A 55,874-nucleotide genomic window follows, 5' to 3' on the forward strand; every position below is an offset into this window, starting at 1 on the left:
GAAACGCGTCAGCGCCGATGATAGTGCGGGTTCCCGTGTGAAAGTAGGTCATCGTCAGGCTCTTACAGCCCAGAAACCCCCAGTCAGCATTGACTGGGGGTTTTTGCTTTGGGGGAACGCAATCAGGAAGCGAATTAGGTATTGCGAATACCTGAAATGCTCATCTCAGCTGCGCCTGCGGCAACCAATTCCGCCAAGATATCTCTGGTCAATTGATCCAAATCAACAGCGCCGAAAAAGCGCGATCGAATGGCTTCAAGATAAGCGGTGCCCCGCAACCAGGCATTCCAATCCACGACAGAGATCGATTGCACCTCCAGCAGCTTGAACTTCATCAACACCTTGATGGCGTGACGTGCGTGTTTCACTGGATCGCGCTGCAAGCCGTCGAGCCGTCGACGCGCAACGGACAAGGCCTTGTCGACATCGTCGAAGGCAGCGCCATGTCCAGGAATCACTTGTTGCGGCCTGAGCTCGCCGATCAGATCCAGCGTCGCGCCCACATCTTCGAACGACGGTTCGCCGGCCAGCTCGGGAAACGCAATGCCAAATCCGTTCTCCCACAGGGCATCTGCAGAAATCAGCGTCCGTGATTCCGCGTCGAACAGAATGACCGAATGCGGATCGTGGCCTGGCGCAGCATGCACCTGCCACGGTTTGTCCCCGAGCACGCATTCCGTTCCTGGCCGCAGCAGTCCCGTAAAGCGAAACCGTGGGCATGTCTGCCCCGTCGCCAGGAAACTTAGGCCGCGCTGATCCCAACTCTCCACCAGCGCAGCCTCGCCTGGCGGAATCTCAGTACGAGCCAACGGATAGCGCGCCTGCAGCGCCGCGTTCCCCCCGCAGTGGTCGCTGTGAAGATGCGTATTCAGAATCCGATCAAGCGGCCGTTTCTCCAGCACTGATTCAACCAAGGCCAAGGTCTGATCGGCATGCGTCGCATACCCCGTATCGACCACAGCCGTCTCTTCATCGCCCACGAACAGGACGTTATTCGAAGACAACCACCCTCGCTCGAACACGATGACATTCGCCGGCAGCCCGGCGCTCGCCGACGAATGGCTCATTCAGGCGATCGCAGCGGTGCGAAGTTCGCGGCGCAGGATCTTCCCTACATTGGTTTTCGGCAGCGATTCCCGGAACTCGATGTGCTTCGGCCGCTTGTAGCCCGTGAGCTGCGAGTGGCAGTACTGGAGCACGGCGTCTTCGGTCAGCGTCGGATCCCTGCGGACCACGAAGACCTTGATGGCCTCGCCCTGCTTCTCATCAGGCACACCCACCGCCGCGCATTCCACAACGCCAGGGCACAGCGAGATCACGTTCTCGAGCTCGTTCGGGAACACGTTGAAGCCGCTCACCAGAATCATGTCTTTCTTGCGATCGACGATGCGGCTGTAGCCGTCTTCCTGCATCACGGCGATGTCGCCAGTGCGCATGAAGCCGTCGGCGGTGAAGGCCGCCGCAGTCTCGGCGGGCTGGTTGTAATAGCCCGTCATCACATTCGGCCCCTTGATGCAGAGCTCGCCAGACTGGCCGATCGGCAGCGAATTCCCGTCATCGTCCTTGATCGCGATCTCAATGCTGGGCAACGGCAGTCCGATCGTCCCGGTGAACTTGGTGTTCGACACAGGATTGTTGGTCCCGATCGCGCAGGTCTCGCTCATGCCCCAGCCTTCGATCATCGGACAGCCGGTAGCCTCGAACCACTTGCGCGCCGTGCCTTCCGAGGCCGCCATGCCGCCCGCCTGCGAAACGAACAGCGTCGAGAAGTCGATCGATTTGAACTCGGGGTGCATCAGCAGCGCATTGAACAGCGTGTTCACTGCCGGCAGCATGTGGAACGGTCGCTTCTTCAGCACAGCGATGAACTTGTTGAAGTCCCGCGGGTTCGGAATCAGCGTCATGTGCGAGCCCTGGCGGATCACCAGCAGGCACAGCGTCAGCGCGAAGATGTGATACAGCGGCAGCGCCGCAATGCTGTTGACCTTCGCGAGGTCACCGGCGCGCGATAGCGCCGGCGTGAACCAGGCCTCGGCTTGCAGCGTTGCTGCGACGATGTTGCGATGGGTCAGGACCGCGCCCTTCGACAGGCCAGTCGTGCCGCCCGTGTACTGCAGGAACGCGATCGAATCGAGTGTGCTCTGATCGGGCCCCAGCGTGCGGCCGCGCCCCTCGGAGATCGCCTGGGTGAACGGAGTGACCGCACGCCCATCGCTCAACGGCAACTTGTAGGCCGGCACGAGCTTCGCCAGATGGCGCACCGCCACAGTGATCCACGCGCCATACAACCCGCCCAGCAAGTCGCCCATCGACGTCATGACCACGTGCTTCACGGGCGTGCGCTCGATCACCTTTTCAAGCGTTGCCGCAAAGTTCTCGAGGATGACGATGGCCGTTGCCCCGGAGTCCTTCAGCTGATGTTCCAGCTCCCGCGCCGTGTACAGCGGATTGACGTTGACGCAGGTATAGCCCGCACGCAGCACGCCGCACATGGTGACCGCAAACTGCGGAATGTTGGGCAGCATGATCGCCACGCGTGCACCAGGCTCGAGCCCGCGCGATTGCAGCCAGGCGCCCATCGCCTTCGACAGCGTGTCGAGCTCCCCGTAAGACATCCAGCGCTCCATGCAGACCGAGAACGGCCGATCGGCATAACGGCCGAAGGCCTCGTCGAACATGTGAGGCAATGAACGGTACTGCTCGGGATGAATTTCGTGCGGTACGCCGGCCGGATAGTTTTGTTGCGCGGATGTTGTCTGCATGCAAGCTCCTTTGGCGCGGATTGTGGGAGGCAGTGCGCCTCCGCCGCCAGCGGGCTTGTCCTAGGGAGCGGGTGTGCGCTGTCGCACGCGCGATAGCTGCGCGGCGACTGAAAACCCTTCGAAAATTCAGGCCTTGCCCGATTCGCCCGGCAGCAGTACCCCAGCCTCGATGTCGGACTCGACCTTCAGCGACTCGTACAACGGCGTGAAGTCAGGCGCCGTGAAGTCGAACAGTTGGGCGAAGCTGTCGATCACGAAGTAATTGGCCTGGTAGGTGTCGATCTTGTAGCGCGTGCGCATGGTGCGTAGCAGGTTCAGCGGCAGCCGGCGCGGCTCGTCGCTGAGCACCGCGTGCTTCAGTTCGCCCACTGAGCTCAGGATGCCGGCGCCGTAGGCACGAAGGCCGTCTGGCTGGCGGATCAGCCCGAACTCCACCGTGTACCAGTAGAGCCGCGCGAGCTTCTCGCCGGCGCCAAGCTCATGCGCCTTGATGCCACCTGCACCGTAGCGCTGCACGTAGTCGGCGAAGGTCGGGTCGAACAGCATCGGCACGTGGCCGAACAGGTCATGGAACACGTCGGGCTCGACGATGTAGTCGAACTCTTCGGGCTTGCGGATCCAGTCCGTCACCGGAAACTTGCGGTTCGCGAGCAGCGTGAAGAACGGCAGCTCCGGAATCAGCCCCGGCACCGCCACGATCTCCCAGCCCGTTGCGCGGTGCAGCCGTTCGTTGAGTTCCTCGAAGCGCGGGATGCGGTCCTTCACGCCGAGCGAAGGCAGTGCCTTGATGAAGGCGTCGCAGGCCAGCCCGGGCAATTGCGCTGCCTGGCGCTCATAGAGCCGGCGGTACGTGTCGTGATCGGCCTCCGTATAGCTGGCCCAGTCCTGCGGGCAGGTGTAGTCGGCCAGCACCGCGCCGCCGCGCGAGTAGTCGCCGCGGGGCGGCCGGTCCGAGGCGCCGTAGACGGCGGGGGTGACAACAGCGGCAGGGGTTTCCATGAGATCGAATCTTGAGTTACTTGAGCCAGCGGTCCATCGTGCGCTGGAAGTCGCCGCCGGCTTGCTGCAGGTGCAGCCATTGGTCGACATACGACTTGAAGGCCACGTCGTCGCGCGGCAGCATCCAGGCCATTTCGCCGTACTGCAGCGGCTTGTCGGGGTTGATCGCGCACAGGCCCGGCTTGAGCTTCTGCTGTGTGATGGCCTCGGCCGCTTCGGTCACGAACACATCCGCGCGGTTGGCGAGGATCTCGTCGAAGATCGTCACGTTCTCGCCGTGCAGCGTGAGCTTGGCCTGCTTGAAATTGGTCCGGGCGAAGCGTTCGTTGCTGCCGCCCGGGTTGAAGATGACGCGCACCGACGGCTTGTCGATGGCGGCCACGCTCTGGTATTTGGACACGTCGGCGCAGCGCGCAATGGGCGTCTTGCCGTTGACCATGTAGGGCGCGCTGAAGAAGGCGCGCTTCTGCCTGTCGGTAGTGACCGACACGCCGCCCACGGCGATGTCGCACTTGCCGGCGCTCAGGTCGGGCAGCAGGTTGGCCCAGGTGGTCTTGACCCACTCGGGCTTCGCGCCGAGGCTGGCGCTGAAGCCAGTCATCAGGTCGACGTCGATGCCCTCGAATGCGCCGTCCGTCTTCTGGAAGCTGAAGGGCTTGTAGTCGCCCGGCGTGCAGATGCGCAGCACCGCGGCCTTCTGCACCGTGTCCAGGTGCGAGCCGGCCACCGGCGCGGCCGCCGGTGCCATGGCACAACCCGAAAGAACGGCGGCAGCTGCCGCGATGAAGGTCAAACCGATTGAAGACGTACAGCTGCGCATGCGGGCTCCAGAAGCAATAAGGGAAGGGGCCCTTATTTTGCGGCGCTCAGCACGCCGCGGCGCATCTGGTCGAGCTCGATGCTCTCGAACAGCGCCTTGAAGTTGCCGTTGCCGAAGCCGTCGTCGCCCTTGCGCTGGATGAACTCGAAGAAGATCGGGCCCAGCTGGTTCTCGCTGAAAATCTGCAGCAACAGCGCGTCCTTCTTGCCGTCGATCAGAATCTTGCGCTTTTGCAGCTCTTCCACGCTCTCGCCGTGGCCGGGGATGCGCTTGTCGACCAGCTCGTAGTACGTGTCGATGGTGTCGAGCAGCGTCACGCCATTGGTGCGCAGCGCGTCGACCGTGCTGTAGAGGTCGTCCGAGCCCATCGCGATGTGCTGGATGCCTTCGCCTCGGTACATGTCCAGATATTCCTGGATCTGGCCAGCTTGTTCCTTGCCCTCTTCGTTGATCGGGATGCGGATCTTGCCGCAGGGGCTGGTCATGGCCTTGCTCTTCACGCCCGTCACCTGGCCTTCGATGTCGAAGTATTTGATCTCGCGGAAGTTGAAGAGCTTTTCGTAGAAGCCGGCCCAGACGTTCATGCGGCCGCGATACACGTTGTGCGTCAGGTGGTCGATGTAGGTCAGGCCGTTGCCGAACGGCGAAAGCGCCTGTTCCGGCGCAACGCCGGGCAACGCCTCGAAGTCGACGTCGTAGAAGCCGATGTTGCCGATGTCGCCGGGCTTCGCGCCGTTCTTGCCGGGCCAGCGGTCCACCAGGTAGATCAGGCTGTCGCCGATGCCCTTGATGGCGGGAATGTTCAGTTCGCCAGGACCGGCCTTGTCGGCAAAACCCCACGCGCCGAGTGCCGTGGCGCGTTCGTAGGCTTGCTTGGCGTCCTGCACGCGGAAGGCGATGGCGCACACGCTCGGACCGTGCTCGCGTGCGAACTTCTGCGCGAAGGAATCGGGCTCCGCGTTCAGGATGAAGTTGATCGTGCCCTGGCGGTACAGCAGCACGTTCTTGTGGCGGTGCTTGGCCACGGCCTTGAAGCCCATGCGCTCGAACACCTTGCCCATGGCGACCGGATCGGGTGCCGCGTACTCGATGAATTCGAAGCCGTCGGTGCCCATGGGGTTCTCCCAGGGCGTGAAGGCGGGTGCGTCGGCTTGGCTCATGTGCGGTCTCCGGTGGGTGGGGATTGAATGAATAAGGCGCTAAATCGGCCGGTCATGCAATGTAGGGTGGATGCCTCTCAGGTTTTCTGCGTTTCCGGGCGCTCATGGTGGCTCTTGCGCAGTAAAACTGCAAGAATGATGAAATGGAAGCTCTGGACAAGATTGATAGGATGATTTTGCGCACGCTGCAAGCAGACGGCCGTGCAACCTACGACCAGATCGCGGAGCAGGTGAGCCTGTCGCCCAGCGCCGTGCTGCGGCGGGTCAAGCGGCTGGAAGAGCACCGCGTGATCGACCGCTACGTGGCCCTGGTCCAGCCCGAAGCCATCGGCCTGGGGCTGACCGCCTACCTCAACGTGCGGCTCGAAAAGCACACCGAGACCCACAAGCGCAACCCGATGGACCTGTTTCGCGCCAGCGTGCAGACCTGGCCCGAGGTGGTCGAATGCGCCGCGCTCACCGGCGACATGGACTACCTGCTGCGCGTCGTGGTGGCCGACATGGCCCACTACAGCCGATTCATCATGGACACCCTGCTCAAGCACCCTAGCGTGGAAGACTGCAAGACCAGCTTCGTTCTGGACCGTGTCAAAGCCACAACAGCTGTGCCGGTTTAGCTACATCTGGTTGCGTGAGCGCCACGTCCCTCGGTACTGGTTCACGAATGTGTCCCGCGATTGACCTTGTGGACTTGTTGTTTAAGGGAAAACCCTTACATTTGGGTCATGCTCACCGCCAAGACCCTTCTCAAAGCGTCTCTCGGCCTCGGCTCTTTCCTGAAAGCGCCGATGGTTGAAGCGCAACCACGCGCCGTCAGCGCGCCTCAACCCGTCATGGTGCCGATCCGCTCGATCGGCCCGCGCGAACGGGAGCGCATCGCCCGCCACCTGCTCGAACTCACCCCGCACGATCGCTACCTGCGCTTCGGCTATGCGGCGGCCGACGAACAGGTCCAGCGCTACGTCGACAGCCTCGACTTCGAGCGCGACGAGCTCTTCGGCATCTACAACCGCCGCCTCGACCTGATCGCTATGGCGCACCTGGCCTTCGCGCCCGGCGATGAGCACAGCGACTGCGCCGAATTCGGCGTGTCGGTCTCGGCGCACGCCCGCGGCCGCGGCTACGGCGCCCGCCTGTTCGAGCGCGCCGTGGTCGTGGCCCGCAACGAAGGCGTGGGCATGCTCTTCATTCATGCGCTGAGCGAAAACGCCGCCATGCTGAAGATCGCCCGCAACGCCGGCGCCACCGTGGTGCGCAGCGGCTCCGAAGCCGAGGCTCACCTCGAGCTGCCCAGCGCTACCTTCGACAGCCGCATGAGCGAAATCGCCCTGGAGCACTACGCCGCGGTCGACTTCGCGCTCAAGAGCCGCGCCAAGCAGTTCTGGGCCTTCCTGGCCAGCCTGCAGGAAGTGCGCAGCGGCATGCGCGACGCCCGCAAGAAATCCGCCCCCTGAGGGAGCGGGGCGCCCCCAACTGGCTTATGCCGGCCGTGGGGTAGAGCGTGTCACACGCAATCCGGTATCCTTGTCCCTCCTCAACTAAGCCCTCCCGCAGTGGCCGACCCTCACCCTGAACGCGCTCCCGTTGAACGGGAAGACAAGCGCGGCTTTCTCCAGAAGCTCGCCGAATTCATCCACCCCGGTCCCGACTCGCGCGACGAGCTGATCGAAACCCTGGCGGACGCCGAGGACAACGAGGTGATCGGCGCAGAGTCGCGCGTGATGCTCGAAGGCGTGCTGCGCATGGCCGACATGACCGCCGGCGACGTCATGGTCGCCGCGCCGCGCATGGACCTGGTGAACATCGACGCGCCGTTCGATGCACTGCTGCACCTCATCATCGACACCGCGCACTCGCGCTTCCCGGTGTACGAGGGCGAAAAAGAAAACATCATCGGCATCCTGCTCGCGAAAGACCTGCTCAAGCTGCAGCGCGCGCCGGGCCTGAACATCCGCGCCCTGCTGCGTCCGGCCACCTTCGTGCCCGAGAGCAAGGGCCTGAATGATCTGCTGCGCGAGTTCCGCGGCAACCGCAACCACCTGGCCATCGTCATCGACGAGTTCGGCCGTGTCGCGGGCCTCATCACCATCGAGGACGTGCTCGAGCAGATCGTCGGCGAGATCGAGGACGAGTTCGACATCGCCGAAGACGAGGGCGACATCTTCGGCCTTGCCGACCACACCTACCGCGTCTCGGGCGACACGCCCATCGAGCGCGTGGCCGAGGCCTTCGGCATCGTGTTCGACGAAGAACAGCTCAGCGAAGACTTCGACACCATCGGCGGCCTGATCGCGCACGAGATGGGCCACGTGCCCAAGCGCGGCGAGCACCATGCGATCGGCGGCTTCGACTTCGTGGTGCTGCACACCAAGGGCGGCGCGGTGCGCTGGTTCAAGGTGTCCCCGGCCCGCGGCGGCGACGCGGCCGACTGATGCGCGGCGCGCCGGCATCCTCTTCCGCCAACCTGTTCCGCCTGCTCGGCTTCGGTGTCGCCGGGCTCGCGCAGGCGCTTTCGATGGCTTCGCCCGTGGGCGGCAAGCCGCTGTGGTGGCTGCAATTGCTGTCGCTCGGTGTGTTCGTCTGGCTGCTCGACGGCCTGCGCGCGCAGGGCGCGGGCTGGCGCCGGGCTGGCCTGCATGGCTGGCTGTTCTCCACCACCTGGCTCACCGGCAGCTTCTGGTGGCTCTTCATTTCGATGCACACCTACGGCGGGCTGCCTGCGCCGCTTGCGGCCATCGCCGTGCTGGCGCTGGCCGCGGCGCTGGGGCTGTACTACGCGGTTGCTGCTGCCTGGTTCGTTGTGCGCGGGCCGAAAGGGCGGGTGACTGGTGCGCTCGTCTTCGCGGCGCTGTGGACGCTGGCCGAGCTTGTGCGCGGCAGCTGGTTCACGGGCTTTCCGTGGGGCGCCGGTGGCTATGCGCATGTCGAAGGTCCGCTGGCCGCGCTCGCGCCGTGGGTCGGTGTCTACGGCATCGGTGCAGTGGCGGCGCTGGTCGTTGCGTTGGTCGCACTGCATCGACCTGTTCGCGGCTTGGAGATGGCGCAGGGACTGGTGCTGATCGCGCTGGTGTTCGCGGTGCCGCATCTGGTGCCACCACTGAATGGCGACGTTCAGGGCGCCAAGGGTTCGACTGGCAAGCTCCAGGTCGCGCTCCTGCAAGGCAACATCCCGCAGGACGAAAAGTTCATTCCCGGCGGTGGCATCGAGACCGCGCTGCGCTGGTACGGCGAGCAACTGCGCGATGCCAGGGCCTCGCTCGTCGTGACGCCCGAGACCGCCTTGCCGCTGCTGCCGCAGCAGTTGCCGGCCGGCTACCTCGATGCGATCCAGGCGCGCTACAGCCAGGGCACGCAGGCCGCCATCGTCGGCCTGCCGATGGGCGGCCAGGGCAGCTACAGCAATTCGGTGCTCGGCTTCCAGCCCGGTGCCGCACAGCCCTACACGTACAGCAAGCACCACCTGGTGCCTTTCGGCGAGTTCATTCCGCTGGGCTTCCGCTGGTTCATCCAGATGATGAACATCCCGCTCGGCGACTTCGAGCGCGGCGGGCTCGCGCAGGCGCCTTTCGTCTGGCAGGGCCAGCGCATCGCGCCGAACATCTGCTACGAAGACTTGTTCGGCGATGAGATCGGCGCGAACTTCCGCGATGAGGCCACTGCGCCCACCATCCTGCTCAACGTGAGCAACATCGCGTGGTTCGGCGACTCGGTCGCCATCGACGAGCACTTGTCGATCTCGCGCATGCGCGCCCTCGAGTTCGCGCGGCCGATGGTGCGCTCCACCAACACCGGCGCCACGGTCGTGATCGACGCCGAAGGCCATGTAACGCACGAGCTGCCGCGCCTCACGCGCGGCGTGCTCGAAGCCAGCGTCGAAGGCCGACGGGGCCTCACGCCCTATGCGCGCTGGGTGGCGCCCTTCGGCCTCTGGCCGCTGTGGATATTGGCAATGGCCATCGTGGCAGCAGCCTTCGTGCAAGGCCGCCGCCGGCGCTGAATCTCAGGCCGCTGGCGCAGCCTTCACCGGCCAGTCGCGCAGCTTGCCCGGGTTCAGCAGGCCCATCGGATCGAAGCGTTTCTTCACCGCGATGACTTCGGGCGGCAACGGTCCGCCGGCCTTGCCGTCTTCCACGATATTCACGTGCGGGTTGTTGATGTGCACGTCGTGCTCGCGATGGATGCGGATGATCTCGTTCAGCCGCTCCTCGGTGCTGAAGCGCACCAGCTGCAGCCCGCTGCAGGTCATGAGCCCCGCCACGTTGCGCAGGAACTCAATGTGCATCATCACCTCGCCGCCCAGCAGCTTTTCCATCTCGATGACCTGCTCGACGTGCCTGCCTGGAATGAACCCGCTCTGCAAATAGGTCAGCGTCGGGTCGATCTTCAGCGCGTGCAGCGTCGTGTGGTTCCAGGTGAACTCCATCAGCGTGCGGTTGCTCTTCTGCACCTCGTCGGCCGTCTTGCGGTAGCTCACGGTGCCGCCGTGCGCTTCCACCAGCAGCATCATCGCGGGCTCGCTCGATTCGGCCACCAGCGACAGCACCGTGTGGCAGCCCTTCGGCAGGTGCGCGGCCAGCTGCGCGAGGTGGTCGGAGATCGGCGCGGCAAAGAACGAGATGCCGCGCTTGATGATGCCCGGCGCATGCGCCAGCTTGTCCGCGAAGTTCAGCGCGTTCTCGAAGTCGTCGAAAGTCACCAGCGTTTCGAGCCACGGATGTGCGGGCGCCAGCGCAATTTCCAGCTCCAGCACGAGGCCGTTGGTGCCCCACAGGTGGTGCATGCGCATCGCTTCGGCGCCGCGCAGTTCAACCACCTGCGGCTCGGCCTCGATGGTCATCGCGCGAATGCCGAGCACATTGCCGGACGCACCCAGCGGCCCATAGTTGATCGAGCCCACGCCACCGAAGCCGCCGCCGAACAGGCCGCCCAGCGTCGCACTGCGGTAGGTCGAGGGCACGCAGCGCATCTCCTGCCCCGTGGGCTTCGTCTGCTTTTCCAGTTCGCCCAGGCGGATGCCGGCCTGCGCGCGCGCCACGCCGGGCCGCACCCACAGGCAGGTGTTGTAGCCCGTCATGTCGAGCACCACGCCACCGGCCAGCGGCGTGGTCTGGCCGTAGTTGCCGGTGCCGCTGCCGCGGATGGTGATCGGCACGCAGCGGCGCGCGCAGGCGCCGACCACCGCGCGAATCTCTTCCTCGGTGCGCGGGCGCACGACCACGTCGGCGCGCTTGTCTTTCAACTGGCGCGTGAGCACGGGGCTGAACCACGAGAAGTCTTGCGAGAGCCGCGTGACGCGGCTTTCATCGGTGATCCAGTCGAGATCGGGCAGTTCGAGCAGCAACTGCTCGATGGCGCTGTCGAGCGTGAGGGTGGGAGCATTCATGGTCAAGGTTCAATCCTGGGAAAGTTCGCTCGCATGCCACGAGCCCAGCGCCAGCTTGGTCAGCCAGGCCATCAGCACGAAGAGCGCGACGCCGGTGAGGGAAATCAGCAGCAGGGCCGCGAACATGCGCGGAATGTTCAGCTGGAAGCCCGCCTGCAGGATCTGGTACGCCAGCCCCGCGCCCGAGCCGCCCGTGCCGGCCACGAACTCCGCCACCACAGCACCGATGAGCGCCAGGCCGCTTGAGATGCGCAGTCCACCGAAGAAGTACGGCAGCGCGCTAGGAATGCGCAAGCGCACCAGCTGCTGCCAGCGCGTCGCGCGGTTCAGCTTGAAGTAGCTCTGCAGGTCGGGGTCGATGCTGCGCAGGCCCAGCGTGGTGTTGCTGATGATCGGGAACAGCGCCACCAGCGCCGCGCACACCGTCATGGCCGCCACCGGGTTCTTCACCCAGATGATGATCAGCGGCGCCACCGCCACGATGGGCGTCACCTGAAGCAGCACCGCGTACGGAAAGAGCGCGGTCTCGATGCGCTTGCTCTGCACGAACAGGAACGAGATCAGCACGCCCGCCACCGTGGCCAGAAGGAACGACAGCACCGTGATCTTCAGCGTGACCAGTAGCGCATTGCCCAGCGGCGCCCAGTCGGTCACCAGCGTCTGCATCATCAGGTAGGGCGAGGGCACCAGGTAGGGCGGCAGCTCCATCGCCACCACCATCCATTGCCACAGCGCGACCAGCACCACGCCGATCAGCACCGGGTAGAGCACGCGCTGCACGCGCGGCTGGTTCAGCAGGGGCGTGGCTTTCGCTTTCGTCATCGCGGGGTCTCCTCGTCGGCGCTGCTGGCGCGCAGCAGGCTGTCCTGCAGCCGCTTGGCGTAGCGCGCGAACTCGGGCGTCACCATGAAGTCGGCGCTGCGCGGATAAGGTTCGTCGATGTGGAACTCTTCCACCACGCGGCCCGGCCGCGCGGCCATCATCACCACGCGGCTCGACAGGAACACTGCCTCGTGGATCGAGTGCGTCACGAAGATCACCGTGAGCTTCTTCTTGCGCCACAGCTCCAGCAGGTCGGCGTCGAGCTTGTGGCGCGTGATTTCGTCGAGCGCGCCGAAAGGCTCGTCCATCAGCAGCAGGTCGGGCTGCGTGACGAGGCCGCGCGCAATCGACACGCGCATCTGCATGCCGCCAGAGAGCGCGCGCGGCAGCGCATCGGCAAACTTCTCGAGCCCCACGAGTGCGAGCGATTCCATCACCCGCGCGTCGGCCTCCTTGCGCGGCACGCCGGCCAGGTCAAGCGGCAGGCGCACGTTGGTCCGCACGCTGGCCCAAGGCATCAGCGTGGGCGACTGGAACACGAACGACAGCTTGTGCGGGCAATCGTGAAGCTGCGCCACGGGCCTGCGCCACACCAGCAGCCTGCCGTCGCTGGGTTCGAGCATGCCCGCCACCATCTTCAGCAGCGTGCTCTTGCCGCAGCCCGAGGGGCCCAGCAGCGTGACGAATTCGCCCTCGGCGATCGACAGGTCCACCGGCAGCAGCGCCTGCGTGCCGTTGGGGTAGGTCTTCTCGGCCGAGAGCACTTCCACCGCGGGCACGGCAGGCGCCGTCGGTGGCGCGAGGGTGTGGGGTTCGATGCGATTCATGGAGAAAGGAAGGCTCAGGGCAGGACCTTGGCGTCTTTCACGAACTCGGTCGTGTAGGTCTTGGCGAGCTCCACCTTGGCCGGGTCGAGCAGCTTCGCGGTCACGAGGAAGTCGTAGCTCGCCTTGGAGCGTGCATCCGTCATCACGCCGATGCCGAGCTTGGCCGCGTCGCCGCCGGTGACCATGCCCATCTCCTTGAGCTTGGCCACGCTGTAGGCCAGCTGGTCGTCGGTCATGTTGGGGTTGTCTTTCTTGATGAGCGCGTTGGCGGGCGCCGGGTCGGCGAGGTAGCTCTTCCAGCCCTCGGCCGAGGCCTTCACGAACGCGGCGACCTGCTTGCTGCGCTCCTTCACCGTTTTATCCATGCACGACACGGTGGTCGCGTAGGCCGGAAAGCCGTGGTCGCTGAACATCAGCACCGTGCTCTTCACGCCGGCCTTCTGGATGGCGTAGGGCTCGGAGGTCAGGTAGCCCTGCTGCGCGGTGTTCTTGTCCGCCACGAAGGGCTGGATGTTGAAGGTGTAGGGGCGCGTTTGTTCGTCGGTGAAGCCGAACTTGGCCTTCAGCCACGGCCAGTAGCCGCGCTGGGCCTGCGCACCAATGAGCAGCGTCTTGCCCTTCAGGTCCTCGAACTTCTTCACGTCGTCGTGCGCGATCAGCACCTGCGGATCTTTCTGGAAGAAGGCCGCCACGTTGACCACCGGCACGCCGCCTTCGCGCACCTGCATCATCTGGATGTCGCTCGAACCCATGATGCAGTCGGCCTGCCCGGCAGCCATCATTTGCGTGATGTTGACCTGCGGGCCGCCCATCTTGATGGTCACGTCGAGGCCGTACTTCTTGTAGATGCCCTGCGCCACTGCCTGATAGAAGCCGCCGTGCTCGGCCTGTGCGTACCAGTTGGTCATGTAGGTGAACTTGTCCTCGGCCTGCGCGGGCGCGGCGGCGAGGAAGGCGATGGCGGCGGCGCCGGCCAGGGACAGTGCGAAGGAGCGCATGGGAGACCTCTCGTAGGCTGGGTGAAATGAAGAAAAGGCGAAGTAGTCGATGCAAGAAGCAGGCTCAGGCCCATCTCAGGCCGGTTCGAAGCTCTGCTGGATGAAGCCCTGCTGATGGCCGCGCTCCCAGGTGGCTTCTTCGCGCACGACCCAGCGCAGCGCGTACAGCTCGGTCAGTGCCTGCACCCAGCTGTCGGAGAGCGTGTCGAGAATGGCTTCGCCCTGTTCGCGCGTGGCCGTGGTCGGGTCGCCGATCACGCCGCTGGGGCCGAAGTCGCGCGCGGTCCATGCGCAGGCCGGGCGGCCATCGGCCGACAGCAGCTTGATCGGGAAGGGCGGCGGAAAGTTGGCGACCGCGCGCTCCATGTGCACCGTGTCGGGCGCAAGCGCGAGCATCAGCGCAGTCTCGGAATGGCCGGCGTGCATCGCGAGCTTCTTCTCCTGCTCGCTCACTTGCTTGCTCGCCGCACTCGGCAGTCGCGACACGCCGTGCGGCACGATCACGAAGTCGCCGTGGCGCAGGCGCAGCTCGCGCGCTGCCATTTCCAGCACCTGCGGCTGGCCGCCGTGGCCGTTGGCGAACAGCAGCTTGCGAAAGCCCGAGCGGTACACCGACTCGCCGATCTCGATCACCGTCGACAGCAGCGTGGTGCCCGTGAGCGTCATGGTGCCGGGAAAGTGCAGATGCTCTTCCGACTTGCCATACGTGATGGTCGGCAGCGCGAAGGCGCGCACCTCGGCGGGCAGCTTTTCCAGTGCCTTGCCCATCACGCCCGAGCAGATCACGCTGTCGACCGAGCACGGCAGGTGCGGCCCGTGCTGCTCGATGGCGCCGCAGGGCAGCACGATGACGGTGTTCTCGCGGTCGGGCAGCGCGGCGATTTCGGTCCAGCTCAGGTAGGGCAGGAAGCGGTGGGGCGGGATGTAGCCGTGGAGCATGGGAATCCTTGTGCGTTCGTTCGTTACCGGGGAAGGAAGGGCGTTGCGTCGCCGTGCGTCACGCGGCCATCGCGCAGCACCACGCGGGTGGCGGTGCGCGAAGGCCAGCCATGGCGGTCGGCCTGCGTGAACAGCACCAGGTCGGCGGCGCGGCCGACCAGCGTGGGCGTGGCGGGCGCGGGGGCGCGATGCAGCCAGTCGCTGCGGCACAGTGCCTGCGACCAGGTGTCGAAGGGCTCGTCGAGCTGCGCCACCAGTGCGGCCGTGCCCAGCGCTTCGACGGGATCGAAACTGCCGAGGCGGCAGAAGGGGTCTTGCACGTTGTCGCTGGCGAAGAGCAGCGGAATGCCGCGCTCGCGCGCTTCCTTCACCAGCGTGATGCCGCGTTGGCGCGGCGTGCGGCCGGTGACGGCGTCCTGCAGCAGCAGGTTGGTGGCGGGCAGCGAGACAACCGTGATCGGCGCGCGCGCCACCGCATCGAGCGTGGCGAAGGCCTGCGCCTCGGGCTGGGCGGCGAGCGCGCAGATGTGTCCGCAGACCACGCGGCCTTCGTAGCCGATCTCGCGCAGGATGCGCGCCGTGGTCTGCAGGCCGACCGCCGAGGAGTTGAGTTCTTCGTCGACGTGCAGATCGATGTCGAGGTCACAGGTCTGCGCCGACACCAGCAGGTTGCGCAGCGCGTTCTCGCTCCAGTTGGTGGAGTGCACGAAGCCGCCGAGCAGCGCGTGCGGCCCCGTGGCCTTGACCTGCTTGGCAAGACGCATCGCCTGCGCAGCGTCTTCGAACAGCGGCAGCTTGATGAGGCTCACCTGTTCGAGCCGCACCCTGCCGGCCCATTCCTGCGCCAGTTCGGCCATCACGGGCCAGGCCATCGGCACCGAGTCGGGCTCCCACCAGTCGACATGCGTGCGCAGGTGCGTGGTGCCGCATTCCCAGGCCCATTGCAGGCCGCGCGAGGCGCGCTCGCGCACGTCGGCGGGCGTCCAGTGCACGCGGTCGGCCAGCATCGCGTCGATGGCGCCGAGCAGGCCGGGCTGCACCCGCTTCATGCGCGGCAGGGTGAAGGCCTTGTCGAGGTGGGTGTGGGCGTCGACGAAGCCGGGCAGGGCCAGCGTGCCGGCGAGGTTCCAGGCTGACGGCGGCGCTGCGGCTGTGGCGGGTTGCACCGATTGCACGCGGCCGGCTTCGAGCGCAATGCGCGCCAGCACGGGCACGCCGTCGCGCAACGGCCAGTCCGTGGGCAGCAGCCAGCGCGGTAGCCGCACGTTGTCGAGGAGCGAGGGAGCGTTCATGCGAAACGCGCCATCGCTTGCCCCACGCGCGCCATGAAGCGCTTGAGCTGGGGCTCGGTCGCGATGTTCATGTGGTAGTGGGCGTGGTAGTCCACCTTGGCGCGCCTGCCAGTGAGCCGCAGCATGTACCGCGTGACGATCTTTCGCGGCGGATCGCCCATGTACATCGCCATCCAGCGTGGCCGGCCGTAGGTGACGACGGCGCTGATGCGTTTGATGTGCGTGAGCATCGGCTTCACGTTTGCCGGGTCGCTGATATCGAAGGCCACGCCCGGCATGAAGAGCCGGTCGAAGTAGCCCTTGAGCATCGCCGGCAGCCCGAAGCACCAGGTCGGAAAGCAGAACACGATGCCCTCGGCCCATTGCAGCCGCTCCACGTAGGGCTTCAGCGGCAGCTGGTTGGCTGGCACGTCGTGGTAGCCCAGCCGCTCCTCGCGCGACAGCACCGGGTTGAAGCCCTCGGCGTAAAGGTCGCAGTCGTCCACCTCGTGCCCGGCGGCGCGCAGGTTCTTCAGCACCTCCTGGTGCAGGGCGGCGTGGAAGCTGGTTTCGACCGGGTGGCAGTAGACGACGAGCACGCGCATGGTGTGTTTGACCGCTTAATCAGAGCAAGTGGTCAGGTTATGCAAGCGACGTGCCAGTGCGGGTGCACCGGTTTGGGGAGGCGTGGCGGGCGGGCGACGCGACGCCTGGAAAACCCGCGCTAGCGCGCCTGAATTTCGTAACAAAAGTCACGGAAGTCTGCAAAAACGCAACGAGAAGAGTACAGCTCCTACGCTTTACGTAACACTCTCACACCCTTTCTTCTAATTGTTAACTAAAATTCACACTTCCAAGGTTGTGAACTTTGGACTTCATTTCCCGTTCGATTCACCAAGAGTTCCGTCTTACTTACATCTGTAGGCATTCCTCATGAAAAAACCTTCCCTTATCGTTGCCGCCGTCCTTGCAGCCATGGCCACCAGCGCGGCGGTAGCCGCAACGGCCACCTCCACGTTTCAGGTCCTCATTACCGTGACCAAGGCCTGCTCGGTCACGGCAGGTGCGGCATCGAACATCGATTTCGGCTCGGTCGCTTCCACCGCCACCGCTCTGTCCGCCAGCAACAACATCAGTGTGACCTGCTCCAAGTCGACGCCCTACAACATCGGCCTGCTGCCCTCGAACAACAACACCACTGGCGCCGGCGTGATGAGCCCCGTCGTGGCGGGCCCCGACACCATCGCCTACCAACTGCGCTCGGTGAGCGCCACCGGTCCGATCTGGGGCAACACCGCCACGCCCGTCGCGGTCGGCAATGGCGTGGCCGGCACCGGCACCGGCGCGGCTCAGACGATCCCCGTGTGGGCCACGGTCGCGAGCGTCAACGTGACGCCTGGCGCCTACCTCGACACCGTGACCGTCCAGGTCAACTACTGATCGATTGCCTGGGTTGCCCGTGCACCGCTTGCTTCGCTACACCTTTGCCCTCGCGTTTGCCCTGGCTCACGCGGTCGCTTCGGCGAGCGGGCTGCAGGTTTCTCCGGTCACGCTGACGCTTCAGGCCACGCAGAACGCCGATGGTCTCTGGCTCAGCAATACCGGTGACGACGTGGTGCACGCCCAGGTGCGGGTCTATCAGTGGTCGCAGGAGAACGGAGCCGAAAAGCTGACGCCCTCGCGCGAACTCCTCGTGAGCCCGCCGATGGTGCAGCTGGCCCCGTCCGAGCGACAGCTGATCCGCGTCATCCGCACCGGCGTTCCTGCCGGCGCGGCCGAGAACTCGTACCGGGTCATCATCGATGAGCTGCCGGTCGAGATGAAGGAAAAGAAGGGCCTGCAGCTCGTGCTGCGCTATTCGGTGCCCATCTTCATCGCCGCCGCTGGCGCGCAACCGACCGCGCCCCAACTCGCTTGGTCGCTGCGCCGCGAAGGCAGCCAGGCGGTGCTCGAAGTCGCCAACGGCGGCGGGATGCACGCCCAGCTTGCCGATCTGGATTTTGTCGATACCGCCGGCCGGCGCACCGCAGTGCATGCCGGCTTGATGGGCTACGTCCTGCCGGGTGCGAGCATGCGTTGGCCTTTGAAGACACCCGCGGAAGCCTTTGCTGGCGGCGGCGTTCTGGAAACGAAGATCAATGGCAACGCGACGCAGGAAAAAATCCCGCCGCTTCAACGCGTCCGCTGAGCGCCTGTTGCCACTGCTGCTGCTGCCCGGTCTGATGCCGTTTGCTGCTCAGGCCGAGGGCGCCGCAGCCGGCCCGAGCTCATGGCTGGTCGCGTCCGCCGCGGAAAGTGACCTTACCGGCCCGACCGGCAGCGACCTCTATCTGGAGCTGAGCCTCAACGGCAACCCGCAGGGGCTGGTGCATTTCGGCCTGCGCGGCCAGGAGCTCTGGGCCAGTGCCACCACGCTGCGGCAACTGGGCTTCATCCTGCCGGCGGGCGCGTCCGATCCCGTGCGGCTCAAGAGCCTTCCCGGGGTGCAGGTGTCGTACGACACCGCAAGGCAGACCCTTTCGATCAACGCCCCCGACGACGTGCTGCGCCTGCCCAGGACCGTGGTCAACACGTCGACGGTCGTCTCGCCGAAGGCCAGCGCCTCGCCCGGCCTGCTGCTCAACTACGACCTCTATGGCACGCAGGGCCGGGGCAACAACTCCAGCCTCAACGCGCTCGCCGAAGTGCGCGCGTTCAGCGGAACCAGCGTGTTCAGCAGCACGATGATGTCGCGCGCGACCCGCGTCGACAGCGAAGGCTGGCAGCACGATTCGGTCCGGCTCGACACCACCTGGAGCCAGTCGTTCCCCGACGACATGCTGACGCTGCGCGTGGGCGACACCACCACCGCATCGTTGCCGTGGTCGCGCTCCACCCGGATCGGCGGCATCCAGCTTTCGCGCAATTTTTCGCTGCAACCCTATCGCACCACCACTCCGCTGCCGGCGTTCCTGGGGTCGGCCACGCTGCCTTCGCAGGTGGAGCTCTACATCAACGGCCTGCGCCAATACACCGGCCAAGTCCCGGCGGGGCCCTTCCAGCTCAACACGGTTCCGAGCATCAACGGCGCGGGCAACGCCCAGGTGGTTCTCACCGATGCCTTCGGCCGTGCCACGACACTCGATTTCTCGCTGTACGACACGCAGCGGCTGCTGGGGGAGGGCCTGTCCGACTGGTCCGTCGATCTCGGCGTGGTGCGCAAGAACTACGGCCTGCGCTCGAACGACTACGGCAGCGACCCCGCCGCCACCGGCGTCTGGCGTTACGGCGTGAGCAACAGCTTCACGCTGGAGGCGCACGGCGAGGCCACCAGGGGGCTGGTCAAGGGCGGCGTCGGCGGCGCATGGCTGCTCGGGCAGAGCGGCGTGTTCACTGGCGCCGTGGCGCGCAGCAGCTATCGCGGGGAGGGGGGCTCGCTGCTCAGCATGGGCTACAGCTGGCGCGACAACCAGTTCAATTTCGCGGTCGAGGGCACGCGCACGCGCGGCGAGTACCGCGACGTCGCATCCCTGTACGGCAGCGCGCCGCCGAGCGGTTCGGGCCGGGCGTCGATCGGCTACACCACCAAGGACTTCGGCAGCTTCGGCCTCAGCTACCTCTATCTGCGCTATCCGGCGCAGGAGGCGACGCGCTTGGCCAGTGTCTATTGGTTCAGGGCGATCGGATCCAGTGCCTCGATGAACGTGAGCCTCAACCAGAACCTGGACAACCGCCGGGAACGCAGCCTTTTCGTCGGCTTTACCTGGGCGCTGGACGGCAAGGTCACGGCCAGCGCCGGCGTCCAGCGCGACCGCGGCCAGACCGTCTACACCGCCGATGCGCAGAGCTCCATGCCGGGCGACGGCGGCATCGGCTGGCGCGCCGGCCTGCGCCAGGGCGGCGGCCAGAACGGCGGACAGGCCGAGATCGACTACCTGGGCCGCTATGGCCGCGCCATGGCCGGCATCAGCGTGCTCGGCGACAACCGTTACGCCTACGCCGGCGCCACCGGTTCGATCGCGTTCATGGGCGGCCAGCCCTTCGCGGCCCGGCGCATCGACGACGCCTTCGCGGTGGTCTCCACCGACGGCATTGCCGGCGTGCCCGTGAGGCTGGAGAACCGGGACATCGGCACCACGGACGACAAGGGCATGCTGCTGGTGGCGCCGCTGCGGTCCTACCAGAGCAACCAGCTGTCCATCGATCCGATGCAGTTGCCCGCCGACGTGAAGATCGAGCGCGTGAAAACGGTCGCCACGCCGAGCGACCGCTCCGGCACGATGGTGCGATTCGGCATCACGCCGGTCAGCGCGGCCGCGCTGCTGCTGGTGGACGAGGCGGGCAAGCCCCTGCCGCTGGGCAGCCGCGTGCGCGCCAATGGGCAGGATGGTGAGCCGGCGCTGGTCGGCTTCGATGGCGCGGTGTATCTCGAATCGCTCCAAGCCCACAACACGCTCGATGTGCAGACGCCCGGCGGCGCCTGCCGGACCAGCTTCGACTATCGCAAGGACGGCGTGGCAATCCCGCAGATCGGGCCGCTGCGCTGCGCCAGGGAGGCCAAGACGCCATGAGTCTTCTGACCAGTACTTTGCGCGCCCTGCGCCTGCCTCTGTTCTGCGCACTGCTGTGGCTGCTGTCGGCGGGCAGCGCGCAGGCGTCAATCAATTGCACCGCGACGATGACGGCCGTGGCTTTCGGCACGGTCGACCTGGTCGCCGGCGGCACGCCCACGCCCGCCACCGCCACGCTGAGCTACACCTGCACCAAGACCGGCAACACCAACACTACCGAGTACGCGAGGGTCTGCTTCAACATCGGCGATGGCAACGAAGGTCTCACGAACTTCAATCCGCGCGTCATGAAGAGCGGCGCGGGCGACTCCTTGAAGTTCCAGCTCTACCAGGGGACGACCAGCACGATCTGGGGCTCGAGCGGCAACGCCGCGGTGCCGAACCCGTACACCATCAACATCGCCATTCCTGCCCGGTCCACCACCTCCTCGGGAAGCACCACGATGCGAGGGGAGCTGATTGCCCTGCAGACCACCGTGCCTCCGGGCGCGTACCAGGACAACTTCGCCGGAATCCATACCTCGATCACGCTGACGTCGAGCACGAACGCCCCGCCGACGACATGCGGCACGGCGGTGGCGGACCAGTTCGCCTTCATCGTCAGCGCGACCATCGCCAAGAGCTGCCTGGTCACGGCCGATCCGCTGAACTTCGGCTCCGTCGCGGGCCTCCCGGGCGGGGCCAACATCGACCAGATCAGCACCATCAACGTCACCTGCACGACGCCCACGGCCTACACGGTCGCGCTGACGCCATCCAACAACGCGACCACCGGTGCAGGGGCGATGACGCCGACCGGAGGCGTGCCCGGCAACACCGACACGGTGGCCTACCGGCTCTACAGCAACGCCGCCCGCACGAGTCCCTGGGGCGGCGTCACGGGAACCAACACCGTCGCGGGCACGGGCACCGGCCAGGTCCAGGCGCTGACCTTGTATGGCCGCGTTCTGGGCGCCAGCGTCAACGTGCGGCCGGACAGCTACCTGGACGTCGTGACGGTCGGCGTGACTTACTGAGCTGTGCCGGCGGCTTTGCCGACACGGAAAAGCCTGCTGGCAAATTGCAGGCAATGCGCGAAGAATAGCGCCCGGACTACCTTCATTTTCCCGAGACTCTGCCGATAAACCGGGTTGGGCATCGATGCGATGCCTCCCATCCAGGTTGCGAGGAGGAGTTCCCATGTCCGGAAACAGGCGCTTTGCAAGGGCGGCTGCGCTGCAATCACCGCGAACGGTGCCACCGCTGGCCGCCGTCGGCGTGCTGCTGCTCCTGCTGCCACTGCCGCTGCAGCTCAGTTCCGCGGAGCCGACGCGCGGCACGAACAGCGCCACGGGCTGGTTCAACCTGACGATGGTCGTTCTTCCGACCTTCAAGGTGCTCGAGATCACGCCCGTGAAGGGTGGGCATGAGTACCGCGTCTGGACCAACATGAAGTCGGTGCTCATCAAGGGGCGCGAGTACCGGTTCGACAAGGTCGGAGAAACGTCGTTCGTGGTGGCTGGCACCGATGCCGATGGCCGCGACAGCCTCGCCCCCGCCTGGCGCGGCGCGATCGGTGCTATGGCGGCGACCACTGGCGGCGCTGCGCCGCAGGCCGCAACCGCTCCGGCCGGCGACGGCAGCAACGCGACGCGGGTGACGGTGACTTACTAGGGGCCTTGCCCTGAATGTCGCCTTCGGGGGTCCAGAAGGACCGCCGAGAAAAAAACCGCCTGAGCCCTGCACTTCTTCCCATTTCCGCCGATATCCGGAGGTCGGGCGCCGATGCAGCGCCCGAAGCTCATGTTCTTCGGACGGATCGGGCCTTATGACGGGAAATTGGCTTCAATCGGCGCGCTGTGCGCTGGCCGCGTCGTTGCTGCTCGCGCCGATGCTGTGTGTAGCGGAGAGCGGCTTCGGCAGCAATTCCGCGACGGCGCGGGTGCGCATCACCGTGGTCGTGCTGCCGGTGTTCCGCGTGCTGCAAGTCACACCGACCGCCGAGGGGTATGACTACCGCGTCTGGACCAACATGAAGTCGATCATGCTCGACGGGCGCGAGTACCGCTTTGCGCGCGTCGGCGAGAACACGCTGCGCGTGCCTACAGCGCCGGGCGACACCTGGGTCGTGTACGGGCTGTAGGACGGGCGCGTGCTCGCGCCGTCGCGTCAGTTGCAATACTGCGCGTTGCCGCTCGTATCGAGCGACACCGGCGGATCGGCCAGGAACTGCTGCACTGGAACGATCGACGCATTGCAGGCTTCGTCCGTTCGCACGTCGAAGACATGCCAGTAGTCCGTGCTGTTGCTTTCACCGGCGGGCGGCGAAAAAACCGTCTGCGCCCCCCGGTTGCTCACCTCGACCCGCGCAGGAGAGCCGGTCTGTCCCGGATCGAAGGTGCCGGAGAAGTTGCGGATGTAGAAGCGGTAGGTGCGGTTCTTGGCCAGCTTGGCGAAGGTCGTCACTTCGGGGCCGAAGCTGTCCACGTCGTCCACGTCGAGCGCGATGAAAGGCGCGGCCGCGAGGCTGCCCTTGTCGCTGTAGTAGACGTGTTCGTCGGCGTTGGCGCCCAGCGTGTGCGAGTCGAGGTCACGCGGGCGCTCGCCCCAGGTCAGCTTGATCGACAGCGCGGAGCGCGTGAGTTCGAGGCAGCTGCCCAGCGGCACGTCCTCGTCCGCGACGTTCACCGTCGGCGCATTGGAGATCTCGCTGGCGGTGGTGGCGACCACGAAGGCCGAACTGGTGCGCTTCACGGCCACCGAGAACTCGCCGTTCGCATTGGTCAGCGCAGTTGCCTGGCCGGTGTACGACTTGCCTTCGGAAGCCACCAGTGCGCCTGCGACTCGCGCACCCGTCGCATCCTGCACGCAGCCATTGATTCGCACGGTGTTGTAGATCTGGTCCGCGTTCCAGGTGGTGAAGTGCGTCACCGTGCCTTCGTAGTACTGGTTGGGCGCGGTGCCTTGCAGCGTGGCCGAGCCTTCCTGCATCCACAGCCCCGTGGCCGTGTTGTAGAAGAACAGCGGCACCGACGGCGGCAGCGTGCCGGCGCGCGAGGACGGGGCGATACGCACCGTCGCGCTGGAACCCGCGGTCAGGTTCAGCGGCGTGCCGTCGGCATCCGTGAAGCTGGCGTCGAGCGCGCCGAAGCTCTCCATCGGCGCGCTGCCGCCGTCCGTGGCGGCGAGGTAGTTGCCGGGCATCACGTTGACGTCGCTGGCCGGCGCGATGGGCGTCACCCGTGCGGTCACCAGTCCGCTGGGCGCGCTGCCGTCGGGGCGGCGAAGCGAGTTGGCGCTCAGGCGGACCATCGCGGTCGAGCCCGGAACGACAACGTCGTGCGCCGATTGCCCGTCGAAGGTCTCGGTCACCGCCACGGGCAGCATCGGCACGTTGACGACTGTCGCTGCTCCCGAGCCGCTCAGCGCGGCCGTGGCCCGGCTCTGCGGCACCATGCCGGCCTTCGAGAAGCTCAGCAGCACCGACGCATTCGGCGGAATCTCGGCGAGCGAGTAGCTGCCGTCGTCACCCGTGACGGCGGAGACGCCGGCGGCCGTGACCGTGACCTGCGCGACGCCCTGGCCGTCGAGTGCATTCGTCACGCGGCCGCTGACCTTCGCGTTGGTCTGCTGCTGCGGCGGTGGTGGAGGCGGTGGCGGCGGTGCGTTCTGGTCGGGTGGGGGCAGGGTGACGAAGCCCGCACCTCCGTCGCTTCCGCCGCAGGCCACCAGTGCCGCTGCTGCCGCGAGCGCGGCAAAAAACATCCTCGTTTTCATGATCCCTCTCTCCTTTGTGTTCGTGATTCACCGCAACCGGACAACCCGGGCAGCGAGCGTGCGAAGGTAGGCGCGCAGGCGCGGCGTCGCCAGTGCCGAAAGTCACCGCGTCGCAGGAGTAAGAAGAAAGGATTGGCCCAGACAGGGCCGCTTGCTCAGGCCTTGATGCCGCAGCCGTTCAGCACGAAGCTCACGAGCTCGCGCGCGATCGGTTCGCGATCGATGGGCGCGTCAGGCGGCAGGCCGAGCATCACGCGCGTCTGGATCGCGTAGTCGGCATAGCTCTGGGTCATGGCCCAGATGTGCATCAGCAGGATGCGCGCGTCGAGCGGGCGCATCAGCCCGCGCGCGATCCAGCCGTTGATGATGTCCACCTTCTTCTGCGTCCAGGCCCGCGCGTTGGGCCAGTAGCGGTCGAGGTTGCGGCCGCCGTCAAGGATCTCGCGCGTGAAGATGCGCGACATCTCGGGGCTGTCGATGGCGTGGTCGAGCTTCTTGCGGATGTAGTCGCCGAGCACCGTGGCAGGGTCGCTCGCGTCCTCGAACGAGAACACGACCTTCCATGCGTGCAGCACCTGCATCAGCAGCTCTTCGTAGAGCTCTTCCTTGCCGGCGATGTAGTAGTGCAGCTGGGGCTTGGTGAGGCCGGCGCGCGCCGCGATGGCCTGGGTCGAGGTGCCCTTCAGGCCATGCAGGCTGAACTCGGCGACCGCCGCGGTGCGGATCGCCGCCATGATGCGTTCGCGCCCCGGCCGCGCGCGCGACAGCGGGCCGTCGGGGGCGGGCATTTCCTGGGCGGTTGAAACGGGGAGGGCGGCGGGATCGGCGTTCATGATGGCGGTGGGCGGCAGGGCGCGCGGTCGATGGTAATACCTCGCCCTTTTTCGGGCCGTCCCGGCTCTCGTGCATGACCGCATGCCATGCCGGCATGGGCAGGCAGGGCATGCGGGCACGGTTCATGTATCTTCCTCGCCGCCCCGAAAAATTCCACCTCAACACAGGAGTTCTCCATGTACCTCTCTCCCCGTTTCCGTGCCTTCGCGGCCGGCGCCGCATTGCTGGCTGCCAGCGCGCTTGCGCAGGCGCAGCAGGCACTGCCCAACGTGGTGATCCTCGCCACCGGCGGCACCATCGCCGGGGCCGGCGCCTCGGCTGTCAACAGCGCCACGTACGCGGCCGCCAAGGTTGGTGTCGAGAAGCTGATCGCCGGCCTGCCGGAGCTCTCCAAGGTGGCCAACGTGCGCGGCGAACAGGTGTTCCAGGTCGCATCGGAGAGCCTGACCAACGACAACCTGCTGACGCTGGCCAAGCGCGTCTCGGCACTGTCGAAGCAAGCGGACGTCGACGGCATCGTCATCACCCACGGTACCGACACGCTCGAAGAAACCGCCTACTTCCTGACCCTGACCGTGCACACCAACAAGCCGATCGTCGTGGTCGGCTCGATGCGTCCGGGCACCGCGCTGTCGGCCGACGGCGCGCTCAACCTGTACGACGCCGTGAACGTGGCGGGCAGCAAGGACGCAATGGGCAAGGGCGTGCTGGTGACGATGAACGACAACATCGACAGCGGCCGCGACGTGAGCAAGAACGTCAACATCAAGACCAATGCGTTCTCCAGCCAGTGGGGCCCGCTGGGCATGATCGTCGAGGGCAAGAACTACTGGTTCCGCGCACCGGTCAAGCGCCACACCATGAACTCGGAATTCGACATCGACAGCATCACCGCGCTGCCGCCGGTCGAGATCGCGATGGGCTACGAGGGCGTGTCGTCGGTGGCCATCGACGCCATTGCCAAGAGCGGCGCCAAGGCGCTGATCCACGGCGGCACGGGCAACGGCTCGGTGGCCGACCGCATCGTTCCGAACCTGCAGAAGGCGCGTTCCGACGGCGTGATCGTGATTCGCAGCGCGCGCGTGCCCGACGGCTTCGTCATTCGCAATGCCGAGCAGCCCGACGACAAGTACGACTGGGTGGTGGCGCACGACCTGCGCCCGCAGAAGGCGCGCATCCTGGCCATGGTGGCTCTCACCAAGACCAACAACACCAAGGAACTGCAGCGCATCTTCTGGGAGTACTGATCTCCCTCGGGGTGCCTTCGGCGCCCTTCCCGGATCGGGCCGCAGCGGTGAAAGCCGCTGCGGCCTTTTTCATGGGCGACCTGTACCTCGATGGTGCCGTGCGTACTCGATGCTCGCGATGCAGATCGCCAGCCAGGCGCCGCCCGAGCACAGCCCCGCGAGCACGTCGCTCGGAAAGTGCGCCCGCACGAAGATGCGGCTGCAGGCCACGGTGGCGACCATGGCCGTTGCCGCCATCACCGACGGCACCCGCCAGCGCGGCGGCAGCATGCGCAGCCCCAGGTAGCCCAGCATGCCGTAGAGCACCATCGAGCCCGAGCTGTGGCCGCTCGGAAATGAATAGCCCGACACCTGCGCGAAGCCGAAGTCGTGCACCGGCCGGGCGCGCTCGAAGATGAGCTTGAGCACGTGGTTCAGCACCCCGTTGCCGGCGATGGCCGCGACCCAGCCAGCCGCGAAACCGCGGTGCCCGCGAAGCCACAGCGCCACCGCCAGGCCAGCACACAGCAGCACCGCGACGATCGGGTCGGCCATGTGGGTGAGCCACGAGAACACCTCCCGCACGCCCGGCGGCGTGTGCATGCCCACGGCGCGGCTGATCGTTTCGTCCAGCAGGCCCATGGGCCGGCCGTCGCCCAGGCCTTCCGCCACTTCGGCGAACACCCAGGCCAGCGCGATCACCGCCGCCGCGCCGATGGCCAGTCCGCCGAACAGCAGCCCGGCGCCCGGCTCGGGCTGCGCCGCATGCCGGCGCCGCAGGTGCTCGAAGCCCCAGGCCGCGAGGCCGGCGGCCGCGGTCAGCGCGACGAGAAGAATCAGGAATCCGGGCCAGGCCTGGGCGCCGAGGCGCTCTCCCAGGGCGATCAATGCGGCATCTTCAACGGGCATGGGCGGAGCAGGCGGACGGCAGGGGCAGGCGAATCACGGCGTATCGACGAGGGTTCCAAAAGGGGAGGCCGAGCATAGCGGCCAGTTCCTGACCGCCCGCTGCCTCGTAAAATAGCCGGTTCGTTGCGCCGCGGGTTCTTCTCCCACCGGGCGGCCGCCTTCACGCAGAGCCATGCTGACCTTCCAACAAATCATTCTCAAACTGCAGTCGTACTGGGCCGACAAGGGCTGTGCGCTGCTGCAACCGTACGACATGGAAGTGGGCGCGGGCACCTCGCACACCGCCACCTTCCTGCGCGCGCTCGGCCCCGAACCCTGGAAAGCCGCCTACGTGCAGCCCAGCCGCCGCCCCAAGGACGGCCGCTACGGCGAGAACCCCAACCGCTTGCAGCACTACTACCAGTACCAGGTCGTGCTGAAGCCGGCGCCTTCCAACATCCTCGAGCTCTACCTCGGCAGCCTCGAAGCCCTGGGCTTCGACCTGAAGAAGAATGACATCCGCTTCGTGGAAGACGACTGGGAGAACCCTACGCTCGGCGCCTGGGGCCTGGGCTGGGAGGTGTGGCTCAACGGCATGGAGGTGACGCAGTTCACCTACTTCCAGCAGGTCGGCGGCATCGACTGCAAGCCCATCACCGGCGAAATCACCTACGGCCTGGAGCGCCTGGCCATGTACCTGCAGGGCGTGGACAACGTCTACAACCTGACCTGGACCGACGGCCTGAGCTATGGCGACGTCTATAAGCAGAACGAGGTCGAGCAGTCGACCTACAACTTCGAGCACAGCGACGCCGAGTTCCTGTTCACCGCCTTCAACGCACACGAAAAGCAGGCCAAGCACCTCATGACCGAGCAGCTCGCGTTGCCGGCCTACGAGCAGGTGCTGAAGGCCGCGCACAGCTTCAACTTGCTGGACGCGCGCGGCGCAATCAGCGTGACCGAGCGCGCTGCCTACATCGGCCGCATCCGCAACCTGGCGCGCAGCGTGGCGCAGAGCTACTACGACAGCCGCGAGCGCCTGGGCTTCCCGATGGCGCCGCGCGAATGGGTCGCGCAGATCCCCCCGAAGAAGGCCGCCTGAGCGATGACGACCCCCATGAACAAGAACTCCCTGCTGGTCGAACTGTTTGTCGAAGAACTGCCGCCGAAGGCACTGAAGAAGCTCGGCGATGCTTTCGCGGGCGTGCTGCGCGAACAACTGGTGGCGCAAGGTCTGGCCGAAGCCGGCTCGGTGCTCACCGCCTACGCCTCGCCGCGCCGCCTGGCCGCGCACCTCACGCACGTGGCCGAGCGCGCCGCCGACAAGGCCGTGTCGCAAAAGCTCATGCCCGTGGCCGTGGGGCTCGACGCCTCCGGCCAGCCCACGCCCGCGCTGCTCAAGCGCCTGGGCGCGCTCGGCGCCGACGCCTCGGCCGTGCCAGGCCTGAAGCGCACGATGGACGGCAAGGCCGAAGCCCTGTTCTACGAAAGCACCGCCAAGGGCGCCACGCTGGCCGAAGGCTTGCAGAAGGCGCTGGCCGAGGCGATCGCCAAGCTGCCGATTCCCAAGGTCATGAGCTACCAGCTCGAAAGCGGCTGCGAGCTGCCGGGCTGGAGCAGCGTGAGCTTCGTGCGTCCCGCGCACGGCCTCGTGGCGCTGTATGGCGACACCGTGGTGCCCATCGAGGCGCTGGGCCTGAAGGCCGGCCGCGAAACGCACGGCCATCGCTTCGAGGCGGCGGTCGATCCGGTCGTGCTGCGCGATGCCAACAGCTATGCGCTGCAGATGCAGGAAGACGGCGCCGTCATCGCGAGCTTCGAGGCGCGCCGCGCCGAAATCGCGCGCCAGCTTGCAGCGGCCGCGGTGAAGGTCGGTGGCGGCTCCGTGCCCATCCACGACGACGCGCTGCTCGACGAAGTGACCGCGCTGGTCGAGCGCCCCAACGTGCTGGTCTGCAGCTTCGAGCGCGAGTTCCTCGAAGTGCCGCAAGAGTGCCTGATCCTCACGATGAAGGCCAACCAGAAGTACTTTCCGCTGCTCGATGCATCGAGCAGGCTTACCAACAAGTTCCTGGTCGTCAGCAACATCAGCCCCGCTGATGCGAGCGCGGTCATCGAAGGCAACGAGCGCGTGGTGCGCCCTCGTCTGGCCGATGCCAAGTTCTTCTTCGACCAGGACCGCAAGAAATCGCTGGCCTCGCGCGTCGAGTCGCTGGGCAAGGTGGTCTATCACAACAAGCTGGGCACGCAGGGCGAGCGCGTGGAGCGCGTGATGCGCATCGCGCGCGGCATTGCAGAGAAGATCGGCGACACCGCGCTGGCCGCGCACGCCACGCAAGCAGCACAGCTCGCCAAGGCCGACCTCGTGACCGACATGGTCGGTGAGTTCCCCGAGCTGCAGGGCACCATGGGCCGCTACTACGCGCTGCACGACGGGCTCGACGCATCGGTGGCCGACGCCATCGAAGACCACTACAAGCCGCGCTTTGCCGGCGACGAGCTTCCGCGCAACAGCGTGGGCCTCGTGGTCGCGCTGGCCGACAAACTTGAAACGCTGGTCGGCATGTTCGGCATCGGCAACCTGCCCACCGGCGACCGCGACCCGTTCGCGCTGCGCCGCCACGCGCTGGGCGTGATCCGCATGCTGATCGAGAAAGACCTGCCGCTGGGCCTCGACGCGCTGCTGCAGGACACTGCCGCGCAGTTCAGCGGCATCGCAGGTTTCGAAAGCAGCCGCGCCACGGGCGAGCTGCAGGACTTCATCCTCGATCGCCTCGCCGGCAGCCTGCGCGAGCAGGGCGCCAGCGCACAGGAAGTCGACGCTGTGCTGGCTCCGCGCCCGCAGCGCCTGGGCGAAGTGCCCAAGCTGCTGGCCGCGGTGCGCGCCTTTGCCGCCTTGCCCGCCGCAGCCGCACTCGCCGCCGCCAACAAGCGCATCGGTAACATCCTCAAGAAGGCCCCCGAGGCTGACGCGCACGTCAGCGAGCTGCTGCTGCAGGAGCCCGCCGAGAAGGCGCTGCACGCAGCCATGGCGCAGGTCGTGCCCGCTGCCAACGCACAGTTCGAAGCCGGCGACTACACCGCCTCGCTGCAGACGCTGGCCGCGCTGCGCGAGCCGGTCGACGCCTTCTTCGACGGCGTGATGGTCAACGCCGAACAGGCCGACCTCCGGCTCAACCGCCTGGGCCTGCTGATGTCGCTGCACACCGCGATGAACCGCGTGGCGCAGCTCGAACGGCTGGCTGTCTGAGCTCATTCACGACGCCTCCCCCAGGAGCGGCACCACCATGAAACTCGTCATCCTCGACCGCAACGGCACGATCAACGTGCACCGCGAAGACTTCGTGAAGAGCGACATCGAGTGGACGCCGCTGTCCGGTGCGCTCGAAGCCGTGGCGCGGCTCAACCATGCGGGCTGGCACGTGGTGATTGCCTCCAACCAGTCGGGCCTGGGCCGCGGGCTGTTCGACATGGCCTCGCTCAACGCGATGCACGCCAAGATGCACAAGATGCTCGCGGCCGTGGGCGGCAAGGTCGATGCCGTGTTCTATTGCCCGCACAGCCCCGACGAGGGCTGCGAGTGCCGCAAGCCCAGGCCCGGCCTGTTCCTGCAGATCGGCGACCGCTACGGCATCGACCTCAAGGGCACCCCGACCTGCGGCGACAGCCTGCGCGACCTGCAGGCGGGCGCGGCTGCCGGCTGCGAGCCGCACCTGCTGCTCACGGGCATGGGCGCGGCTTGCCGCGGCGTCGATCCGTTGCCTTCCGAATACCCGGCGAACACGTTGGTTCACGACGATCTCGCCGCTTTTGTCGACTTTCTGCTCGCGCGCGAAGCGCGGGCCGCACTGCAGGTGGCTGTCTGATGGCGTTTTTCCGTTCCGTTCTCCACGCGTTGTGGATGCTCGTCACCGTGATCCCCTGGGGCATCATCATGTGCGTCAGCTCGCTCTGGAAGCGCGGCATTCCGCTCTACTGGATGGCCGAGCAATGGCTCAGCTGGGCCATCGGCGGCGCGCGCGTGCTGCTGGGCATCAAGACCCGCGTGAGCGGCATGGAGAACCTGCCGACCGACAAGCTCGCCGGCGCGGTCCTGCTGGTGAAGCACCAGTCCACGCTCGAGACCTTCCTGATGCCCACGCTGATGCCGCACCCGCTGGCCTATGTGTTCAAGAAGGAGCTGATCTACATCCCCTTCTTCGGCTGGGCGATGGCGCGGCTGGACATGATCCACATCGACCGCAGCCAGCGAGCGCAGGCCTTCAACAAGGTGGTCAACCAGGGCCGCAAGCTGCTCGCACAGGGCATCTGGATCATCATGTTCCCCGAGGGCACGCGCATTCCGCGCGGGCAGAAGGGCACCTACAAGAGCGGCGGCACGCGGCTCGCGTGCGAGACCGGCGTGCCGGTGATTCCCATTGCCGTGACCTCGGCCAAGGTGTGGCCGCGCAAGGCCTTCATCAAGCGCCCGGGCGTGGTCGACGTGTCCATCGGCCCGGCGATCCCGAGCGTAGGCCGCAAGCCTGACGAGTTGATGCGCGAGGTCGAGGCCTGGATCGAGGCCGAGATGCGCCGTCTCGACCCCGAGGCGTATGTCGACAGCCCTCTGCAGCCCACGCAAGAAGCGGTGAGCTGAAGAGGAAAAGAGAGCCCGTCATGGGATTGCTTCGGTTCACGATGGATCTTTTCGAGGGGCTGGGCAGCGAGTTCGCTCCGCCAGCGCCCGCACCAACGCGACCGCGCAGGGTGAAGAAGCCGAAGCTGGGGGCACCGCCGGCCGTGCCTTTGGCTCCGCCCGCACCCGTCGACCTCAATGCGCCACCCGCGGTGCCGTTGGCCGATACGCTGACGCTTGCGAACTTCGCGCATCCGCAGGCCACGCGCGAAGTGGTGCTCGGCTCTGCACGCGTGGCCTATGAATTCAAGCGCGGCAAGCGCAAGACCATTGGCTTTCTCGTCGGGGCCGAAGGACTGTCGGTGCGCGCGCCGCGCTGGGTGGCGCTGCGCGATGTCGATGCGGCTATCCATGAAAAGTCGGACTGGATCCTGCGCAAGCTGACGGAAACGCAGCAGCGCCATGCGCGCGTCGAGGCCACTCGCATCGAGTGGAAGGATGGGGCCGGGTTTCCATTCCTGGGCGAGCCGGTTGTGATGCGGCTTGATCCGAAGCATGGCTTTGCGAGTGTTGGCGGCACGCTTGACGACGCTGTTGAAGAAGGTGGGCCGCGGGTGCTGCGGTTGGCTGTGGCTCAGAACGCTGAGTCTTCGCAGATTCGTGATGCGGCGCAGGCCTGGTTGATGCGGCAGGCGCGCAAGCTGTTCATCGAGCGGTTGGATCACTTTGCGCCGTTGCTTGGGGTGCAGTGGCAGAAGTTGTCGCTGTCGAATGCTTCTACGCGCTGGGGGAGTGCCAGTGCTGATGGGTCGATTCGGCTGAATTGGCGGTTGATTCACTTTCGGTTGCCGGTGATCGACTATGTTGTTGCGCATGAGTTGGCGCATTTGCGGGTTATGGATCACTCGCATCGGTTTTGGGAGACCGTTGAGAGTGTTGTGCCTGACTACGACTTGCTGCGGCGGCAACTGAAGGATGAAGCGGTTCCTCGCTGGGGCTGAATTTGTCGTTGGTATGGGTTTGCTTTCCGGGGCCGGGACTCGCCCCGGCGGGCGACCTACTTTTCTTTGCTTCGCCAAAGAAAAGTAGGCAAAAGAAAGGCGACCCCACTGTCTGCGACCCCTTCGCGTGGCGAAGGGGCAACCTGCGGTGCTCGCGTTTCGCGGGGTCTCGCCCAAACTCGCTTCGCTCAGACAAGGGCGAGCCCTGATCCGCGAAACGCTGCGCTCCTCGGCGCAGCCAGAGGGGGTTGGAGACAACTCGGGCCTTTGCTTCGCTCGGCCTCGGGGCCACCGCAGGCGCTGCGCGCCTGCGGTGGTTGAGTTTGGCTGTTGGATGTTCGAAGGCCGAGCGCAGCGAAGGCCTGTTTGGCTCCCCAATCCCTTCTGGCTGCGCCGAGGAGCGCAGACGTAGGAGGGATCAGGGCCGCAGCTGTTTGAGCGAAGCGAGTTCTGCGGACCCCCTCCGGAGTCGAGCACCGCAGGTTGCCCGTAGCGAAGCGAAGGGACGCAGACAGTAGGGTCGCCTTTTCTTTGGCTACTTTCTTTTGGCGAAGCAAAAGAAAGTAGCTCGCTCGCCGGGGCGAGACCCGGCCCCGGAAAGCAAAACCTCAGCGAGCGTGCGTAACCCCCCCATCCACAACCAACGTAGACCCCATCACATAGTCCCCCGCACGCGAGGCCAAGTAGATAGCCGCCCCAGCCATATCCTCAGGCACTCCGATGCGCCCAGCCGGAATCCGCTCCTTCACTTCATCCCCGTGATCCCGAGCCAGCTTGTTCATGTCAGAAGCAAACGCACCAGGCGCAATAGCACTAACCACGATCCGATCCTGCGCCAACCGCAGCGCCATCCGCCGAGTCAACTGAATCAGCCCAGCCTTGCTCGCCGCATACGAATACGTCTCCTGAGGATTGACCGAAATCCCGTCGATAGAAGCGATGTTGATCACCTTCGCCAGATGGTCCGTCGCAGCCTTCTTCAGCATCGGAGTCAACGCCTTGGTCAAAAAGAACGGCGTCTTCAGATTCAGATCAACCACCTTGTCCCATCCACTCTCGGGAAACTCTTCATAAGGTGCCCCCCAGGCAGCACCGGCGTTGTTCACCAGAATGTCCAGCGAACCTTCGTGCTTCGAATAGGCATCGACCAGCGCCTGCGCACCTTCGAGCGTCGACACGTCTGCAGGCAGCGAGACGCAATGACCAAAGGCCGACAGCTCCTTCGCCGTCTCGTCGCAGGCCGCGGCCTTGCGAGCCGAGATGTACACGCGTGCGCCCTGGGCCAGGAAGCCCTCGGCGATCATGCGGCCGATGCCGCGCGAGCCGCCGGTGATCAGCGCCGTGCGGCCCTTCAGCGAGAAGAGTTGGGTGGTGTCCATGGTGCGGGTGTCTCCTGAATGAAAGATCGGCAATGCAAGTTCAGGAAACGAGCTTAGTGCGCGCCGCGCCGCGCGCGCGTCACCTCGGTGTCAGCGACAGGCTCCGGGGGCTTGTGAAGCTGCGCAGGTCTCCCGTCACCGGGTCGAGAAAGGCCAGCGACCGGGCCAGCAGCTGCAAGGGCTTGCCGAAGTCATCCGCACCCTCGGGCAGCAGCACCGGGTAGATCGGGTCGTTCACGATCGGCATGCCCAGCGCCATGCAATGCACGCGCAGCTGGTGCTTGCGGCCCGTCACCGGCGAGAGCTTCAGCAGTGCATGGCCGTCGCGCACTTCCTGCACCTCGATGCGGGTCTCGGAATTGGGCTCGCCGGGCTCTTCCCGCACGCGCATGAAATGCTCGTCGTCGACCAGCCGGCTGCGATAGATCTCGGGCACCGACGACACGCCCTCGCGCCACGGCACGATGGCTTCGTAGTGCTTGGCGATGCGGCGCTCGGGGAACATCACCTGGTAGGCGCCGCGCGTGGCGTGCCGCACCGAGAACAGCACCAGCCCCGAGGTGCTGCGGTCGATGCGGTGCATCGGCACGAGGTCGTCGAGCTTCAGCTTGCGTTTGAGGCGCACCAGCAGGCTTTCCTGCAGGTACTTGCCGGTGGGCGTGACGGGCACGAAGGGAGGCTTGTCCACGACCAGCAGATCGTCGTCCTGGAACACGATCTGCTCTTCGAAAGGGATGGGCACTTCGTCGTCGAGCGTGCGGTAGTAGTACACGCGCAGTGGCGACTCGTAGCGGCGCGTGGCGGTCACGGGCACACCATGCTCGTCGATGACATCGTTCGCTTCGATGCGCTCGAGCCAGGCCTCGCGCGTGATCGCGGGAAAACGCTCGATCAGGAATTCGGCAATCGTCGGCCAGGGGCCGGAAGACAGGCCGACGCAACTCGGGCCTACGCCGTCGCGCGTGGGTAGCGGCAGCTGCGGCGGTCGGCGCCGGGTCATGGCGATGAAGATGCTTGCTGCAGCAACGACAGCGCTTGGGCGAACGTCGGGCGCGCGGCGGCGTCGGGCTGCAGGCAGCGGTCTTTCAGCGTGCTTACCGATGCGGGCGCTGCGTCGGTGCAGCGCTCGAGCAGCTCTTCAAGCAGGCAGCCGAAGGCGCGCATCTCCAGCGCCTGGAACGCGCGCGCCTGTGCCGCGTCGAGCGCGCCGGTCATCCACGCAGCGCCGAAGTCGCCGAGCCGGCCGCCGCGCTGTGCGTGCCACAGGATGTTGTGTGCGTAGAGGTCGCCGTGAAGAATCCCTCGCGCATGCAGGTGCTGCATGGCCGAGGCGATGTCGCGGGCAATGCGCAGCGCGACATTGGACGTCCAGCGCGCTTCTTCGGCATAGACATCGCGCGTGCATGAGGCAAGGCTCGGTGGCCCCGCGAGCGTGACGAATGACGGATCGACCAGTGCCATCACCAAGCCTTCCGTGCCTTCGGGATGCCCGTCGATGCGGCTCTGCGCTGCGATCAGCGTTGGGTGCACGCCAGCGGCGATGCAGGCGGCCATTTCACTGTGCGGCCAGCCGTCGCTGGTGACTGCACCCTTGAAGAGCTTGACCGCCACCTGCTGCCCCTTGACGAGCGCGGCTTGATGGATCACACCCGACGCGCCTTCGCCGAGCTTCCTGCCCAGCGTCAGTTCACGCCAGTCGATGTGCGGTACCGACTGCGCGGTGATCGCCGCGTCCTCGGCCTGCGTGTCGAAGGGGTTGCCCGCGCAGGCGAGCCACGACAGGCGCGGCAGCGAGGGCAGCCACGCGGGCAGTGTCTCGAAGCGGTTGGCCGAGATGCGAAGCAGTTCGAGCTGCTTGAGCGCGGCCATCGACTGCGGCAACGTGCGCAGGCGGTTGCCCGCCAGCATCAGCTTCTGCATGCGCGTGCAATCGCCGAGCGAATCGGGCAGTTCTTCGATCTGGTTGTCCGTGAGGATCAGCCAGCGCAACGAGGCTGGCAGCGCTGCAGCCGGCACAACGCTAATCTGGTTGGCCTTGAAGCCGACGATGTCGAGGTCGTGGCACCGGCCGATCGACTCGGGCAGCGTGATGAACTGGTTGTCGGAGCAGAACAGCACGCGCAGCCTGTGCAGGCGGTTCAGGTCGTCGGGCAGCATGTCGAGCGCATTGCCCGACAGGTTCAGCACCTCGAGCGAATCCGCGAGGTCGAAAAGCTCGCGCGGAAACTCGGTGAGTCCGCACGAGAGATCGATTCTTTTTGCGCCTGCCAGCCGGCCCGCGCGCAGCTGAGCCAGCGTGTCTTCCATCCGGGGAGTTTAGGCGGCCTTCGCGCCGAAGCGGTAGATGCCGTCCTTGCCAAGTTCGCGCTTCACCTGGCCGGAGAACCACAGCAGGTGCAGGTGGGCCACCGTTTCGCCCATGGCGAAGGTCATCTGGTGCAGGTCGAGCTCGCGCTTGAACAGGATCGGCAGGCCTTCAGCTGCCGTCAGCGCGCGCGCCGTGCAGGCTTCGAGCAGTTCGGCCAGCCGGTCGCGATGGTGCTCCTGCAGCTGGTCGACGCGGCGGTGGATGCCCCGGAAGGGCTTGCCGTGCGAAGGCAGGCCCAGCGTGTCGGCCGGCAGCGCCTTGAACTTGTCGATGCTGTCGAGAAAGAGGCGCAACGAATTCGCCTCGGGCTCGCCCGCGTGCACGCTCACGTTGGTGGAAATGCGCGGCAGCATCATGTCGCCGCCCAACAGCAGCTTCAGGTCGTCGCAATACAGCGCGATGTGCTCGGGCGCGTGGCCGTAGCCGCTGATGCAGCGCCAGTCGTGGCCGCCGATGGTGACGATGTCGCCGTCGAGCATGCGCACGAAGCTCTCGGGCACCGAGGGCACCATGTTCGCGTAGTAGTTGGTGCGCGCGCTGATCTTGGCGATGGATTCGGGGTCGGTCAGGCCGTGCGAGGCAAAGAAGCGCGCCGCCGGTTCGCCGCCCGCCAGGGTGTCGCCGGCAGTGCTGAGCACGCGGGCCACGTGGTAGTCGGTCGAGCTGATCCACAGCGGTGCGTTCCAGCGCGTGCAGAGCCAGTCGGCCAGGCCGATGTGGTCGGGATGCATGTGCGTGACGATGACGCGCAGGATCGGCATGCCCTGCAGCTGCGTCTCGAACACCTGCTCCCACTGCGCGCGTGCCTCGTCGCGGGCGATGCAGCAGTCGACCACCGTCCAGCCCTCGACGCCGTCGAGGGTGTCGCGCAGCAGCCAGAGGTTGATGTGGTCGAGCGCAAAGGGCAGCCGCATTCGAATCCAGCGCACGCCGGGCGCCACTTCCAGGGTTTCGCCGGGCTCGGGGAGCGTGTCACCGAGGGGGTAGTGGAGTTCGCGTTCGAGGAGGTTCATGTAAGATTGACGTTTACGTAAACGTCATTGAGTAGTGGCACCATTGTAGGGATCGCGGCGCAAACCTGCTGTCGCGCCCGTAACGCCCCTTCTCCAGACCCCCGCCATGCCTGCGCAAACCTTCACCATCAGCCAGCTCGCGAAGGAATTCGACCTCACGACGCGGGCCATCCGCTTCTACGAGGACATGGGCCTGCTCACGCCCGAGCGCGCCGGCCTGCAGCGCATCTACAGCGCGCGCGACCGCGCCCGCCTCACGCTCACGCTGCGCGCCAAGCGCCTCGGCCTGAGCCTGACGGAGGCAAAAGACATCCTCGACATGTACGACAGCCCGCGCGACACCGTGCCGCAGCTGGAAAAATTCCTCGGCGTGCTGGGCGCCCACCGGGCCCAGCTCGAGGCGCAGCTGACCGAGCTGCAGGCCAATCTCGCGGAAGTGCGGGAGCATGAAAAAAAGGGACGCGCCACCCTTGTCAAAGCACAAAAGGCGACCAAGACCCGCAAGCCGGCCGAAGCCAAGGCCTGAAAACACGACTCATCGACAATAGCCGACTATGTCCGACAACACCGATAACCTCGACGACCTCTTTGCCCACAACCGCGCCTGGTCCGCCCAGATGGAGCGCGACCGGCCCGGTTTCTTCACCAGCCTGGTGAAGCAGCAGACGCCGCGCTACATGTGGATCGGCTGTTCCGACAGCCGAGTGCCCGCCAACCAGATCACCGGTCTGGAGCCGGGTGAAGTGTTCGTGCACCGCAACGTGGCCAACATCGTGGTGCACTCCGACCTCAACGCGCTCTCGGCGATCCAGTTCGCAGTCGAGCACTTGAAGGTCGAGCACATCATGGTGGTCGGCCACTACGGCTGCGCTGGCGTCAAGGCCGCGCTCAGCGGCAAGCGCATCGGCCTGGCCGACAACTGGATCCGCCACATCCAGGACGTGCGCGATCGCCACAGCGTGATGCTCGAAAGCCTGCCCGAAGAAGCGCGCGTCGATGCGCTGTGCGAACTCAACGTGGCCGAGCAGGTGGTCAACGTGGCCGTCAGCACCGTCATGGTCGATGCCTGGGCGCGTGGCCAGAAGGTGCGCATCCACGGCTGGACCTTCGGCGTGCACGACGGCCTGCTGCAAGACCTCGGCCTGAGCGTCGACGGCGCCAAGCCGCTCGACGCGGTGTACAAGGCCGCGGTGCAGCGCATCCGCTACAAGTGGAGCAAGCCCGGCGAAGTGATCCAGTCGCTGACGCTGCAGGGCACGCAGGTCAACCAGTCGGTGCAAGAGGCGCAGGCCATGACGCCGCAGCCCGAGGCCGACGGCACGACAGATCCCGCCGCCGCCTGAGCGACCCGGGCGCCTCCAACTGCCTGCCCGCCCATGTTCCCGCAGCGCCTCGATTCGCCGCTGGCCTACGACATCGCGAAGGCGATGATGGACGGCTTCAACCGGCACTACCGGTTGTTCCGCGCCGAATCGGCGCGCGCCAAGCACCGTTTCGAAACCGCTGACTGGCATGGCCAGCAGCGGGCGCAGCGCGAACGCATCGAGTTCTACGACCTGCGCGTGAGCGAGGCCGTGGCCCGGCTCGAAAAAGAGTTCAAGGCCGGCGACCAGCCCATGGACGTGTGGCACCAGATCAAGCTGCACTACATCGGCCTGCTGGTGGACCACCATCAGCCCGAGCTGGCCGAGAGCTTCTTCAACTCGGTGACCACGAAGATCCTGCACCGCGCGTACTTCCAGAACGACTTCATCTTCGTGCGCCCGGCCATCAGCACCGAATACATCGAGCCGCGCGGCGCGCCCACCTACCGCCCGTACTACCCGGAGCCCGACACGCTGGCCAACACCCTCGAGCAGATGCTCGACGACTTCGCTCTGCTCGGCAGCTTCGCCAACAGGCGGCGCGATGCAGAGCGTGTGGCACACGTCATCCTGAACCGCTTTCACCAGGTCAAGCTGCGCGCCAACTTCCAGCTGCAGGTGCTGTCGGGTCTGTTCTTTCGCAACAAGGGCGCGTACGTGGTCGGCAAGATCATGAACGGCTTCACCGAGATTCCGTTCTCGCTGCCGATCCTGCACGACAGCCACGGCAAGTTCTACATCGACGCGGCGCTGTTCGGCGAAGACGACCTGCAGATGCTGTTCAGCTTTGCGCGCGCGTACTTCATGGTCGACATGGAGGTGCCCTCGGCCTGGGTGCAGTTCCTGCGCTCGCTCATGCCGCGCAAGCCGCGCGCCGAGATCTACAACGCGCTCGGCCTCGCCAAGCAGGGCAAGACGCTGTTCTACCGCGACTTTCTTTCGCACCTGAACTACTCGAGCGACCGCTTTCGCATCGCGCCCGGCATCAAGGGCATGGTCATGCTGGTGTTCGACCTGCCGTCGTTCCCGTTCGTGTTCAAGGTCATCAAGGATTTCTATCCGCCGCAGAAGGACACCACGCGCGAGCAGATCAAGGGCAAGTACATGCTCGTGAAACAGCACGACCGCGTGGGCCGCATGGCCGACACGCTGGAGTACAGCGACGTGGGCTTTCCGCTCGACCGCTTCGAGCCCGAGCTGATCGAGGAAATCCGCAAGTTCGCGCCCAGCCAGCTCGAGATCGGCGACCGCGACGGCAACGGGGAAATGGAAGTCGTGGTCAAGCACGTCTACATCGAGCGGCGCATGATCCCGCTCAACATCTACCTGCAGGAAGCCTTCGACACGCTGGCCCACCCCGAGAGCCCGGCGCATGCCAAGCGCGCGAAAGACCAGCTGGAGCACGCGGTGATCGAGTACGGCAACGCCATCAAGGACATGGTCGCGGCCAACATCTTCCCCGGCGACATGCTGTGGAAGAACTTCGGCGTCACGCGCGGCGGCAAGGTCGTGTTCTACGACTACGACGAAATCGAATACGTCACCGACTGCAAGTTCCGCAAGGTGCCCACGCCGCGCAACGAAGAAGACGAGATGAGCGGCGAGGTCTGGTACTCGGTGGGTCCGAAGGACGTGTTCCCCGAAACCTTCGAGCCCTTTCTGCTGGGCAACAAGGACGTGCGCGAAGCCTTCATGGCGCACCACGCCGACCTGCTCGACGCCGCCTTCTGGCAGCACCACAAGGAACGCATCCAGGCCGGGCAGATGCTCGATGTGTTCCCGTACGAAGAATCGCAGCGCTTCCAGCACGAAGGGCACGCGACGCATTTCTGACCGATCGCTTCTTGATTCCGCTTTCACACTTCTGAAGGAGACCTCCATGTCCGAATCCATCGTCATCGTCGGCGCCGCCCGCACCCCCATGGGTGGCTTTCAGGGCGACTTCTCGTCCCTCTCCGCGCACGACCTCGGCGGCGCCGCCATCAAGGCCGCTGTCGAGCGCGCCGGCATCGCGCCCGACAGCGTGGGCGAAGTGCTGTTCGGCAACTGCCTGATGGCAGGCCAGGGCCAGGCCCCGGCGCGCCAGGCGGCCTACAAGGGTGGCCTGCCCGACAGCGCGGGCGCAGTCACGCTCAGCAAGATGTGCGGCTCGGCCATGAAGGCCGCAATGCTCGCGCACGACCTGCTGCTGGCCGGCACGCACGACGTGATGGTGGCCGGCGGCATGGAAAGCATGACCAACGCGCCCTACCTCATGCTCAAGGGCCGCGGCGGCTATCGCATGGGCCACGACCGCATCTTCGACCACATGATGCTCGACGGCCTCGAAGACGCCTACCAGCCGGGCCGCTCGATGGGCACCTTCGGCGAAGACTGCGCGGCCAAGTACAAGTTCACGCGCGAGCAGCAAGATGCGTTTGCCATCGCCAGTGTCGAGCGCGCCAAGAAGGCCACCGACACCGGCCTCTTCAAGGACGAGATCGTGCCCGTCACGGTCATGGGCCGCGGCGGCGACACCGTCATTTCCATCGACGAAGGCCCGGGCAAGGTCAAGCTCGACAAGATCCCCACGCTCAAGCCCGCGTTCAAGAAAGAAAACGGCACCATCACCGCCGCATCGAGCTCGTCCATCAACGACGGCGCCGCAGCGCTGGTGATGATGACCGAGTCACAAGCCAAGAAGATCGGCGCCAGGCCCATCGCCCGCATCGTCGGCCACGCCACGCACGCGCAACAGCCCGAGTGGTTCTCGACTGCGCCCGTCGGCGCCGTCGCCAAGCTGTTCCAGAAGACCGGCTGGAAGGTGAAAGACGTCGACCTGTGGGAAGTGAACGAAGCCTTCGCCGTGGTGCCGATGGCGCTGATGCACGAGCTCGACGTGTCGCACGAGATCGTCAACGTGCACGGCGGCGCCTGCGCGCTGGGCCACCCGATCGGCGCCAGCGGCGCGCGAATCATGGTCACGCTGATCCATGCGCTGAAGGCGCGCGGCAAGAAGCGCGGCGTGGCAACGTTGTGCATCGGCGGGGGCGAAGGCACCGCGGTGGCACTCGAATTGATCTAAATCAGCATTTATTGTCATTTTTTGACATTTACTGTTATTTAAATTCATTAACAATAATTGCCAAATTTGAAAGTGTGTGAATTTATTTCTTTTCCTCTGATTCTCTGATACCATCCGCGCGCCGATGATCGTCAAGGCGTCGCGAAGGTCGCGCGCAGGATGGAATTTCAGGGAAAAGAATGGATAAGCAGCGAGGGGTTGAGTGCACATTGGTCGTAGATCAATGGATAGTCTCCGGGGAGTTTTTACGGCAATTGCTCAATGCCTTGAAATTCCCAGCGCTCGCATTGATTGCGGTAGCAGCGCTGACATATTTTTCGGTCTCGAAATCCCCTGCTGGCCTTGCAATCGCCGAAACCGATGAGTTGCTTTTAAAGCTGACGACATTGGGTCGAAAAGGCGCCGCCGTTTTATGCAATCCTGAAAGGATCGAGGAACATCTCTCCGTTCGGATTGATAAGGGTCATTTAAATAAGGCAGGCGGCGGTAATTCCCCGGTTGCCGTGAATACGCCAAGCCAATCCGTTTTCGGGAATTATTCGAAAATTCGATCGGGCACGGGCACTATCTGCAGGCTTCAGTTGCAAGTCGTCGGCCGCCGATTCTGTGACACGGATTCCGCGCGTGCGCAGCGTTTGATTGGTCGCCGTGTTCAAACTCGATTGGCCGTGCCGGGTGAAACCGGCTTCTACGATCACGGGTATGAACTGATGCGCGATGCCAGGGAAAGATCGGTCATCGGATGGCGGGAACCTGGCCGGTCGTGTCCGGCCGACGTCGAAATCGTCGCGGCAATCCGTTGAATGGCAAAGGGGGGCCGTCAATCGCTGCCGTGGCCTTCGCTGTTTGCAGGAGCCGTCTTTTTCGCCGCATGCGCCATGCTGTTGTACGAGTCGGCGCGCGAATACTTCCCCCGTAGCGACTTGTCCGCTTTCGATACGCAACGTGCTGGGCTGTTGAGCGTTGAACTGCGTGCCGCTTATGAGCAGGAACTGTTCAGCGAATTGTCTCAATGGAATCGCCCCAGCCGTCGCTATCCGACGGAGGCTGGTGTCGGTCAACGCGAAGAGCGATGGAGGCAACTGGCCGGCGAAGGGCTCGAGCTGGCGCATATTGCCGTGCAGGTACTTCAGCCCGATGGCGGTTTCGTCTATCCGCTCGAGAAGCCGATGAATCGGTTGCAAGCGCTCGCGGAGCAGGGCGACTCCGGTGCGATGTGCCTGATGACAGGGCTCGTCGGTCAAGTCAAGAGGTCGCGCTTGTCCATCGAGCATTCCGAGATTGCAAGGAAATGGCTGCTTCAGGGTGTAGAGCGCGGTCATGCAGAGTGCCAACTGCAGTTGGGACGTCGCCTGATCCTTGGCATCGATGGGGTGGCCAAGGATGCGAAGCGCGGACTGGCCTTGGAATTTGCCGCTCGTCGTGCCGGATACGCCCACGACGTGGATGGACTGACGGCATATTTTCAGCAGCGATGGTCAACCGAATCTGCTGATCTCATCAGGCTGTATTGCTGGCTGTCCATCGATGCCCAGTCGCGCTTGACGGATGGGCCGAAGAACATGCTGAGACTCTTGCGTGCCGAGGCGCGACGCATCGATTCCGAGGGGCTGATGGGGCTCGCAAGCCGGCTCGAGAACTCGCGTTTCTCCTTGCAGGCATGTGTCGACTTGGGCACAGGCTGAACTCGTCCTTGGCGACGCGGACGATGCCTAGAATGGTAGTTTCGCCCCCATCTGGAGACCTTGTTCATGTATTCGGCCATTCCCCGCAACACCGTCGCCGCGTTGGTTGCTTTGGTTTTTTTGGCGCCTGCCGCCTGGGCCCAGAAGCGCGACAACGTGCTGTTCCAGGCTGCCACCGACGAGCAGCCCGCGGTGATCAAGACGCTGGAAAAGCTGGTCAACATCGAGACCGGCACAGGTGACGCAGAAGGCATCGCCGCCGCCGGCAGCTACCTCGAGGGCGAACTCAAGAGCTTGGGCTTCACCGTCACGCGCAGCAAGTCGGCCGGCATCGTGGTGGGCGACAACATCGTGGGCAAGATCAAGGGCCGTGGCGGAAAGAACCTGCTGCTGCTCTCGCACATGGACACCGTGTACCTGAAGGGCACTCTCGCGAAGGCGCCGTTCAAGATCGAAGGCGACAAGGCCTACGGGCCCGGCATTGCCGACGACAAGGGCGGCAACGCCGTCATCCTGCACACGCTCAAGCTGCTGAAGGACTACGGCGTGCGCGACTACGGCACCATCACCGTGCTGTTCAACACCGATGAGGAAAAAGGCTCCTTCGGCTCGCGCGACCTGATCCAGGAAGAAGCCAAGCTGGCCGACTACGTGCTCTCCTTCGAGCCCACCAGCGCCGGCGACGAGAAGCTCTCGCTGGGCACCTCGGGCATCGCCTACGTGCAGGTCAACATCACCGGCAAGGCCTCCCATGCGGGCGCGGCGCCCGAGCTGGGCGTGAACGCGCTGGTCGAAGCCTCCGACCTCGTGCTGCGCACCATGAGCATCGACGACAAGTCGAAGAACCTGCGCTTCAACTGGACCATTGCCAAGGCCGGCAACGTGTCGAACATCATCCCGGCCAGCGCCACGCTGAATGCCGACGTGCGCTATGCGCGCAACGAAGACTTCGACGCCGCGATGAAGACGCTGGAAGAACGCGCGCAGCAGAAGAAACTGCCCGAGGCCGACGTCAAGGTGATCGTCACGCGCGGCCGTCCGGCCTTCAATGCCGGTGAAGGCGGCAAGAAGCTGGTCGACAAGGCCGTGGGTTACTACAAGGAAGCCGGCGGCACGCTGGGCGTGGAAGAGCGCACCGGCGGCGGCACCGACGCGGCCTACGCGGCGCTCTCGGGCAAGCCCGTGATCGAAAGCCTGGGCCTGCCGGGCTTCGGCTATCACAGCGACAAGGCCGAGTACGTCGACATCAGCGCCATTCCTCGCCGCCTGTACATGGCAGCTCGCCTGATCATGGATCTGGGCGCAGGCAAGTAAGCCAGCACGAACAGAAGAAAAGACAGGAGACAACGCCATGCTGCTCAGCGCCGACCAGGAAGCCATCCGCGACGCGGTTCGCGATTTCTCGCAAGCCGAACTCTGGCCCAACGCCCCCAAGTGGGACCGCGAGCACAGCTTTCCGAAGGAAGCCCACCAGGGCCTCGCGGCGCTGGGCGCCTACGGCATCTGCGTGCCTGAAGAGAACGGCGGCGCGGGCCTCGACTACCTCACTCTCGCGCTGGTGCTGGAAGAAATCGCGGCCGGCGACGGTGGCACCAGCACGGCCATCAGCGTGACCAACTGCCCGGTCAACGCCATCCTCATGCGCTACGGCAACGCGCAGCAAAAGAAGCAATGGCTCGAACCGCTGGCGCAGGGCCAGATGCTCGGCGCCTTCTGCCTCACCGAGCCGCAGGCCGGCAGCGATGCGTCGAGCCTGCGCACCACGGCGCGCAAGGACGGCGATGCCTACGTGATCGACGGTGTGAAGCAGTTCATCACCAGCGGCAAGAACGGCCAGGTGGCCATCGTCATCGCGGTAACGGACAAGGGCGCGGGCAAGCGCGGCATGAGCGCGTTCATCGTGCCGACCGATGCGCCGGGCTACAACGTCGCGCGCCTCGAAGACAAGCTGGGCCAGCACAGCAGCGACACAGCGCAGATCAACTTCGACGGCTGCCGCATTCCGCGCGAGAACCTGATCGGCGCGGAAGGCGAGGGCTACAAGATCGCGCTCGGCGCACTCGAGGGCGGCCGCATCGGCATTGCCGCGCAGAGCGTGGGCATGGCACGCAGCGCGTTCGATGTGGCGCTGGCGTATGCCAAGGAGCGCCAGGCCTTTGGCGGCTCGATCTTCGACCAGCAGGCCGTGGGCTTTCGCCTGGCCGAATGCGCGACGCAGCTCGAAGCCGCGCGCCAGCTGATCTGGCATGCCGCGAGCCTGCGCGACGCCGGTAGGCCTTGCCTGAAGGAAGCGGCCATGGCCAAGCTGTTCGCCAGCGAGATGGCCGAGCGCGTGTGCAGCGCAGCCATCCAGACGCTGGGCGGCTACGGCTACGTGAACGACTTCCCGCTGGAGCGCATCTACCGTGACGTGCGCGTGTGCCAGATCTATGAAGGCACTTCGGATATCCAGAAGCTGCTGATTCAACGCGCGCTGGCGTGAGCGACATGCGGCCCGTCTGTCATCGGTTTCGATGACAGACAGTTACGCGCCGCAGGCGCAGCATGGCGGCCTCTTCGTCGGAGGTCTTTGCCATGTCCATCTTCAAAACAGTTTCTCCCGCATTGGTGCTGCTGTGCATGGGCGCCGTAGCCCTGCCGGCGCGCGCGCAGCCCGCAGCCCCTGATATTTCCGCGCTGACAGCGACCGAAGCCGTGCAGCAACTGTGCGCCGGCACCGTCACCAGCGAGCAGTTGGTAACGGCGTATCTCGCCCAAGCCAAGGCCAAGGCGAACCTCAACACCTTCATCACGCTCGACGGAGCCGGCGCGTTGAAGGCCGCGCGCGCCGCCGATGCACTGCGCAAGCGCGGTGGCGCCTGCAAGCCGCTGGCGGGGCTGCCGGTGGCCATCAAGGACAACATCCAGGTGCAGGGCCTGCCCGCAACGGCCGGCACACCCGCGCTCAAAAGCTTCGTGCCCACGGCCGATGCACCGGTGGTCGCCAGGCTGCGCGCGGCCGGTGCGGTGGTGCTCGGCAAGACGAACATGCACGAGCTGGCCTTCGGCGTCACCGGCTACAACCCCGCGTTCCAGACCGGCCCCGAGGTGGGCGTGCGCAATGCCTACGACGCGACTCGCATCGCGGGCGGCTCATCGTCGGGCAACGGCGCCGCGCTGGGCGCGCGCATGGCGCCTGCGGCGCTGGGCACCGACACGGGCGGGTCGGTGCGCATTCCGTGCGCGTTCAACGGCTGTGCGTCGCTGCGTCCGACAGTGGGGCGCTATCCGCAGCAGGGCATTGCGCCGATCTCGCACACGCGCGACACGGCGGGGCCGATGGCGCAATCGATGGCTGACGTGGCGCTGCTCGACGGCGTCATCGCAGGCGGCAAGCCGCTCAAGCCCGCCGACCTGAAGCGCGTGCGGCTCGGCGTGGTGCCCGCCATGCAGGCCAACCTCGATGCCGACACGCGCGCCGCCACCGATGCCGCGTTTGCGAAGCTGCGCGCGGCCGGCGTCACGCTGGTCGATGTGGAGATGCCGAAGCTGATGGAGCTCAACGGCGCGGTCGGCTTTCCGCTGGCGCTCTACGAGGCGCACGACGACATGGTGACCTACCTCGCGAAGTACCGCACGGGCATCGACATTGCGCAGCTCACGGCCGGCATTGCCAGCCCCGACGTCAAGGGCACCTTCGAGACCTTCGTCATCCCGCGCAAGCTGCCTGCGGCCAGCGGCGTGGTCGATGCGAAGCCGGTCTACGAAAACGCGATGCGCGTCGCGCGCCCGGCGCTGCAGAAGCTCTACCGCGACACCTTCGCGAAGAACAGGCTCGACGCACTGGTGTTCCCGACGGTGCCGCGCGTGGCACTGGCCGCGGGGGCCGAAGCCAGCAGCCCCGAGAACTTCGGCTCGTTGATCCAGAACACCGACCCGGGCAGCAACGCCGGCATACCGGGCGTGCAGTTGCCATCGGGCCTCGGCGCAACCAGCGGCCTGCCCGTGGGCCTGGAGCTGGACGGCCCTGCCGGCAGCGACCGCAAGCTGCTGGCCGTGGGCATGGCGGTGGAGCAGGTGCTCGGCCGGCTGTCGGCGCCTAAGTGAGCGCGAGCGGCATGGCCCAGCCTGCGAGCGCCGAGCGGCGCTCGATGCCCAGCTTGTCGAAGATGCGCCGCAGGTAGGTGCGCACGGTGGGCACGCCTACCGCGAGGCGCCGCGCGATCTCCTTGTCGGTGAGCCCTTCGCGCACGCAGCGGGCCACTTCCTGCTCGCGCACGCTCAGCAAGGCCCATGCGGCTTCGCGTGTGTCGCTCGGGGCGACTGAAGCGGCTGCCCGCTGTGCCCGCTGCAGGGCGCCCGCGAACGCCGGCTCGATCAGGTCGAGCAACGCCTTCTCGTGATCGCCGAAATCGCTGCGCCCCTTGCGGCGCCAGATGCGCAGGTCTCCCAGCGCGCGTTCGCCCTCGAAGGCATGCAGGTTCATGCCCCAGTGCAGCCCGTCGCGCGCGAGAAAGTCGTTGAAGAACGCGGTGCGCATCAACTCGCGCTGCGGCATCACCTCGGTCACGCGCGTGGCGCGGCGCCTCGACTGCAGCACGAAGGTGATCGGGTCGTGGTGCTGGTGCCACTGCGCATAGCTGTCGAGATTCGCGGGGTCCATGTGCAGCGCCACGCGCGCGCCGAAGCTGCCGCTCGCGGCGTCCCACACGAACGAGGCGAACTGGTCCGCGTGCAGCAGGTCGAGCAGCGCCCAGCCCAGGTGCTCGCGGATCTCCTGCTCGCCGCGGTCTTCCGCCAGCAGCGTGAAAACGCCGCGCAATGCGTGCTGTTCAGAGCCTGTGAGGTACATACATCGCCGACTTTCTCGAGGGAGCCGTTGTAACGCTAACGTTTAGCAAGCGCCGCGCCAAGGGTGGATGCCCGCGAATGCATGCGCCGCGCGGTCATGTATATCGCGCAGAATCGACGGCTGCCCGGCCATGCCATCGACAACTCCCATCACCGAACACGCATCCAGGCCGCTGCTGAAGCGGTTCCGTGACTATTGGATCGAGGCGCCCAACGCCAATCCGCTGGTGGACCAGAGCCTGGCGCGCGCCTATGTGATCGACACGCGGGACACGCCGTTGTCAGCCGCCGTCACGGCCGCGGTGTTCTGGATCCTGTTCCTCGTTCTCACCGGCAACCGCGGCACGCTCGTGTGGGCCGTGCTGGTGCACGCGATGCAATGGAACATGCACCGCCACCTGCACCGGCTGGATCCGGCCGCCATCGATGCAGCCACTGCCGCGCGCACGCGCCGGCGGCTGGAGTTGCGCATGCTGTTCCCGGGGCTGGTGTGGGCGTTGGCGCCGTGGCTGTTCTTCCCGCATGGCGACCTTGCCCACATCCTGCTCATGTACTTCTTCGTGAGCGGCACGACCAGCGTGATCATTGCCGCGCTTGCCCAGTGGTGGCTGGCCGCCTTGTGCTTCGGCGTCCCGGTGTTCCTGAGCCTGGCGCTGCGGCTGGTGCTGGAGCCGGGCAGCGTGACGGTCATCATGGGGTGCCTTGCGGTGTCGCAGCTGGTGGCGGCCCTGCACTATGCGCGCAAGCAGAACCGGCTGATCGTCGGCTCCATCGAGAACGGCTTCGAGAACGCGCGCCTGGCCGAAGCGCTGTCGCGCCAGCTCGACCACGTGGCACAGCTCGCCGCGCAGCGCGCCCGCATCTTTGCGGCCGCCAACCACGACCTGCGCCAGCCCATGCATGCGCTGGCCATCTTCGTCGACGCGCTGGACACGCGCAATCCGCCCACGGCCGAGAACCTGCGCTTCATGCGCGACAGCGTAGATGCCCTGCGCGGCTCCATCGATGCGCTGCTGGACATCGCGCAGCTCGACGGCGGCGTGGCGCCCGTTCGCCCCGAGCCGATGCGCCTGCAGCCGCTGTTCGATGCGCTGCACGGGCGCTTTGCGGCGCTGGCCGCGGCCAAGGGGCTGCGCCTGCGCGTGCGCCCCACGCAAGCCGCGGTGCAGGCGGACGCGCGCATGCTCGCGCGGCTGCTCGGCAACCTGGTGGACAACGCGATCAAGTACACCCCCTCGGGCACCGTGCTGGTCTGCGCCAGGCATGTGACGTCGGGCGCTTGGCGCATCGAGGTGCGCGATTCCGGCGTGGGCATCGACGCGCGGCACCAGGCGCAGGTGTTCGAGGAGTTTTTCCAGATCGACAACCCCGGGCGCGACCGCAGCCGCGGGCTCGGGCTGGGCCTGTCGCTGGTGGCGAGCATGGCGCAGGTGATGGGTTCGCGCATCCGGGTGCGCACCGCACCGGGCCGCGGCAGCACCTTCTCGCTGGTGCTCGACGAGACGGCCGCGCCACCGGCAGATGACGACCTGGCCGTGCCGGCCGGGCCAACGGAAGAAGCTGCCGCCCTTCGCATCCTGGTGCTCGACGACGAGCAACCCGTGCGCGAGGCCATGCGTTCGCTCCTGTCCGCCTGGGGCCACGAGGTGGTGCTGGCGGCCAACCCGCGCGAAGCCTTGCAGCAGGCCGGCGTGTTCGACCTGATGCTGAGCGACCTGCGCCTGGGCAGCGGCCTCTCGGGCCTGGCCGCCGCGCAGGCCCTGCAAGCGGTCGGCAAGGCACGCAACGTGGTCGTCCTCACCGGCGAAACCGCGCATGCGACGCGGGCGGAGGTCGAGCGCGCAGGCTATGCGCTGATCTACAAGCCGGCAGGTGCGCAGGCCCTGCAGGAAGCCATTGCCGCAAGCCGGCCTGCCTAGCCTCGGGGCTTGCCCCATCGGCACCTTGCCCGCAAGGTGTTCCAATAGCGGTCTTCATGAGCGCCAACGATCCCACCACCGGACCTTGCCCCTGCGGCCGTACAGACCGCCGCGACAAGCCCATCGGCTACGCCCTGTGCTGTGGCCGCTATCTCGACGATTTCGGGAACACGCCCGCGCCCGACGCCGAATCGCTGATGCGTTCGCGCTATTCGGCCTTCGTGCTGGAACGCGGCGAATATCTGCTCGCCACCTGGCACGCGTCGAAGCGGCCGGCCTCGATCGAGTTCGAGCCGGGCGTCAAATGGCTGGGACTGGACATCCGCTCGCGCTCGGTGCTCGATGCGGACCATGCCGAAATCGAGTTCGTCGCGCGCCAGCGCAGCGCGGCCACGGGCGCCGCCACGCGCCTGCACGAGCGCAGCCGCTTCGTGCGGGAAGGCGATCGCTGGTACTACCTGGACGGCGACCTGCAAGTACCCCTGGGTTGACGCACCGGGCCGAGGCCCGCACAATCGGCCCCGCTCCGGGGTGCACGCATGTGGCGTGCTGAGATGGCAAAGCAGCCGACCCGCGAACTTGATCCGGGTCATACCGGCGTAAGAAGAGCTGCACTCCCTGGCTTCGGTCCGTCACTCCCCCTTCCGTGACGGGCTTCCCGAAGCCCACCGAGCGATTGCGGAGCACCCTTTCCTCAACAAGGAGTGCCTCCGATGAATGCCCCCGACAAGTTCACCACGCTGCTTTCGCTCACGCGCGAGCCCTTTCCCGCGTCGCACAAGTGCGTCATTCCGGGCAGCCGGTCCGACCTGTTCGTGCCCGTGCGCGACGTTGCACTGACCAACGGCGAGACCGTGTCGCTCTACGACACCTCCGGCCCTTACACCGACCCGAAGGTCGAGATCGACGTTCGCCGCGGCCTGCCCGACGTGCGCGGCGCCTGGGTGCTGGAGCGCAACGACACCGAAAGTTACGAAGGCCGCTCGCATCACGCGCTGGACGACGGCGCCAAGAACGAAGACCGCGATGCGCAACGCCTGGCCGAACTGCGCGCCGGCGCATCGGCACTGCAGCGCACGCCGCGCCGCGCGAAGTCGGGCGCCAACGTCACGCAGATGCACTACGCGCGCCGCGGCATCGTCACGCCCGAGATGGAATACGTGGCCCTGCGCGAGAACGGCAAGCGCGAGTGGATGGCCGAGTACCTCGCCAACGAAGAGCGCGCCAGGCGCGTGATGGGCAACCCGATGGGCGCGACCATTCCGCGCATCATCACGCCCGAGTTCGTGCGCGACGAAGTGGCCCGCGGCCGCGCGATCATTCCCGCGAACATCAACCACCCCGAAGTCGAGCCGATGGCCATCGGCCGCAACTTCAAGGTGAAGATCAACGCCAACATCGGCAACTCGGCCGTCACCTCGAGCATCGAGGAAGAAGTCGAGAAGCTGGTGTGGGCCATTCGCTGGGGCGCCGACAACGTGATGGACCTGTCGACCGGCAAAAACATCCACACCACGCGCGACTGGATCGTGCGCAACTCGCCGGTGCCCATCGGCACGGTGCCCATCTACCAGGCGCTCGAGAAGGTGGGTGGCGTTGCCGAAGACCTGACCTGGGAGATCTACCGCGACACGCTGATCGAGCAGGCGGAGCAGGGCGTCGACTACTTCACCATCCACGCCGGCCTGCGCCTGCCGTTCATTCACCTCACGGCCGACCGCATGACGGGCATCGTGTCGCGCGGCGGCTCGATCATGGCCAAGTGGTGCATCGCGCACCACAAGGAGAGCTTTCTCTACACGCACTTCGAAGACATCTGCGACATCATGAAGGCCTACGACGTGAGCTTCTCGCTCGGCGACGGCCTGCGTCCCGGCTCGGGCGCCGATGCCAACGACGAGGCGCAGTTTGCCGAGCTGCGCACGCTGGGCGAACTCACGCAGATCGCATGGAAGCACGACGTGCAGACCATGATCGAAGGGCCCGGCCACGTGCCGATGCACATGATCCAGTCGAACATGGACGAGCAGCTCAAGCACTGCCACGAGGCGCCGTTCTACACGCTCGGGCCGCTGACCATCGACATCGCACCGGGCTACGACCACATCGCCAGCGCTATCGGCGCGGCCATGATCGGCTGGGCCGGCACGGCGATGCTCTGCTACGTGACGCCGAAGGAACACTTGGGGCTGCCGGACCGCGACGACGTGAAGCAGGGGATCATTGCCTACAAGATCGCCGCGCATGCGGCGGATGTGGCAAAGGGGCATCCGGGGGCTCGCTCGCGCGACGACGCGCTGAGCAAGGCGCGCTTCGAGTTCCGCTGGCAGGACCAGTTCAACCTGGGCCTCGACCCCGACACGGCGCGCGAATTCCATGACGAGACGCTGCCGAAGGATTCGAGCAAGGTGGCGCACTTCTGCTCGATGTGCGGGCCCAAGTTCTGCTCGATGAAGATCACGCAGGAAGTGCGCGAATACGCAGCGAAGAAGGGCGTGGCCGAGGCGGCCGCCATGGCCGAGGGCATGGAAGAGAAGTCGAAGGAATTCATGGCGGGCGGCGGCGAAATGTACATCCCGATCCGTTCGATAGCCTGAGCTTCCTCCTGCGAAAAGGGGGCGTTGCTACCATGGGGTCAATCACCGAACTCCGGCACCGCAATGACCCCCTTTCCTTTTTCCGCCGTTCTCTTCGATTGCGACGGCGTGCTCGTCGATTCCGAACCCATCACCAACCGCGTGCTCGCCGAAATGCTCGGCGAGCTCGGTTGGCACATCACGACCGAGGAATCGATGAACACCTTCACCGGCAAGGCGGTGAAGGACGAGGCTGCGCTCATCGAGACGAAGACCGGCGTGAGGATCACCGACGACTGGCTCAAGACCTTCCGCGCCCGCCGCAATGAGGCACTTGAGCGCGACCTCGTCGCCATTCCCCACGCGCCCGCCGCCATCCGCGAAATCCATTCAAGGCTCAAGGGCCGCATTGCCTGCGCATCGGGTGCAGACCGCCACAAGGTCGAACTGCAGCTTGCCAAGGTCGGCATGCTCGACTATTTCCAGGGCCGCATCTTCAGCGGACACGAGATGCCGCGCTCCAAGCCGTACCCCGACGTGTACCTCGCCGCGGCGGAAGCGCTCGGTGTCGACCCGAAGCGCTGCGCCATCGTCGAAGACACCGTTACCGGCGCAATGGCCGGCGTGGCTGCAGGAGCCACTGTGTTCGGCTACAGCACCGGCGAATCGGGCCACAGCGGCCCCGGCCCTCTGCTGAGCGTGGGCGCGGTGAAGGTGTTCAGCGACATGTCCGAACTGCCGGCGCTGCTTTCGGGCTACGGGCTGCAGGCGGCCTGAGTTTCTGGTGGAATGCAGGGCGCAACTCCCGAGCCGCAGGAACCACTTCCCATGACTTCCGAATACAAAACCGAGCAGCCCGATCGCAGCGAGATCGACGCGCTCACCGGCCCCGCCGTGGTCGAGTTCGGCACCAACTGGTGCGGCATCTGCAAGGCCGCGCAGCCGAACATCGCCGAGGCCTTTGCCAAGTACCCGGATATTCGCCGCATCAAGGTCGAAGACGGCAGCGGGCGTCCGCTGGGTCGTTCGTTCAACGTGCGCCTGTGGCCTACGCTGGTGTTCATGCGCGATGGCAAGCAGGTTGCGAAGCTGGTGCGGCCTGAAGACAGCCAATCCATTGCCGATGCGCTTGCGTTGATCGCGCAGCCCAGTTGACGCGTCATTCTCGGGGCGCGATCACGCCGACGGTGTCATCCGCACGCACCCCGAACGTGCCCCAAACGCCCTCCGCTACAGCCCCTGCTGCCGAAAGTCGCGAGGCGCATGCCCCGTCCACTGCAGGAACGCACGTGAAAAGCTCTTCTCGTTGCGAAACCCCACCGCCAGCGCCACCTGTTTGATCGGCCGCGTGGTGCGGCGCAGTTGGTCGATGGCCATTTCGTGGCGCACCTCGTTCTTCAGCGCCTGCAGCGAGGTGCCTTCCTCGTGCAACTGCCGGTGCAGTGTGCGGCTCGACACATTGAGCAACCCGGCCAGCGCCTCGGCCGTGGTGGCCTCGCTGGCACGTGAGCGCAGCAGCTCGCGCACGCGCTGGCCCAGCAGGCGGTCGCGCCGGTACTGAAGGATTGTGAGCGGCAGTGCGCGCCTGAGCATAGTGCGCAGCGCGCGTTCGTCTCGCTGCAAGGGCAGGGCGAGATAGCGCTCGTCGAAACTGATGCCCGCCTGCGGCGCGTCGAAGCGCACGTCGGGCGTGAACATCAGCGGGTAGGCGTCGCTGTGCGGCGGCGCGGCAAACGGAAAGCTCGCGTGCCGCAGCGAAATGCGCGAGTCGATGGCCCAGCACATGTAGCCATGCACGAAGCGCAGGGTGGTCACCAGGCAGAACTCGCGGAAGGCGTCGTCGAGCGGGACGTTCTCGGCGATGCGCAGCGTGGCCACGCCGCCGGCCACGTCGAGCGACAGGCCGATGTCCTCGGTCAGCAGCCGATGGTGGCGGCACCAGCGCTTGAGGGCCACGCCCAGGTCGGGCGAGGTCAGAGATGCGCGGCACAGCAGGCCGTAGGTGCCCCAGGGCAGGCGCCGCGAGAACCAGCCGAGCGTTTCGTCGTCGAGCTCCTGCATGGCGTGGCCCGACAGCACCTCGAACTGCGCGGCCGTTACCCGCGCGCCCGACCGGGCCAGTTCGCGCGGCGTGATCTGTGCCGCCTTCAGGGCCTCGGTCGGGTCCATGCCGTAGCGCTCGTAGCCCTGCACGATGGCTCTCACGAAGGCCATCGGCGTGACGGCACGGGCGGGTTTGAGGAACGACGGGGGCGACATGGTTCGACGGATCGGTCGTGGCGTGATTTGCAACCATTGTGGCGCCAATTGCGGCACGACGAGGCGTAAGCTGCGATCTTTCGCAAGCGCCACCCAGCGCGGGTGGCATTGCGCGCAGACCCCTTCAGAGGAGACAAACCCCATGCACGATCCCGGCCTGAACTTCGACCTGGGCGACACCATCGACTCGCTGCGCAGCGCGATCCAGGACTTCGCCGCCAACGAAATCGCGCCCCGCGCTGCCGACATCGACCGCGACAACCTGTTCCCGCACGACCTCTGGCAGAAGCTCGGCGAGCTCGGCCTGCACGGCATGACGGTGAAAGAGGAATTCGGCGGCACCGAGCTGGGCTACCTGGCGCACATCGTGGCCATGGAAGAAGTCTCGCGCGCCTCGGCCTCGGTGGGCCTGTCTTACGGCGCGCACTCCAACCTGTGCGTGAACCAGATCCACCGCAACGGCAGCGACGCGCAGAAGAAGAAATACCTGCCCAAGCTGGTGAGCGGCGAGCACGTCGGCGCGCTGGCCATGAGCGAGCCCAACGCCGGCTCCGACGTGGTGAGCA

At 66.0% G+C, this 55,874-nt stretch carries 52 protein-coding genes and 1 riboswitch (1 of these 53 running past the window's edge); of the genes, 31 read left to right on the forward strand and 21 right to left on the reverse strand.

Annotated elements, in window-relative coordinates; translation table 11 throughout:
- Positions 1-134: 134 nt before the first annotated feature.
- The 5 genes from ACSFCA_RS32125 to hppD all read right to left on the reverse strand — a co-directional run bounded on the left by ACSFCA_RS32125 (position 135) and on the right by hppD (position 5,741).
- The gene (locus ACSFCA_RS32125) at positions 135-1,067 is read right to left on the reverse strand and encodes an MBL fold metallo-hydrolase (RefSeq protein ID WP_258352720.1); all 933 of its coding nucleotides are present in this window, start codon (positions 1,065-1,067) and stop codon (positions 135-137) included.
- Positions 1,068-2,762, reverse strand: a complete 1,695-nt coding sequence (locus ACSFCA_RS32130; RefSeq protein WP_435462404.1) for an AMP-binding protein — start codon at positions 2,760-2,762, stop codon at positions 1,068-1,070.
- 126 nt (positions 2,763-2,888) lie between these two features.
- Positions 2,889-3,761, reverse strand: a complete 873-nt coding sequence (gene phhA / locus ACSFCA_RS32135; protein ID WP_435462403.1) for a phenylalanine 4-monooxygenase — start codon at positions 3,759-3,761, stop codon at positions 2,889-2,891.
- Between the two features lie 16 nt (positions 3,762-3,777).
- Positions 3,778-4,581: a transporter substrate-binding domain-containing protein gene (locus tag ACSFCA_RS32140; protein WP_435462402.1), complete on the reverse strand. Its 804-nt coding sequence runs from the start codon at positions 4,579-4,581 to the stop codon at positions 3,778-3,780.
- 32 nt (positions 4,582-4,613) lie between these two features.
- Positions 4,614-5,741: a 4-hydroxyphenylpyruvate dioxygenase gene (hppD, locus tag ACSFCA_RS32145; RefSeq protein ID WP_093059826.1), complete on the reverse strand. Its 1,128-nt coding sequence runs from the start codon at positions 5,739-5,741 to the stop codon at positions 4,614-4,616.
- 143 nt (positions 5,742-5,884) lie between these two features.
- Between hppD and ACSFCA_RS32150 the strand changes: the two genes are divergently transcribed.
- The 4 genes from ACSFCA_RS32150 (at position 5,885) to lnt (ending at position 9,738) form a co-directional block, all read left to right on the forward strand.
- Positions 5,885-6,358 carry an Lrp/AsnC family transcriptional regulator gene (locus ACSFCA_RS32150; protein WP_093059828.1) on the forward strand — a complete coding sequence of 158 codons (474 nt, stop codon included), beginning with the start codon at positions 5,885-5,887 and terminating at the stop codon, positions 6,356-6,358.
- Positions 6,359-6,466: 108 nt separating this feature from the next.
- Entirely contained in the window at positions 6,467-7,195 is a 729-nt protein-coding gene (locus ACSFCA_RS32155; protein ID WP_093059830.1) for a GNAT family N-acetyltransferase, read from the forward strand.
- Positions 7,196-7,294: 99 nt separating this feature from the next.
- Complete coding sequence (locus ACSFCA_RS32160) at positions 7,295-8,173, forward strand: HlyC/CorC family transporter (RefSeq protein ID WP_007836122.1); 879 nt, start codon at positions 7,295-7,297, stop codon at positions 8,171-8,173.
- On the forward strand, positions 8,173-9,738 hold the full coding sequence (gene lnt, locus ACSFCA_RS32165) for an apolipoprotein N-acyltransferase (RefSeq protein ID WP_258352724.1): 1,566 nt from the start codon (positions 8,173-8,175) through the stop codon (positions 9,736-9,738). Before ACSFCA_RS32160 ends, lnt begins: the two co-directional genes overlap by 1 nt.
- 3 nt (positions 9,739-9,741) lie before the next feature.
- On the opposite strand, the gene ACSFCA_RS32170 is transcribed toward lnt, so the two are convergent.
- From ACSFCA_RS32170 to ACSFCA_RS32200, 7 genes are all read right to left on the reverse strand, one after another.
- The gene (locus tag ACSFCA_RS32170) at positions 9,742-11,124 is read right to left on the reverse strand and encodes an FAD-binding oxidoreductase (RefSeq protein ID WP_435462401.1); all 1,383 of its coding nucleotides are present in this window, start codon (positions 11,122-11,124) and stop codon (positions 9,742-9,744) included.
- Between the two features lie 9 nt (positions 11,125-11,133).
- Positions 11,134-11,946 (reverse strand): ABC transporter permease, encoded by an 813-nt coding sequence (locus ACSFCA_RS32175; protein ID WP_258352726.1) that lies wholly within the window; start codon positions 11,944-11,946, stop codon positions 11,134-11,136.
- A complete protein-coding gene (locus tag ACSFCA_RS32180; RefSeq protein WP_435462400.1) occupies positions 11,943-12,773 on the reverse strand; it encodes an ABC transporter ATP-binding protein in 831 nt (276 codons plus the stop codon). The genes ACSFCA_RS32175 and ACSFCA_RS32180 overlap by 4 nt, the downstream gene beginning before the upstream one ends.
- Before the next feature lie 14 nt (positions 12,774-12,787).
- The gene (locus tag ACSFCA_RS32185) at positions 12,788-13,771 is read right to left on the reverse strand and encodes an ABC transporter substrate-binding protein (protein WP_093059838.1); all 984 of its coding nucleotides are present in this window, start codon (positions 13,769-13,771) and stop codon (positions 12,788-12,790) included.
- Between the two features lie 75 nt (positions 13,772-13,846).
- Positions 13,847-14,710 carry a creatininase family protein gene (locus ACSFCA_RS32190; protein WP_435462399.1) on the reverse strand — a complete coding sequence of 288 codons (864 nt, stop codon included), beginning with the start codon at positions 14,708-14,710 and terminating at the stop codon, positions 13,847-13,849.
- A gap of 23 nt (positions 14,711-14,733) precedes the next feature.
- Entirely contained in the window at positions 14,734-16,002 is a 1,269-nt protein-coding gene (locus tag ACSFCA_RS32195; RefSeq protein WP_435462398.1) for an amidohydrolase family protein, read from the reverse strand.
- Complete coding sequence (locus ACSFCA_RS32200; protein WP_435462397.1) at positions 15,999-16,586, reverse strand: NAD(P)H-dependent oxidoreductase; 588 nt, start codon at positions 16,584-16,586, stop codon at positions 15,999-16,001. The genes ACSFCA_RS32195 and ACSFCA_RS32200 overlap by 4 nt, the downstream gene beginning before the upstream one ends.
- Before the next feature lie 328 nt (positions 16,587-16,914).
- Between ACSFCA_RS32200 and ACSFCA_RS32205 the strand changes: the two genes are divergently transcribed.
- From ACSFCA_RS32205 to ACSFCA_RS32230, 6 genes are all read left to right on the forward strand, one after another.
- Positions 16,915-17,421 carry a Csu type fimbrial protein gene (locus ACSFCA_RS32205; protein WP_258352732.1) on the forward strand — a complete coding sequence of 169 codons (507 nt, stop codon included), beginning with the start codon at positions 16,915-16,917 and terminating at the stop codon, positions 17,419-17,421.
- A 19-nt stretch (positions 17,422-17,440) separates the two neighbouring features.
- A complete protein-coding gene (locus tag ACSFCA_RS32210) occupies positions 17,441-18,169 on the forward strand; it encodes a fimbrial biogenesis chaperone (RefSeq protein ID WP_258355221.1) in 729 nt (242 codons plus the stop codon).
- The gene (locus ACSFCA_RS32215) at positions 18,120-20,531 is read left to right on the forward strand and encodes a fimbria/pilus outer membrane usher protein (RefSeq protein WP_435462396.1); all 2,412 of its coding nucleotides are present in this window, start codon (positions 18,120-18,122) and stop codon (positions 20,529-20,531) included. The genes ACSFCA_RS32210 and ACSFCA_RS32215 overlap by 50 nt, the downstream gene beginning before the upstream one ends.
- Complete coding sequence (locus tag ACSFCA_RS32220) at positions 20,528-21,547, forward strand: Csu type fimbrial protein (protein WP_354338736.1); 1,020 nt, start codon at positions 20,528-20,530, stop codon at positions 21,545-21,547. Before ACSFCA_RS32215 ends, ACSFCA_RS32220 begins: the two co-directional genes overlap by 4 nt.
- Positions 21,548-21,710: 163 nt before the next feature.
- Complete coding sequence (locus ACSFCA_RS32225; RefSeq protein WP_435462395.1) at positions 21,711-22,184, forward strand: hypothetical protein; 474 nt, start codon at positions 21,711-21,713, stop codon at positions 22,182-22,184.
- A gap of 154 nt (positions 22,185-22,338) precedes the next feature.
- Entirely contained in the window at positions 22,339-22,653 is a 315-nt protein-coding gene (locus ACSFCA_RS32230; RefSeq protein WP_258352736.1) for a hypothetical protein, read from the forward strand.
- A 26-nt stretch (positions 22,654-22,679) separates the two neighbouring features.
- On the opposite strand, the gene ACSFCA_RS32235 is transcribed toward ACSFCA_RS32230, so the two are convergent.
- Complete coding sequence (locus tag ACSFCA_RS32235; RefSeq protein ID WP_435462394.1) at positions 22,680-24,287, reverse strand: carboxypeptidase regulatory-like domain-containing protein; 1,608 nt, start codon at positions 24,285-24,287, stop codon at positions 22,680-22,682.
- A 155-nt stretch (positions 24,288-24,442) separates the two neighbouring features.
- On the reverse strand, positions 24,443-25,120 hold the full coding sequence (locus ACSFCA_RS32240; RefSeq protein ID WP_258352738.1) for a TetR/AcrR family transcriptional regulator: 678 nt from the start codon (positions 25,118-25,120) through the stop codon (positions 24,443-24,445).
- A 177-nt stretch (positions 25,121-25,297) separates the two neighbouring features.
- On the opposite strand from ACSFCA_RS32240, the gene ACSFCA_RS32245 reads away from it, so the two are divergent.
- Complete coding sequence (locus ACSFCA_RS32245; protein ID WP_093059858.1) at positions 25,298-26,368, forward strand: asparaginase; 1,071 nt, start codon at positions 25,298-25,300, stop codon at positions 26,366-26,368.
- A 69-nt stretch (positions 26,369-26,437) separates the two neighbouring features.
- On the opposite strand, the gene ACSFCA_RS32250 is transcribed toward ACSFCA_RS32245, so the two are convergent.
- The gene (locus ACSFCA_RS32250; protein ID WP_435462393.1) at positions 26,438-27,256 is read right to left on the reverse strand and encodes a phosphatase PAP2 family protein; all 819 of its coding nucleotides are present in this window, start codon (positions 27,254-27,256) and stop codon (positions 26,438-26,440) included.
- Between the two features lie 172 nt (positions 27,257-27,428).
- Between ACSFCA_RS32250 and glyQ the strand changes: the two genes are divergently transcribed.
- The 5 genes from glyQ to ACSFCA_RS32275 are packed head-to-tail and all read left to right on the forward strand — an operon-like array spanning position 27,429 to position 32,851.
- Positions 27,429-28,337, forward strand: a complete 909-nt coding sequence (gene glyQ, locus ACSFCA_RS32255; protein WP_435462392.1) for a glycine--tRNA ligase subunit alpha — start codon at positions 27,429-27,431, stop codon at positions 28,335-28,337.
- Positions 28,338-28,352: 15 nt separating this feature from the next.
- The gene (glyS, locus tag ACSFCA_RS32260) at positions 28,353-30,485 is read left to right on the forward strand and encodes a glycine--tRNA ligase subunit beta (RefSeq protein ID WP_435462391.1); all 2,133 of its coding nucleotides are present in this window, start codon (positions 28,353-28,355) and stop codon (positions 30,483-30,485) included.
- A gap of 37 nt (positions 30,486-30,522) precedes the next feature.
- Positions 30,523-31,101 carry a D-glycero-beta-D-manno-heptose 1,7-bisphosphate 7-phosphatase gene (gmhB, locus tag ACSFCA_RS32265; RefSeq protein ID WP_435462390.1) on the forward strand — a complete coding sequence of 193 codons (579 nt, stop codon included), beginning with the start codon at positions 30,523-30,525 and terminating at the stop codon, positions 31,099-31,101.
- Positions 31,101-31,871 (forward strand): lysophospholipid acyltransferase family protein, encoded by a 771-nt coding sequence (locus ACSFCA_RS32270; RefSeq protein WP_093059866.1) that lies wholly within the window; start codon positions 31,101-31,103, stop codon positions 31,869-31,871. The genes gmhB and ACSFCA_RS32270 overlap by 1 nt, the downstream gene beginning before the upstream one ends.
- Positions 31,872-31,912: 41 nt before the next feature.
- On the forward strand, positions 31,913-32,851 hold the full coding sequence (locus tag ACSFCA_RS32275) for a M48 family metallopeptidase (RefSeq protein WP_435462407.1): 939 nt from the start codon (positions 31,913-31,915) through the stop codon (positions 32,849-32,851).
- Positions 32,852-33,459: 608 nt separating this feature from the next.
- On the opposite strand, the gene ACSFCA_RS32280 is transcribed toward ACSFCA_RS32275, so the two are convergent.
- The 4 genes from ACSFCA_RS32280 to ACSFCA_RS32295 all read right to left on the reverse strand — a co-directional run bounded on the left by ACSFCA_RS32280 (position 33,460) and on the right by ACSFCA_RS32295 (position 37,611).
- The gene (locus tag ACSFCA_RS32280) at positions 33,460-34,230 is read right to left on the reverse strand and encodes an SDR family oxidoreductase (protein WP_093078323.1); all 771 of its coding nucleotides are present in this window, start codon (positions 34,228-34,230) and stop codon (positions 33,460-33,462) included.
- 79 nt (positions 34,231-34,309) lie between these two features.
- Complete coding sequence (locus tag ACSFCA_RS32285; protein ID WP_435462389.1) at positions 34,310-35,230, reverse strand: pseudouridine synthase; 921 nt, start codon at positions 35,228-35,230, stop codon at positions 34,310-34,312.
- Entirely contained in the window at positions 35,227-36,537 is a 1,311-nt protein-coding gene (locus ACSFCA_RS32290; protein WP_435462388.1) for a leucine-rich repeat-containing protein kinase family protein, read from the reverse strand. Before ACSFCA_RS32290 ends, ACSFCA_RS32285 begins: the two co-directional genes overlap by 4 nt.
- A 9-nt stretch (positions 36,538-36,546) precedes the next feature.
- Positions 36,547-37,611, reverse strand: a complete 1,065-nt coding sequence (locus ACSFCA_RS32295; protein WP_258352744.1) for an MBL fold metallo-hydrolase — start codon at positions 37,609-37,611, stop codon at positions 36,547-36,549.
- 106 nt (positions 37,612-37,717) lie between these two features.
- Here ACSFCA_RS32295 and ACSFCA_RS32300 point away from each other — a divergent pair, with 106 nt between their 5' ends.
- The 9 genes from ACSFCA_RS32300 to iaaH all read left to right on the forward strand — a co-directional run bounded on the left by ACSFCA_RS32300 (position 37,718) and on the right by iaaH (position 47,810).
- Complete coding sequence (locus ACSFCA_RS32300; protein ID WP_435462387.1) at positions 37,718-38,137, forward strand: MerR family transcriptional regulator; 420 nt, start codon at positions 37,718-37,720, stop codon at positions 38,135-38,137.
- A 28-nt stretch (positions 38,138-38,165) separates the two neighbouring features.
- Positions 38,166-38,954 carry a carbonate dehydratase gene (can, locus tag ACSFCA_RS32305; RefSeq protein WP_258352746.1) on the forward strand — a complete coding sequence of 263 codons (789 nt, stop codon included), beginning with the start codon at positions 38,166-38,168 and terminating at the stop codon, positions 38,952-38,954.
- Between the two features lie 33 nt (positions 38,955-38,987).
- Positions 38,988-40,808: a bifunctional isocitrate dehydrogenase kinase/phosphatase gene (gene aceK / locus ACSFCA_RS32310; protein WP_435462386.1), complete on the forward strand. Its 1,821-nt coding sequence runs from the start codon at positions 38,988-38,990 to the stop codon at positions 40,806-40,808.
- A gap of 46 nt (positions 40,809-40,854) precedes the next feature.
- On the forward strand, positions 40,855-42,039 hold the full coding sequence (locus ACSFCA_RS32315) for an acetyl-CoA C-acyltransferase (RefSeq protein ID WP_435462385.1): 1,185 nt from the start codon (positions 40,855-40,857) through the stop codon (positions 42,037-42,039).
- Between the two features lie 179 nt (positions 42,040-42,218).
- Complete coding sequence (locus ACSFCA_RS32320) at positions 42,219-42,842, forward strand: hypothetical protein (RefSeq protein ID WP_435462384.1); 624 nt, start codon at positions 42,219-42,221, stop codon at positions 42,840-42,842.
- Between the two features lie 75 nt (positions 42,843-42,917).
- Complete coding sequence (locus ACSFCA_RS32325) at positions 42,918-43,724, forward strand: SEL1-like repeat protein (RefSeq protein ID WP_435462383.1); 807 nt, start codon at positions 42,918-42,920, stop codon at positions 43,722-43,724.
- A 66-nt stretch (positions 43,725-43,790) separates the two neighbouring features.
- Complete coding sequence (locus ACSFCA_RS32330; RefSeq protein ID WP_435462382.1) at positions 43,791-45,038, forward strand: glutamate carboxypeptidase; 1,248 nt, start codon at positions 43,791-43,793, stop codon at positions 45,036-45,038.
- A 37-nt stretch (positions 45,039-45,075) separates the two neighbouring features.
- The gene (locus ACSFCA_RS32335; RefSeq protein ID WP_435462381.1) at positions 45,076-46,206 is read left to right on the forward strand and encodes an acyl-CoA dehydrogenase family protein; all 1,131 of its coding nucleotides are present in this window, start codon (positions 45,076-45,078) and stop codon (positions 46,204-46,206) included.
- 92 nt (positions 46,207-46,298) lie between these two features.
- On the forward strand, positions 46,299-47,810 hold the full coding sequence (gene iaaH / locus ACSFCA_RS32340; protein ID WP_435462380.1) for an indoleacetamide hydrolase: 1,512 nt from the start codon (positions 46,299-46,301) through the stop codon (positions 47,808-47,810).
- On the opposite strand, the gene ACSFCA_RS32345 is transcribed toward iaaH, so the two are convergent.
- The gene (locus tag ACSFCA_RS32345; RefSeq protein ID WP_435462379.1) at positions 47,803-48,555 is read right to left on the reverse strand and encodes a helix-turn-helix transcriptional regulator; all 753 of its coding nucleotides are present in this window, start codon (positions 48,553-48,555) and stop codon (positions 47,803-47,805) included. The genes iaaH and ACSFCA_RS32345 overlap by 8 nt on opposite strands.
- A gap of 130 nt (positions 48,556-48,685) precedes the next feature.
- Between ACSFCA_RS32345 and ACSFCA_RS32350 the strand changes: the two genes are divergently transcribed.
- The 5 genes from ACSFCA_RS32350 (at position 48,686) to ACSFCA_RS32370 (ending at position 54,204) form a co-directional block, all read left to right on the forward strand.
- Positions 48,686-50,473 (forward strand): sensor histidine kinase, encoded by a 1,788-nt coding sequence (locus ACSFCA_RS32350; protein ID WP_435462378.1) that lies wholly within the window; start codon positions 48,686-48,688, stop codon positions 50,471-50,473.
- Positions 50,474-50,529: 56 nt separating this feature from the next.
- Positions 50,530-50,964, forward strand: a complete 435-nt coding sequence (locus ACSFCA_RS32355; RefSeq protein ID WP_093177258.1) for a YchJ family protein — start codon at positions 50,530-50,532, stop codon at positions 50,962-50,964.
- A gap of 26 nt (positions 50,965-50,990) precedes the next feature.
- A riboswitch (TPP riboswitch) is annotated at positions 50,991-51,096 on the forward strand.
- A gap of 90 nt (positions 51,097-51,186) precedes the next feature.
- Positions 51,187-53,070, forward strand: a complete 1,884-nt coding sequence (thiC, locus tag ACSFCA_RS32360) for a phosphomethylpyrimidine synthase ThiC (RefSeq protein WP_435462377.1) — start codon at positions 51,187-51,189, stop codon at positions 53,068-53,070.
- 63 nt (positions 53,071-53,133) lie between these two features.
- Complete coding sequence (locus tag ACSFCA_RS32365) at positions 53,134-53,826, forward strand: HAD family hydrolase (RefSeq protein WP_435462376.1); 693 nt, start codon at positions 53,134-53,136, stop codon at positions 53,824-53,826.
- Between the two features lie 51 nt (positions 53,827-53,877).
- Positions 53,878-54,204 (forward strand): thioredoxin family protein, encoded by a 327-nt coding sequence (locus tag ACSFCA_RS32370; protein ID WP_093056754.1) that lies wholly within the window; start codon positions 53,878-53,880, stop codon positions 54,202-54,204.
- A 75-nt stretch (positions 54,205-54,279) separates the two neighbouring features.
- Here the strand turns inward: ACSFCA_RS32370 and ACSFCA_RS32375 are convergent, their stop codons facing one another.
- Positions 54,280-55,308: an AraC family transcriptional regulator gene (locus ACSFCA_RS32375; RefSeq protein ID WP_435462375.1), complete on the reverse strand. Its 1,029-nt coding sequence runs from the start codon at positions 55,306-55,308 to the stop codon at positions 54,280-54,282.
- Between the two features lie 142 nt (positions 55,309-55,450).
- On the opposite strand from ACSFCA_RS32375, the gene ACSFCA_RS32380 reads away from it, so the two are divergent.
- Positions 55,451-55,874, forward strand: the 5' end (the start) of a protein-coding gene (locus ACSFCA_RS32380; RefSeq protein WP_435462374.1) for an isovaleryl-CoA dehydrogenase. Its footprint extends 749 nt past the window's final position; only the first 424 of its 1,173 coding nucleotides appear in the window; the start codon lies at positions 55,451-55,453; the stop codon falls past the right edge of the window.

The sequence above is a fragment of the Variovorax multivorans genome (assembly GCF_051216835.1).
GTDB lineage: Bacteria > Pseudomonadota > Gammaproteobacteria > Burkholderiales > Burkholderiaceae_C > Variovorax.

Coding starts and splice junctions, on each gene's coding strand:
- ACSFCA_RS32125 (WP_258352720.1), bottom strand. CDS start 1,067: ATGAGCCATTCGTCGGCGAGCGCCGGGCTGCCGGCGAATGTCATCGTG.
- ACSFCA_RS32130 (WP_435462404.1), bottom strand. CDS start 2,762: ATGCAGACAACATCCGCGCAACAAAACTATCCGGCCGGCGTACCGCAC.
- phhA (WP_435462403.1), bottom strand. CDS start 3,761: ATGGAAACCCCTGCCGCTGTTGTCACCCCCGCCGTCTACGGCGCCTCG.
- ACSFCA_RS32140 (WP_435462402.1), bottom strand. CDS start 4,581: ATGCGCAGCTGTACGTCTTCAATCGGTTTGACCTTCATCGCGGCAGCT.
- hppD (WP_093059826.1), bottom strand. CDS start 5,741: ATGAGCCAAGCCGACGCACCCGCCTTCACGCCCTGGGAGAACCCCATG.
- ACSFCA_RS32150 (WP_093059828.1), top strand. CDS start 5,885: ATGGAAGCTCTGGACAAGATTGATAGGATGATTTTGCGCACGCTGCAA.
- ACSFCA_RS32155 (WP_093059830.1), top strand. CDS start 6,467: ATGCTCACCGCCAAGACCCTTCTCAAAGCGTCTCTCGGCCTCGGCTCT.
- lnt (WP_258352724.1), top strand. CDS start 8,173: ATGCGCGGCGCGCCGGCATCCTCTTCCGCCAACCTGTTCCGCCTGCTC.
- ACSFCA_RS32170 (WP_435462401.1), bottom strand. CDS start 11,124: ATGAATGCTCCCACCCTCACGCTCGACAGCGCCATCGAGCAGTTGCTG.
- ACSFCA_RS32175 (WP_258352726.1), bottom strand. CDS start 11,946: ATGACGAAAGCGAAAGCCACGCCCCTGCTGAACCAGCCGCGCGTGCAG.
- ACSFCA_RS32180 (WP_435462400.1), bottom strand. CDS start 12,773: ATGAATCGCATCGAACCCCACACCCTCGCGCCACCGACGGCGCCTGCC.
- ACSFCA_RS32185 (WP_093059838.1), bottom strand. CDS start 13,771: ATGCGCTCCTTCGCACTGTCCCTGGCCGGCGCCGCCGCCATCGCCTTC.
- ACSFCA_RS32190 (WP_435462399.1), bottom strand. CDS start 14,710: ATGCTCCACGGCTACATCCCGCCCCACCGCTTCCTGCCCTACCTGAGC.
- ACSFCA_RS32195 (WP_435462398.1), bottom strand. CDS start 16,002: ATGAACGCTCCCTCGCTCCTCGACAACGTGCGGCTACCGCGCTGGCTG.
- ACSFCA_RS32200 (WP_435462397.1), bottom strand. CDS start 16,586: ATGCGCGTGCTCGTCGTCTACTGCCACCCGGTCGAAACCAGCTTCCAC.
- ACSFCA_RS32205 (WP_258352732.1), top strand. CDS start 16,915: ATGAAAAAACCTTCCCTTATCGTTGCCGCCGTCCTTGCAGCCATGGCC.
- ACSFCA_RS32215 (WP_435462396.1), top strand. CDS start 18,120: ATGGCAACGCGACGCAGGAAAAAATCCCGCCGCTTCAACGCGTCCGCT.
- ACSFCA_RS32220 (WP_354338736.1), top strand. CDS start 20,528: ATGAGTCTTCTGACCAGTACTTTGCGCGCCCTGCGCCTGCCTCTGTTC.
- ACSFCA_RS32225 (WP_435462395.1), top strand. CDS start 21,711: ATGTCCGGAAACAGGCGCTTTGCAAGGGCGGCTGCGCTGCAATCACCG.
- ACSFCA_RS32230 (WP_258352736.1), top strand. CDS start 22,339: ATGACGGGAAATTGGCTTCAATCGGCGCGCTGTGCGCTGGCCGCGTCG.
- ACSFCA_RS32235 (WP_435462394.1), bottom strand. CDS start 24,287: ATGAAAACGAGGATGTTTTTTGCCGCGCTCGCGGCAGCAGCGGCACTG.
- ACSFCA_RS32240 (WP_258352738.1), bottom strand. CDS start 25,120: ATGAACGCCGATCCCGCCGCCCTCCCCGTTTCAACCGCCCAGGAAATG.
- ACSFCA_RS32245 (WP_093059858.1), top strand. CDS start 25,298: ATGTACCTCTCTCCCCGTTTCCGTGCCTTCGCGGCCGGCGCCGCATTG.
- ACSFCA_RS32250 (WP_435462393.1), bottom strand. CDS start 27,256: ATGCCCGTTGAAGATGCCGCATTGATCGCCCTGGGAGAGCGCCTCGGC.
- glyQ (WP_435462392.1), top strand. CDS start 27,429: ATGCTGACCTTCCAACAAATCATTCTCAAACTGCAGTCGTACTGGGCC.
- glyS (WP_435462391.1), top strand. CDS start 28,353: ATGAACAAGAACTCCCTGCTGGTCGAACTGTTTGTCGAAGAACTGCCG.
- gmhB (WP_435462390.1), top strand. CDS start 30,523: ATGAAACTCGTCATCCTCGACCGCAACGGCACGATCAACGTGCACCGC.
- ACSFCA_RS32270 (WP_093059866.1), top strand. CDS start 31,101: ATGGCGTTTTTCCGTTCCGTTCTCCACGCGTTGTGGATGCTCGTCACC.
- ACSFCA_RS32275 (WP_435462407.1), top strand. CDS start 31,913: ATGGATCTTTTCGAGGGGCTGGGCAGCGAGTTCGCTCCGCCAGCGCCC.
- ACSFCA_RS32280 (WP_093078323.1), bottom strand. CDS start 34,230: ATGGACACCACCCAACTCTTCTCGCTGAAGGGCCGCACGGCGCTGATC.
- ACSFCA_RS32285 (WP_435462389.1), bottom strand. CDS start 35,230: ATGACCCGGCGCCGACCGCCGCAGCTGCCGCTACCCACGCGCGACGGC.
- ACSFCA_RS32290 (WP_435462388.1), bottom strand. CDS start 36,537: ATGGAAGACACGCTGGCTCAGCTGCGCGCGGGCCGGCTGGCAGGCGCA.
- ACSFCA_RS32295 (WP_258352744.1), bottom strand. CDS start 37,611: ATGAACCTCCTCGAACGCGAACTCCACTACCCCCTCGGTGACACGCTC.
- ACSFCA_RS32300 (WP_435462387.1), top strand. CDS start 37,718: ATGCCTGCGCAAACCTTCACCATCAGCCAGCTCGCGAAGGAATTCGAC.
- can (WP_258352746.1), top strand. CDS start 38,166: ATGTCCGACAACACCGATAACCTCGACGACCTCTTTGCCCACAACCGC.
- aceK (WP_435462386.1), top strand. CDS start 38,988: ATGTTCCCGCAGCGCCTCGATTCGCCGCTGGCCTACGACATCGCGAAG.
- ACSFCA_RS32315 (WP_435462385.1), top strand. CDS start 40,855: ATGTCCGAATCCATCGTCATCGTCGGCGCCGCCCGCACCCCCATGGGT.
- ACSFCA_RS32320 (WP_435462384.1), top strand. CDS start 42,219: ATGGATAAGCAGCGAGGGGTTGAGTGCACATTGGTCGTAGATCAATGG.
- ACSFCA_RS32325 (WP_435462383.1), top strand. CDS start 42,918: ATGCTGTTGTACGAGTCGGCGCGCGAATACTTCCCCCGTAGCGACTTG.
- ACSFCA_RS32330 (WP_435462382.1), top strand. CDS start 43,791: ATGTATTCGGCCATTCCCCGCAACACCGTCGCCGCGTTGGTTGCTTTG.
- ACSFCA_RS32335 (WP_435462381.1), top strand. CDS start 45,076: ATGCTGCTCAGCGCCGACCAGGAAGCCATCCGCGACGCGGTTCGCGAT.
- iaaH (WP_435462380.1), top strand. CDS start 46,299: ATGTCCATCTTCAAAACAGTTTCTCCCGCATTGGTGCTGCTGTGCATG.
- ACSFCA_RS32345 (WP_435462379.1), bottom strand. CDS start 48,555: ATGTACCTCACAGGCTCTGAACAGCACGCATTGCGCGGCGTTTTCACG.
- ACSFCA_RS32350 (WP_435462378.1), top strand. CDS start 48,686: ATGCCATCGACAACTCCCATCACCGAACACGCATCCAGGCCGCTGCTG.
- ACSFCA_RS32355 (WP_093177258.1), top strand. CDS start 50,530: ATGAGCGCCAACGATCCCACCACCGGACCTTGCCCCTGCGGCCGTACA.
- thiC (WP_435462377.1), top strand. CDS start 51,187: ATGAATGCCCCCGACAAGTTCACCACGCTGCTTTCGCTCACGCGCGAG.
- ACSFCA_RS32365 (WP_435462376.1), top strand. CDS start 53,134: ATGACCCCCTTTCCTTTTTCCGCCGTTCTCTTCGATTGCGACGGCGTG.
- ACSFCA_RS32370 (WP_093056754.1), top strand. CDS start 53,878: ATGACTTCCGAATACAAAACCGAGCAGCCCGATCGCAGCGAGATCGAC.
- ACSFCA_RS32375 (WP_435462375.1), bottom strand. CDS start 55,308: ATGTCGCCCCCGTCGTTCCTCAAACCCGCCCGTGCCGTCACGCCGATG.